Below are 41,096 nucleotides of genomic sequence, written 5' to 3'. Positions count from 1 at the left end.
CCGGACAGTTGTCCATCAGCGGACTGGAAGGCCGGGATGCTGTGTACGAATACTGGGTTGGAATCTCAGGGGACAATACCTGCGACGTGCCGCCATTGAAGGTGGAAGTTACAGTGCACCCCCTTCCGGAAGCAACGTTCGCCGGAGTCGATGCGCTCTGCCATGACGGTTTGGGCAGCGTGCTGATTGCGGATGGGAATGACGATTACCGGTACACGGTCAGCGGACCGGAATCCCATACTGCACTTACCGAGGTTGAACTGGAAGCATTGGCACTTTTGCAGGGCACTTATTCCGTTACGATCACGGATATCTCTTCCGTTTTGAACTGTGAAGTTCCCGGATTTGGATTCATTATCAGTTCCCCTGATCCGATCATCCCCACTCACGCGGTGACGGATACCAGCTGCGAACTTGACAACGGCGTGGCGCTGATCACTGCAACTGGAGGTCTTGGAGCATACAGAATTGAAATAGCCGGCAACAACGGATTCACTGAATCTGTACCCTTTGCTGCCGGAGCAACAAGCATTGAATTTACCGGTTTGGCTCCGGGAGACTACAGCTACACTGTTTTCGATGCCAATGACTGCCCAAGCATAGAGGATAATTTCACTGTAGCACCGTCGGATGGACCGGAGTTCGGGATATCCGCCGCATCGGTACTGGAAATCTGCGAGGACGACACCGCGATCATCATTGCAGAAATGATTGATGAAGGTATCCCCTTGGCTGTCCCTGTGTATCAATTTTATTTTGACGAAGCGCTCACCCTGCCTGTAAGTTCAGCGGGAGGAGTGACGTATACAGACAACGGTTCCGGACAGTTGTCCATCAGCGGACTGGAAGGCCGGGATGCTGTGTACGAATACTGGGTTGGAATCTCAGGGGACAATACCTGCGACGTGCCGCCACTCAAGGTGGAAGTTACAGTGCACCCCCTTCCGGAAGCGGTTTTCACCGGAGTCGATGCGCTCTGTCATGACGGTTTGGGCAGTGTGCTGATTGGGGATGGGAATGATGATTACCGATACACGGTTAGCGGACCGGAATCCCATACTGCACTTACCGAGGATGCACTGGAAGCATTGGCACTTTTGCAGGGCACTTATTCGGTCACGATCACGGATATCTCTTCCACATTAAACTGTGAAGTTCCCGGGTTTGGATTTACCATCAGTTCCCCTGATCCGATCATCCCCACTCACGCGGTGACGGATACCAGCTGCGAACTTGACAACGGCGTGGTGCTGATCACTGCAACGGGAGGTCTTGGAGCATACAGAATTGAAATAGCCGGCAACAACGGATTCAATGAATCTGTACCCTTTGCTGCCGGAGCAACAAGCATTGAATTTACCGGATTGGCTCCGGGTGACTACAGCTACACTGTTTTCGATGCCAACGACTGCCCAAGCATAGAGGATAATTTCACTGTAGCACCGTCGGATGGACCGGAGTTCGGGATTTCCGCCGCATCGGTACTGGAAATCTGCGAGGACGATACTGCGATCATCATTGCAGAAATGATTGATGAAGGTGTTCCCTTGGCTATCCCTGTCTATCAATTTTATTTTGATGAAGCGCTCACGCAGCCCGTAAGTTCGGCGGGAGGAGTTACCTACACAGACAACGGTTCCGGACAGTTGTCCATCAGCGGATTGGAAGGCCGGAATGCTGTGTACGAATACTGGGTTGGAATTTCAGGGGACAATACCTGCGACGTGCCGCCACTCAAGGTGGAAGTTACAGTGAATCCACTGCCAAAAGCGACTCTTCTTGCAGAAGCACTGCTTTGCCACGATGACAATTTCATTCTGTTTGTGAATAATCCCAATCCGGATTACCGCTATCGTTTTCCAAACAATGAGTTTGCCGGCGTTTTTGATGAGCAACAGCTTATAGGAATGGCTTTGGCAGGTGACTTTATGGGGAATTTAGAGTATATCATTGAAATATTCACTGAAGGAACTGGATGTTTCGTTTCGCAAACCATTCATTTCGAACAGCCAACGCCAATAATTTTTATTGAAAATGAGATCATACCTGCCTCTTGTGCGGAAGATAACGGCACAATAAGTTTATCTTTTTCAGGAGGGACTCCTTTTCCAGGCAATCAATACCTATTGACCTTAAGTGGCCCAGATGGCTACAGCAATACAATGTCTCAAGGAGATGCTTCTGGCAACTATATCTTCACAAGCCTTGCCTCTGGCAGTTATAGTTGGACTGTGAAGGATGAAAATGGCTGCGAATTAAGTGGCCTTTTTGAAATTGAAGACGTTCCTGGAACTCCAGTTGAATTAATCTTGGAAGACATTGAGGTTTGTGCTCAAGATGGGGCGGTGGTGCTTTTGGAACCTCAAGTTTCAAATGCGCAGGCTCCTGTGCTGAAATATGTTTGGACATTGGATGGCGTGGCGATCACGGATGGATTTCAAAGTTCAAATGGCTTTATTCATAATCTGCTTTCGGGTGGAGTCTTACAGGTAAGTAATCTAACTGCAGGAATTGTCACAGATATTATTTACGATTTGGAAGTCACCGGTACACTGCTTTGTACTGCAACTGATCAATTAACGCTCACGGTTTATCCTGAAATTACTTTTTCCCTTGATTATGCTTCTGAGATATGTCTGGAAAGTGACAGGGTGAATATTGAAATCAGAGATTTGGCAGGCGGAAAAGATGACAATTATACCGTCACCCTTGCAGGAGTGGATTTTGCTGGGAACAGTATCAATTTAACCCAGAGCGGCACCCTCTTTGAAAATGTGCCTGCTGGAGAATATTCCCTTACGGTTTCGGGAGATGCAGGTTGTTCCACAGTTTTTGAACCGATAATTATTAGTCTCCCTGAATCCGAAATATCCTTGGATTTTGATTTGTCAAATGCAAACTGCGGTTTGGACAATGGATCAATTCAGATTGATGGCATCACAGGTGGATTCGGACCTGAATTTATCTGGGAATTTTATGCGGAGGGAAATGATCCAATAACCGATACTCCTCTTTTTAAGGAAGTATGGAACAATACTCCTTATACACTGACGGATTTAGCAGAAGGCAATTATTTCTTTAGGGTTTTTGATAGAAATGGATGCTTTGTGGATTTCCCCATTGAAATTGAAACTGCACCGGATCCTATATTTACGATAGAGGGTCCAGTGGAAGTCTGTGAGGGAGACACCAACGGAAATTTTGTGATTTCCGCAACCAACACTGAACCTGATGCTGAAAATCTGAATGTCCTCTGGTATCTGATCAACAGTGATGGTTCCAGAACTGAGTTGAGCAACAATGCAACGGTTGGATCTGCCACTTATACCTTATTGGGAGTGGGGACAGATTCTCCTGCCTTACAGATAAATGGCCTACAACCCGGGATTTATAACTATGAATTGCTTGTAGCATGTACAAATGTAGTTTTGCAAACCAGTATTCAGATAGATCCATTGCCCTTTGCGCAAATCAAAGTGGAACCGATATTGTGTGACGGAGATGATTTTGTGTTGACCATTTCTGAGGGGAATGATGATTATCGCTTTGATGTGGTCAGCGGTCCGGCTGGGTTTGTGGCCCTTTCGGAATTAACAGAGCAGGAATTAATCAATGTGGCTGCCACTTTTGTAGAGGGTATATATGTTGTTGAGGTCTACAACTCGAATTTAAGAACTTGTTCCATAGATTTTTCTCTGGATTTCAACAAGCCTGAGGTTTTGAATCTCACAGTAAATATAGAAGATGCTTCCTGCGGTCTGCCTGATGGTTCCATTAGGTTTGAAATCGGCGGCGGCACACCATTAGCGGCCGGAGGTTATAATGTGGCGCTCCTCTTGGATGGGAATCTATTGGCTGTTACGCCTATAATAAGCGGTGGGGGTACAGTTTATTTGTTTGAAGGATTGCTTCCTTCTGAAAATTACACCTGGACCATCACAGACCTCAACGGTTGTTTGGTGGAAGGAGGAGATGAAGTCCCTAATGATCAAGGGATAGAAATAGAGGTTTCAGTTGATCCATTGGAGGTCTGCGCCGATGAAGAGGCCATAATACTCCCAAATATTGACGCTGCTGGAAATGCTTTCACCGCCACCTGGTTCAAGGATGCTGCGCGGACCGTTCAGGTTCAGAATGGCTTGGATGCCAATGATGGCTTGACGTACACGGTCAACTCTTCAACAGGTGAACTTGCCATATCCGGTTTTACCAATTCCGAAGAAGTAATCTTGACTTACTTTTTGAGGGTGACAGGAGCTGGCATCTGTACGCCACCACTGCAGGAACTTAAATTGACCGTAGTGCCGGCGATTACTCTCGAGCTGGATTACAGGAATGAAATATGTGATCCTGAGGAAGAAATCACAATTACTGTTAATGCTTCAGGTGGAAGAGGTGATTTCAGCTACAGCATAGATGGCGGCTCCACTTGGCAAGTGGAAAACACATTTACTGTTACCGGAGCTGGTGAATATGTGATTTCGGTAGAATCTGCATTTGGTTGTGAAGCTGAAATTACAGCAACGATCAACCTTGCGGAGGAGCCCATTGATGCAGTATTGATTGCCATTCCAACAAGCTGTGGGGCTGATATTGGGAGTATTGAAATTGATCAGATAACCGGAGGATTTGGGGATTACACTTGGGAATGGCAAGATGAAAACGGCAATGCCATCGGTGTCGATAATGCGGGTATTTTGGAAGGCCTTGCAATGGGTTCTTATATTCTTAAGGTCACTGATCGGGCTGGATGTGTTTTCGAATTCCCGATTGTGGTTGGCACTGCACCGGAACCGGATTTTACGGCAATCGACGATGTTGAAATTTGCGAAGAGGATATAGATCCGGCAGTTGGGATTACTGTCAATAGTCAAAATCAAGTTCCCTCCGCTAGTAATCTACAAGTCACCTGGTACAAAGGCCCGGGTCTTCAGGAGCTTATCAATGAGGGAAGTGACCCTTCCCAAACCGGGGTAGTATTTACATTTATAAATAACGTCCCTCAAAACAGGGGCTTGAATATAGTAGGTCTTTCTCCCGGGGTTTATGCATACACCATGTTGGTCAATTGTACTCAGGAAGAAATTTCTTTTACCATTACTGTCAATGAGGCTCCGGACCCTGTTTTTGATATCATTCCTATCGTTTGCTTTGGAGAAGAGAGTGGTAAAATCATTCCTGTGAATCCAGAAGCCGATTGGGAATTCTCTGTAGATGGTTCCGCTCTAATGAGCGCCTCTGCTTTGGAAGCCATGAATTTCGGTGTCGGAACTTATACAATTGAAGTTTTGGCAGCCAATACCTGCCAATGGATTGGGGAAGTCATTGTAGAAGGGCCTGATAAGGAAATAGGTGTAGATCCGGTAAGTACCATCAACCCTTCTTGTGGAGAGAACATCGGCAGGATTACCCTGAAGGTAAGTGGTGGTTGGCCAAAATATAGGGTGCAGCTTTTTGAGGATCAAGCCAGAACAATTCTGATTGAAGAAAAAACAGATGTCGCAGAAGGGCGGGTTTCTTTTTCAGGTCTTGGCTCAGGAAATTATTACATAAGGATAATCGATGCTGCAGATTGTGTTTTTGATTGGTCAACCAACACAGAATTGGAAGATGGGCCTACGCAGATTCTTGTGGATGCACCTGAGGTCTGTGAAGGAGAAATTATAGAATTGACTCCGGAAATCTTACAGACGAATGCTGATCCTGTTTATCAATGGTTTTTTGATGGAGCACTTACAGACGCCATCACGGATGGAATGTTCAACGCCGGTGTCCTTTATACATTGGATGCGACAGGGAATCTGAGTATTGATGGATTGACAGGGACGATGGAACTCTTTGTGATCGTCACAGGTCAGGGAACCTGTGAAGGTTTTGTTGGGAATGTAAATTTAACGGTTCTGCCAGGGATCAATTTTGACCTGGAAGTTGTAGAGGAGCTATGCCCTGAAGATGGGGGCATGGTGAGATTCGTCGATGTAAGCGGTGGAAACGGGAATTATGAGTATAGCATTGATGGAATCAACTGGCAGAGTTCTCCTGAATTTCTTGGTGTTCAATCAGGAGACTTTGAAGCGGCTGTCAGAAGTGGACAGTGTATTGCCCTCAAAAAGGATAGCTTGAATCCTGCCGAGCCTATGGCTTTGGAATTGGAGAGAGTAGAAGACGCTGCTTGCGGAGCCGAAGACGGTAAAATATTCTTCAGTATTCTTGGAGGATTCCTTGATACCGGAGATGAGTACAGCATTGCACTTTTGGATGAAGCGCTAAACGATGCCAATGTGGGAACCTTAGTGGATCTGGGTAACGGAGAATATGCTTTTGAAGGACTTCCTGTTGGAAATTATGCAATTAGGGTGATGGACAGCAATGGTTGTGTCCAACTGCTGACGGACCTGAAAATAAATACCCAATTAGAGGAAGGTGAAACGTATCTCGAAAATTATGAATTCTGCGAAAGCGATTTCTTTGCCTTGACTGTTGAGGAAGCCCTTTTTGGATTGGTGAATAATTCGGGAGCTGTTCCTGTTTCTGAATGGAGGTTTGCGGGTGTTGTGATCAACCCGGCAGATATGCTGAGCGCTGGCGTTTATGAGGCATTCCAAATTTACGAAAGCAATGGCTGTCCGGTTCAGGATGTCACGTCCATCACTGTTACATCCACCCAAGCCAGCGCTCCAACAGTGGCAAATGAAGAATATGTGATCTGTTCAGGAGAGGAAATCGCATTTTCTGTTTTGGAAGCTTTTCTGGATACTGATTTTGGACCGATCGATTGGATAGATGGCAATGGGGATCCTGTGGACAGTCAGACTGTCTTGATATCCGAAGCAGGAATCTGGACTGCTGTTCAGGTAAAGGCTCCTGTTGCTGCTGATCAATGCCCCGAGTTTAGGGAAACAAATTTTGAAATTAAAGTCGAGGATCCTATAGATGAAAAAATTGCTGTCACCTACACGTATTGTGAATTTGAAACCATCAGTTTAGATGCGCTTGAGGCCAGGTTGATCCAGGAAGGTAGGCTGGATGCCTCTCAGCAAACCAAATGGGAAGATCAGGATGGAAATGAAATTCCGCAGGGCGCCGATGTCAATTTCAACAACATTTATTTTGCGGTGCAGTCTGACGAAAGTAGCAATTGCATCAAAAGAAAGGTCGTAGAAGTGGATTTTGTGATCACGCAGCAAACCATCAATCCACTTCCCCCCAGGAGCTTTGAAATCTGCGAAACCGATGCAATAACACTCGCCGATTTGAGGGCGGCAAATACCGATATTGATCAGGCTTGGGAATGGTTTGATGATAAAGGGATTCCTGTTAGTCAAAATGAAACGCTTCAAATCGGAATGGTCTATCAAGTGATTGTCGGAACTTCCGATGGGGGCAATGCATGCTCTGCTGTTGACAGTATAGAAATCAGTATTTTGTCAGGAGATTGTGGAGATCCAACCCTTGAACCCCTGCCGATTTTGGTTTTGGAAGATAGGGTGATATGTGAAGGGGACCTGTTGGTGTTTAGGCCGGTCATTCAAAACAGAAGAGGCAGGCCATTGACCATCATGTACTTCATTGATTCTGCAGCAACATTATTGATAGAAACAGTTCAGGGATGGAATGTGTCTTACAATGTCAATGGAGAGGTGAGAATTCAGGGAATGGTGACCCAACCGACACCTTACACCATCTATGGCGTTTTAATGGATGAATCGAACAGGCCTATTTATGGTCCTGTGCCAATGAAAATTATTGTAGACCCTTTGCCTGAAAAACCCACCATTAGGGTCATCGGGGGAAGAAAAACTGAAGATTAGGCAATTTGCAAATATTATTGAAAATGATGAATAGGTCCTGTTTGATATACCCTGTTGTACCGCTTATCCTGTTCCTTTTTGGAACGGCAGGGTCTGCCTATGCATTGGATAGATACAGCATCTGCGCAGGAGAATCACTCATATTGAATGCTGAAACAAATGCGGACGACTATTCCTGGTTTAGAAACGGCGTTCCCATAACAGAAAACCAGTCGATGCTATTGGTCAAAGAAGCAGGGATTTATGAAGTGATTGCCATCAATAAAAACGGATGTGGGTCTGATGCCTCGGATCCTGTAGAGGTGCTGGTGGACCCAATTCCGGTATTGCGTGTCAATCAACCTGCACCTTCTTGTGATCCCACCGGTAGGGTGGATATTACAGCTCAGATTATCGGGTTTGACACAGATAAATATGATTATATCATCAAAGATCCGGTGGGTAAAATACTCAGGGCAGATGAACTGACGCCCATCTCCGCTTCCGGTGAATACCTTGTTTCGGTAGCTTTTAAAGGAGCCGAATGTTATACCCTGCCCTCCAGAGTCATGGTTTATATTGCGGAAGAGGTCATGGATGCCGACTACGAAATTGAAGTCAATGGGATTGTTTTCCAAAATGATGCAGGATACATAGATGCATTTTTAGGAGAGCCTATTAAGTTTTTGGATATCTCTGTTGGTGACCCGATAGAATGGTTATGGGATTTCGGAGATGGAAATAGAAGCACTCTGGAAAATCCTGTTCATCAATACGACGAAAAAGGAGATTACCTGGTCACCTTATATGTGAAAAATGACATGGGTTGTTTTGACGAAATAACCGGAATTGTCACCGTATTTGCAGATTATTTCTTAAAGATTCCCAACGCATTCACCCCAAATAGGGAAGATGGGAAAAACAATTATTTCTTGCCCGCATTCCGGGGAATGGCCGAAATGGAATTTATGATTTTCAATACCTGGGGGGACTTGATCTTTGAAACAAACAGTCTGGAATCCAGAGGTTGGGATGGCACACTCAATGGATTGCCTACACCAAACGGGAATTATGTTTATAAAGCCAAATTCACCTCCATCACCGGGGAAAAGATTGTAAGATCCGGGGTGTTCATTTTGATCAAATAAATGGGAGAAGATCAGACGCATTGGAGAAAGACGCATTTTGGCGATTAAGTGAAGTCAAAAATTGTAAACAGCTGACTGGTAATGAATCAATTTCAGCTTGGAATGGAATTGCCAATGCATAACCCGGGTTCAAATGGATAAGCCATGACTTCTTAAAGGATTGGTACATATTTGTTTTATTATTGTATCTTCACCGATCTTTTGAGTAAAGGTGTTGCGTTTAAGCGTATATTTGCACTGCAATACTGGGTTTTACCTCTGCTTTTCCACTCAAGCGGTATGCAAGGTTTCATTCTGCTTAAAAAATCAAAAGATTAGGCGATCTAATAACCGATAATGAATTTGGGTATGGTTAATGGAGTATATTAAATATGAAAGAATTTAGATTGATAGAATTACCCAAGATAAATGACGTACGAGGGAACCTTACTTTTTTAGAAAATAACGCCCAAATCCCCTTTAAGATACAAAGAGTTTTCTGGACCTATGATGTTTCCGGTGGTGAAATCAGAGGCGGTCATGCCTTTTTTAAACAGCACGAGTTGATCATTGCACTCAGTGGGAGTTTTGATGTGGTGGTGACGGACAAGGCAGGAAACGAGACTAAAATATCATTGAACAGGTCTTATTATGGGCTGTTAATTCCCGCAAAAACATGGCGACACATGGAGAATTTCTCCACCAACTCACTTGGACTTCATGTTTCCAGCGAAAAATTCGATGAAAATGATTATATCCGGAATTTTGAACAATATCAAATTTTAAATTGATGCAAAACACCACAGTATATGATTGTTCTCTGATCCAATTGCCCCAAAATCATTCAGAAAAAGGCAGAATAACCTCTGTCAACAACAACATTGAAGCGCCTTTTGATATAGAAAGGGTATACTATCTCTACGATGTGCCGGGGGGCGAAGCCAGAGGCGGACATGCCCACCTTGAACTTCAGCAGCTGATTGTTGCCGCAAGTGGAAGTTTTGATTTGATAGTGGATGACGGGAATATCAAAAGAACCTTTCATCTGAATCGTCCTTACAATGCCGTATATATGCCTTCAGGTTTATGGAGAGAGTTGGATAATTTTTCTTCAGGTTCTATTTGCCTGGTATTGGCCTCAACGCTTTACGATGAAGCGGATTACTTAAGAAATTATCAGGAATTTAAGCAATATAAAACAAAATGACAGTTGTTCCTTTTTTAAACTTTGAAGCAGCACATTCCTCCATTCGTTCAGAAATGTTGCAAGCCTTTGAAGAAGTTTACGATGGCTATTGGTACATCATGGGAGACAAACTCAAAACTTTTGAGGCTTCCTATGCCGTCTTCAACCAAGTCAAATATGCCATTGGCGTAAGCAATGGACTCGATGCATTGCATCTTTGTCTTAAGTCACTTGGCATTGGCGAAGGTGACGAAGTGATTATACCCTCCAATACTTACATTGCCACTGTCTTGGCAGTTTCGTATGTGGGTGCCACTCCTGTTTTTGTGGAGCCTGATCCCCTCACCTACAACATCGATCCAACAAAATTGGAACAGGCCATTACTTCCAAAACCAAAGCCATTATGCCTGTCCATTTATATGGTCAGGCCTGTGCGATGGGCGAAATTATGGAAATCGCGCAAAATCATAAGCTGTGGATTGTGGAAGACAATGCGCAGGCACATGGAGCCACCTATGCGGGTAAGCTTACCGGAAGTTTTGGAAATGTAAATGCAACAAGTTTTTATCCTGGCAAAAATTTAGGTGCCTTGGGTGATGCGGGCGCAGTAACAACGGACGATGAATTTCATCTTGAAAACGTCATGAAGCTGAGAAATTATGGCAGTAATCTCAAATACAAACATGAGGTAATAGGTTTCAACATGAGGTTGGATGAATTGCAGGCATCATTTTTGGAGGTGAAGCTGAAATACCTTATGAAATGGACCAAACAGCGTCAGGAGATTGCCTCCTGGTACGACCAAGGATTGAAGGGTTTAGGAGACTTGATTTTGCCCAGTACGCTGGAAGGATCCACACATGTTTACCATTTATACATCATCCGGACGGGAATGCGTGATGCGTTGCAGCAACACCTTAACGCCAATGGTGTCGGTACGCTCATCCATTACCCGACGCCACCGCATCTTCAAGCTGCCTACGAACATCTGGGTTACAAGAAAGGGGATTTCCCGATTGCAGAAGAATTATCGAACACTTCCCTGAGTATTCCTATTTGGCCAGGGATGACAAAAGAAATGGTGGATAAGGTCGTTTCTGAAATCCGAAATTTCTTTGTTTAACAGTTCAAAAAAATACAATTATTTTAGTTTGTGCCTATCCTGTATCACGATCATTTATAACTTCTTATGCGAAAATTTTCTAAAATCTTACTTCTCCCTATTTTAATCTGGGTAAGTTTCTCCTGTGTGCCGAATAAAAAAGTGATCTATCTCCAGAATTTGGATGGGAATGAGGTCATTCCCGAAGGTCAAATGATGACTTATGAAATCCCGGAGTACAGATTACAATTCAATGACATCATAGACATAGACATAAAAACCTCTGAGGACTTCATCAAGAGTGGATTCAATCTGAAAGATCAAGGTGCCGCCGGTGGTGGAGCAATGATGGGTCAAATGGCCCAATCAGGTGGAGATATCTACTACATGACAGGGTATTCAGTGGACAGAGAAGGCAATATCAGATTGCCGATCATTGGCGAAGTCAATGTGAAAAACCTAACCATCGATGAAACCCGTCTTTTGTTGGAAACCGAGTTGAAAAAATATGTGACCACAGAACTGTATGTGAAAGTTAAGTTGGGCGGTATTCGTTTCGCTACTCTTGGAGAGTTCCGCAGACCGGGTAAATACACCATTCTTCAGGACAGAATGACCATTTTTGAAGCCATTGCGCAAGCAGGTGACCTCACTACCGTAGCCAATAGAGACCAAATTCTCCTGATCAGACAGTATCCGGAAGGCACCAAACTGCATAGAATCAACCTAATGGACAGGAATATCATCAGCAGCCCTTTTTACTTTATCCAACCCAATGATCAGATATATGCTGAACCCATGAGAGTCAGAGAACTTGGTTCAGGGGAAAATGTCACCCAAACCTTGGCTTTGTTGGTTTCTTCGATTTCTGCTTTTGCTTTAGTATTAAATTTACTCACCAAATAATATGAATAATCCTCCCAACAAAGATTCTAATCAGGGTTCTGAGCTAAAATTTAATCAAGGTGACGAGAATGATATAAAAGTATTGTTATTCAAATACCTGAAATTTTGGCCATTGATATTGATTTCTGTCTTGATCGGTCTGGTTGCAGCCTTCTTTTTCAATCGCTATTCAACGCCGATATACAGAGTAGAATCAACGGTTATAGTCATTGATGACAAACCGAAGCTGGGGTCTGATCTCTTTGAGGCTTCAGGTCTTTTTACCAACAAAAGCAATGTTGACAATGAAATCGGGATTCTGACTTCTTATTCCATGGCTGAAGAAGCACTTGAGGACTTGAATCTGAATGTGCTGTATTTTACCGAAGGTGTTTTTGCCAGCAGGCAGCTGCACGGGAGTGTTCCAATATTCGTTGAAGTCGATTGGAAACACGCGCAATTGGTGGGGGGTAAGCTTAAATTGGAAATTATTGACCAGAATTCTTTTACACTCTCTGTGGAAGATGAAGGGTTTATTATTTTTCACCCCAATGATCCCTTCAATAAATCCACCTTGAAAAACCCGGTCAAATTCGATCGGACTTTCAAATTTGGAGAACTTATCCAAGGAGACAACTTCAAATTTAAAGTGGAAAATTTTTCTGGATTGAATGGAGATAAGATATTTTTCCAGTTAAAAGACACCCAGTCACTTGCGCTTCAATATCAAAACCTGATTTCTGTTTCAGCACTCAATAAGCAATCTTCTATTCTTACTTTGGCGATTCAGACTCCTGTAAAAGGTATCGGTGAAGATTATCTCAATAAGCTTATGGAGATGTATCTGGCCAGGGAACTTAAGGAAAAGAACAAAGAAGCTGAAAACACGATCCTGTTTATTCAAAATCAGTTGAGTGGAATAACCGATTCTTTGACCTTTTTCGAAAACCGGCTGGAAAAGTACAGATCTGAAAACAGGATTTTTGATCTCAGCAAGGAGGGTACCCAGATTTTTGAACGTTTACAGGACCTGGAAAAAGAAAAATCCCAAACGGAGATGAATCTCCGTATCTATGAAACTTTAGAAAATTACCTGAACAATGATCAGGTGGATGATTTGATGGCTCCTTCCATCATGGGCGCAGCGGATCCCTTGTTGAATGCATTGGTCATCAATCTCAGTGAGCTACAGGCCGAACGAATCAGACTTTCTTCCAATTATTCAGCCGAAACCCCTGCTTTGAAGGAAATCGCAAGCAGAATCGAAAGTACAAAAAGAGCCCTTAGGGAGAATGTTCGATCTGCAATAAGAAACACAAACAACATCCTGGGAGATTATAAATCGAGAATCGGTATGATTGAAAGGGAGATAAACAGTCTTCCGGAAACCGAACGCAAATTGCTGGGGATTCAAAGACAGTTTTCAATCAACGAAAATATCTATATCTACCTTCTTGAGAAAAGGGCAGAAGCAGAAATTCTCAGGGCCTCAAATATGCCTAAAAATCAGATTTTGGATTTGGCAAGAGCCAAAAGCGGACCTATTTCGCCAAAGCCTCAGAGAAATCTCATGTTCGGGTTCATGTTGGGTTTCATCCTTCCCATCGGATTTATATCTTTCAGACACTTTCTGAATACAAAAGTCGAAGATCCGAGAGACTTGGAAAGACGATTGAATGTTCCTCTGATAGGGGTGATTGGCAGAAATACCACCAATGATGACTTGCCTGTTTTAAACAGTCCGCGGTCTTCAGTAACTGAATCCTTCAGGGGTTTGAGAGCGGATATGTCCTATCTCGCTGCAAATAAGGAAAAAATCACGCTGTTGTTTACTTCCAGTGTGTCTGGAGAAGGTAAAACCTTTGCGTCGGTCAACATGGCTTCCGTATACTCTTTGATGGGTAAAAAAACTGTCCTGATTGGACTGGATTTAAGAAAACCAAAAATTGCGGAAGGTTTTGGACTGACCAACGATGTCGGTATCAGTACCTGTCTCAGCACCAACAAGCCCTGGAGGGAAGTGGTGATGTCATCGGGCTTCGAAAATTTGGATGTCATTTTATCTGGACCTATTCCACCTAACCCAGCTGAATTGCTGCTTCAAGATTATTTTAAAGAAATTATGAAGGAAGTAAAGGAGGAATATGACGTTGTGGTATTGGATTGTCCTCCTGTTGGATTGGTGTCAGAGACCAAAGAACTGTTTCAGTATTCGGATGTCAATTTCTTCGTCTTTAGACAAGGATATTCCGAAAGAGAAAACTTTGCAGTGTTAAACAATCTCGTAGAAAAAGGAGGCGTTAAAAAAGTTTATGCCGTCTTCAATGATGCCCATGTTGAAAGGGGTTATGGTTACGGATATGGTTACGGCTATGGTTATGGAGACAGTTATGGATACCATGATGTCCAGAAAAAATCCTGGTGGAAAAAGAGTGTTAAAAAGATCAAAGGTAGCAGAGGATAACATGCGCTGATCATCAATAAGGCGCATGGTCAAATCTTAGGTGATGAAATCAAGGACTGCTTTCGAAGCAAAACACAAATAATTTAGAGAGAGAAGAAAAGACCAAATTTGGATCTGCCTTCCATTTCAGAATCAAACTGCTCTACAGTATGATTTTGAAGTGGAAGGCATCTTTCATGAATAACAAATAGGGTTTGGGTTTTGCCCGTTTTATGCATTAAGAACTCCATTTAATATTTTAATTTACTGATAATCAATTAGTTGTTGACTATTTTTGACTTCACCCTATTGGTGTCAGGAATTGTTCTCCCAATAGTCTGATTTTTTTTCAGTTCCAATCCCATTTGGAAACCTACTGCATATTTCGGGTTGAATTGCAATCGCATTTTATTTCAAAATATCCTTTTCAACCAAGAGGAGTGGCACTTCCTTCTTTATTACCGAAAACTGTAACATTCCATCAAATTATTTCATAAATTTGTGAATTATTTGAAATCATGAATTTATTGGTCGTGGAATCTAGAGATCCCAAAAAACCAATTGTCAATGGCCAATCGGTAAGAGCGGATTTCAATCGGTTTTTATAAACCATCAATGGGGCTTATCCTAAAATGTGGATTCCACAGGATTGAGGAAAGGCACTTGTAGAAAAAATCCTGAAATTGAGGAAAAGTGAAAGAGGAAATGCCCCATTGGCTTTACTTGTACAGTTTCCACTTCATTCTAATGGTTGAAGTTCCCAGGTGCATTTGTAATATTTAGATTCAAAAAAGATGTGTTTCTGCCCACGCAGACGCATCACGAGATTAAAGCGCTTAACCAGAACAATCCTGAAACAAGGACCATGGAGTCCTGTTTTGATGGACACCCACAGACCAACAAAAATAAAAATTTTCAATGCATCACCTTATCCAGCCCTACCTTAGGCATTTTTCCAAAAACAACATCCTGCGGATAAGGAACGGAGTTTGCAGTCCCCATCCATTCACTTGTCAACGACCTTAATAGTATTACGCAATAAGATTTTATGAACACTCCTCATTCCAATCAAAATCCCAATCCCGCTCCCTTTCGTCCCGAAAATGAAGACGAGATTGATTTAAAAGTGCTCTTATTCAATTATCTCAAGTTTTGGCCCCTGATCCTGGGCTGCATGCTGATTGGGGTTTTGGCTGCATTCTTTATCACCCGGTATACCACGCCCATCTACCAAGTGGAAGCCACTGTGGTGGTGGCAGATGACAAGCCTGCCTTGGGAACGGACCTTTTTGAATCTTCGGGACTTTTGCAGGGGAAAAACAACATCGACAACGAAATCGGGATACTCAAATCCTACACCCTTGCGGTTGAAGCCATCAATGAATTGACACTGAATGTGTCTTATTTTAAAGAGGGTTTTTTAAGAACCACCCAGATTTACGGAAACGTACCCGTATACGTCAGCGTGGATTGGAACCATCCCCAATTGGTGGGTGGAATGCTCAAACTGACAGCGATAGGGGACAATAAATTTGAACTGGACATTGCAGAGGAGGAATTTCAAGTGTTCAATCCTGCGGATCCTTTTTACAAAACGCAATTGACCCAAAATTCGCTGAACAAAGGAGTGTATACCTTTGGAGAACCCATTCAGGGCGAAAATTTTAAATTTACGGTCAACAATACGTCTGCCTTGACAGGCGAGGAAATCTTTTTCACCCTTCGGGATGTTCCCTCGCTGGCATTGTCTTTCAAGAACCAGATCAACATTACCCCGATCAACAAACAGGCTTCCATCCTTACCTTGACTTTGGAGACGCCCATCAGAAGATTGGGAGAAGATTATATCAACAAATTGATGGACGTTTACCTGGAAAGGGAATTGAAAGAAAAAAATCGATCTTCTGAGAGTACCATCCGATTTATAGAGCAGCAACTGTCCGGGATCACGGATTCACTCACCTTTTTCGAGAACAGGCTTCAAACCTACCGTTCAGAAAACCGGATTTTTAACCTGAGTGAGGAAGGTTCTTTGGTGTTTGAAAGGTTACAGGAATTGGAAAAGGAAAAATCCCAATCCGAAATCTCCCTCAAATACTACAATACACTTCTCACTTACCTCAAAAACGATCAATTGGACGGATTGATCGCACCTTCTCTCACCGGAGTTACGGATCCCTTGCTCAATGCACTGGTGGCGAATCTTAGTGAATTGCAGGCAGAGAGGGTGCGCTTGACGGCCAATTTTTCAGATCAAACCCCGGTGGTGCGGGAGGTGAGAAGCAAGATCCAGAACACGAAAAAGGCGCTGCAGGAAAATGTCAGTTCTGCAATCCAAAACACCAACAATTTGCTCGTAGATTTGAAAAGAAGGGTAGCGATCATCGAAAAGGAAATCAATGCTTTGCCGGAAACGGAAAGAAAGTTGTTGGGCATCCAAAGGCAGTTCGCCATCAATGAAAATATTTACATCTACCTGCTTCAAAAGCGGGCAGAGGCCGAAATCACCAAGGCCTCCAATATGCCTAAAAATTCCGTGTTGGATTTTGCCAAAGCGGGGTCAGTACCTGTTGCCCCCAAAAGAACACTGAACCTCTTGATCGGTTTGATCTTGGGGATGGTCCTGCCGATAGGCTTTATTACGATCAAGGATTTCCTCAACACCAAGATCGAGGATCCCAAAGATTTGGAAAATCAGATCAAGGTTCCCCTGATTGGAATGATCGGGAGAAACAATGCAGAAGATCCCAAACCGGTCTTGAACAATCCAAGGTCTTCGGTGACCGAGGCTTTCCGGAATCTCAGGGCAGACATGTCCTATTTGAGTCCCAAAAAACAACTGACGCTTTTGTTTACCTCTACCATTTCGGGCGAAGGAAAAACATTTATCTCCATCAACATGGCCTCCGTCTATTCCCTGATGGGAAAGAAGACCCTTTTGATCGGATTGGATTTGAGAAAACCCAAAATTGCACAGGACTTCAATACCGTCAATGACAAGGGGATGAGTACCTGCCTGAGCACGGATATGCCTTGGCAACAAGTGGTCAAACCATCAGGGTATGACAACCTGGACATCATCCTTTCCGGTCCGATTCCACCAAATCCCGCAGAGCTTTTGCTTCAGGACAAATTCGCTGTAATCATGAAAGAGATAAAGGAGCATTACGATGTGGTCATATTGGATTGTCCACCCGTGGGCTTGGTCTCGGAAACCAAAGAACTTTTTGCCTATTCGGATGTGAATTTCTTCGTTTTCCGTCAGGGCTATTCCCAAAAAGCCAATTTGCAAATCCTGAACAACCTGGTTGAAAAAGGAGGCGTTTCCAAAATGTATGGCATCTTAAATGACGTTCATATCGATCGGGGTTATGGTTATGGTTATGGATACGGTTACGGCTATGGTGGATCTTATGGCTACCATGATGAAGTCCAACTCCCTTGGTGGAAGCGTGCATTAAAAAGAAGTAAATTGTCTTGATCCTTTTGATTTGGTGTAAATTCCTCCACATCAAGGCATTGAAAATTCCCCAAAGCCCTCTCTATCTGGAGAGGGCTTTTTTTATGAAAAAGCAGTATTGTATAAAATTTAAAGAGGTATATTTGACGCATTATCAGCATTTTTCCTGTTGATAATGCCCAAAAAAGCTTTTTCCCAAAAAAAACTATTTAAGTTCTTTTATCAACGGCTACACCATGATGGGATAATTTTTACCCATTGGTCGGACATCAGGCTTGCCTTAAATTTTATACTTCTTGCAGGCTTAAACCCCTGCTTTCTTTTGACTAATTTTTATTTATACTTATGAGTTTTATCAATATGCTTCGCTTAATTCTGAATGGTAAAAAATCCAAAAGTCTGATGAAAGATGGTTGGATGATTGATTACGAATACAGCCATATCTCTGATTTTTTCTATCCTGTCCCCCTGTTTGCCGAACTAAATTATAAGCTTATTGGCGTGCCGGAGAATGCGTGTTTCCCTTACAAAGGCGCACTTTCGCTTGGCAATGCTTTCTGGAAGGAAGACCAGAAGATGCACCTCAAACTTTCGGCGAAAGTTAAGGTATTGGGTTTGCCTCTGAAAATCAATAGGTATGTCAAAAAAGTGGACAATCGACCCACTACGGTATATAAATTGTGGTATGACGAAAAACCACTGGCCGTCTGGCACAAAAAATATGAATTTGGTAGGGAGTATCATTCAGATGTCCAAAGTGCTTTCACTTTGGAAGCAATGGGAGCCGAGACCTTTTCAAAAACAAAAAACTGGGCGTCCAACCAAATCCTGGGGCATAATGGGGAGAATGAATGCTGCCTGATTGAAAAGTTTGTCCACACCCATATTCTCGTGATTCACGACAGCACCACCTTTGCCTCGCTCTGGGAGGTCTTGAAAAAAAAGATTGATTGAAGAAAGTATTGCCCGAAATATGCACTCCATTTTCTAATGGGCTTGAAACAGCAAGAAAATCAGACTATTTGGAGCACTAGGCCTGGTACCGATAGGGGGAAGTCGAATACAGCAAACAAAAGCTGATCATGAATCAATTTCAGCTTGGTATTGGGGCATGCATGATATTAAATCTCCGCGGGACGTCAGTTTCCAGCGGAAGGAGGGCGGAAACAACCGATCATTTCGAGTGCAACACGCTTAATCCCACCTGTTGAATTCCTGATCGGTACTTTAATTATTCAAAAAATAGGATCTGGAGTGGGTAAATAAAATACGCAGCTGTTATCTTTGAGCGCGATTGATTGTGGAGATCTTTTCCTAAATCCAGAATATTCTGGTTGTTTGGTGCGTCAAAAAAAGCCATTTGGATTAATTTCGATCCATCAGCAAAATATTTAAGGGGTTTCCTTTCTTTGTTGATTCAGAAATCCCACTTGCTGAAGGCCCTCTAAATGGGACCGAAAGGGCGAAGCTGTGGAAATCCGTTTGGACCGTTTTTTGAAGAAGCATTCGAGAGGAGATTTTAATCTGGCTTCAACCCGTCATATGCAATAGACTTCCAAATAGGGCGCTAACTACTGGAGAATCAAATTATTTGGATAATCATTTATGGTCCGATAGGATGAAGTCAAAAACAGGAAACAACCGACTGATTATAAAACAATTTAAGGCCGGAAAAGAATTGAGATGGCATACAACGGGTTAATTGGGCTTCCCCTTAGAAATCGGCCAAGCCCAAATCAAATCGTAAAGCTTAAAATACCCGAAATCTACGCGCCTAGCGCAATCTACGCCGCAGGCTTCTACTGATTCTCTACTATTTCTCTACCCTTTACATTTCCCTTTCTTCTCTTACCATAAAGACACTTCAATTTGAAAATCATCAACGTAATTCTTTCCGGAGGTGTCGGCTCTAGGCTATGGCCACTTTCAAGGAAAAGCAGTCCCAAGCAGTACCTTCCCATTTTTGAAGGACAAACGCTTTTTCAGAAAACAGTTTTGCGCAACAAATCTTTTTCGGATACCATCGTGGTGGTCGGCAGTAAGGACAACTATGAATTGTCCCGCAAAGATTTGCGTGAAATTGGTGAAACCCATTATTCGGAAATCATCGAAGCCTGTCCCAGGAATACGGCGGCAGCCATCGCCTTTGCGGCTTTCCAATCCGATCCAAATGACGTCTTGTTCGTGACGCCTTCCGATCATTTGATCGAGGGGGTAGACCAATACGGTGTCAATGTCCAAAGGGCCATCGCATTGGCCAAAGAAGGTTTTGTCGTCACCTTTGGGTTGCAGCCCACCAAACCCGAAACAGGTTTTGGCTATATCGAGGCAGATGGGGAAGAAGTAAAGGGTTTCCGGGAAAAGCCAAATTTGGATACAGCCGAAAAATTCCTCGCCAAAGGCAATTTCCTCTGGAATTCAGGGATGTTTTGTTTTCAGGCCGGAACATTCCTAGCCGAACTGAAATCCTTTGAACCCCTTCTTTATCAAAATTCCAAAGCGGCATTTGATTCCCGAAAAGATGGCTTTTTGGATTTCGAACAATCCATGCAGATACCATCCATTTCCGTGGATTATGCCGTGATGGAAAAGACCAAGAAAATCAAAGTGGTTCCCTCCAATTTCCATTGGTCAGACATGGGTTCTTTCGTGTCCATCTACGACTATCTCATCAAGCAGGGACAAGAGCCCGATGAATTTGGAAACATGGTGATCGGTACCAAGATCCACACGGAATTCCTCGGACTCAAAGACACCCTCCTGATCCAAACATCAGACGCCATCCTCGTCCTCCAAAAAGAAAAAGCCCAAGACGTAAAGAAAATCTACGAGCGCTTGGAAAAGGAGCATCCGGAATTGGTAGAGTAGATTCGGGGTAGACGCTTCGCGTAGATTGCCTCTTGATTAGCCGAGGCGTAGAATGGCTTCGCCGGATGGCATAGGGAGCAAAGCAAATTAGGTTTCTTTAGGAGTGTGGATAAGGCTATAAACGTTTTGTTCAATGCAGGAGAGGTTTTACCATAGGAATGATTTTTAGCGCACAAACTACGGAGTAAGAAGTATACGATCACCTCCAGCCGAACTTCGCGTGGATGAAACGATGGCCTATATTTCTGCGGTTTTTGTCAGGATTCGAAGTGCGTTAAGAAAATGAGTTCGCTCCGTAGCGGTACCCGGAGGAGATCCACTCATTTTTAGCGCGTAGAAGCCAGACAAAAATCAAATTGAAAGTAAATTATTGTACTGGCGCAATCCCGTCCCAATTTGAAGAAGAAATATCAGCCTTGATTTTTTGGTTACTTTTTGATCAAGCAAAAAGTGACAAAGAAAAAAATAACCACTGATCATCACCACTAGCTTTGGTGATAAACCTTCTGAGTTCAAATCAAATAACAAAATCTACGCCGTAGGCATCTACCATTTAATCCCCGCAGCCAATCTACTATTGCTCTCAGCAACTGATGTATAACTACGGCTTTTACCGTAGTTTTCAGCTCTAAAGATTGTGAAGATGACCGCCGGATGGCATAGGGAGCAAAGCAAATTAGGTTTCTTTAGGAGTGTGGATAAGGCTATAAACGTTTTGTTCATTGTAGCAGAAGTTTTATCATAGGAATGATTTTTAGCGCATAAACTACGGAGTAAGAAGTATACGATCACCTCCAGCCGAACGTCACTTGGATGAAACGATGGCCTATATTTCTGCGGTTTTTGTCAGGATTCGAAGTGCGTTAAGAAAATGAGTTAGCTCCGTAGGGGTACCCGGAGGAGATCCACTCATTTTTAGCGCGTAGAAGCCAGACAAAAATCAAATTGAAAGTAAATTATTGTATTGGCACTATCCCGTCCCAATTTGGAGAAGAAATATCAGCCTTGATTTTTTGGTTACTTTTTGATCAAGCAAAAAGTGACAAAGAAAAAAATAACCACGGATCATCACCACAAGCTTTGGCGATAAACCTTCTTAATTCAACTCTAAAAACAAAATCTACGCATCATGCAATCTTTTGGCTAGAAGTAGAATAGCTTCGCCGTAAAAGAAAACATTCAGCAAACCATCCAATCAGCAAACTTCAAATTCACAATATCTACGCCCGTAGGGCAATCTACGCCGCAGGCAATCTACCTTTTCTCTACAATTTCATGTCCTTTTCTCTACAATTCCATCGTCTTTACTCAAAAATACCCCACATTGGGTATAGGATTCCCGACCATTAGTCCCGACCTTTGCCCTTCCAAAACAACCTCCGCTTTTTTACCGCCTTCCTGCTTTTATGGCTTTCGCGTGTGTATCAAGGCTTTATCATGCTTTTTCCGCTAGGTACTGTGACTGAAAGGGCGAAGCTGTATCCGATTCCCCTCTTTAACCCCCCACAGTTTTTTAAGTTTTAGGGGAAAGAAAAAATTTCACACGATTTATATCCGCCAATCAGAATATTTGTTTCAGCGGGAGATTAGATCCAAATCCATTTGAAAAATTTTATGTTGATCCCTTTAAAAGAGTCAAAAATAGTCATTATCGGCCTTGGTTATGTAGGTCTTCCCCTGGCAGTCGAATTTGCAAAGCAATACAGAACAGTGGGCTATGACATCAATCCCGTTCGGATTGATGCGCTTCAAAAAGGCCATGACCGTACCCTGGAAGTTTCAGATGAATTGCTTCAATCCGTGTTGGTGAAAAACCCTCTGGAGTTGAACCAAGTTGGAAAAGGACTTCTGGTGACAGATGCAGTGGCGTCGATTGGTGATGGAAACATCTATATCGTCACCGTGCCTACCCCGACGGACAAGCACAACCGTCCCGTCCTGACACCCATGCTGAAGGCGTCTGAAATGATCGGTCGACATCTGAAAAAAGGGGATGTGGTGATCTATGAATCCACCGTCTATCCGGGTGTCACCGAAGAGGAATGTGTTCCGGTTTTGGAGCAGTTTTCGGGATTAAAATATAATGAAGATTTCTTTGCTGGATATTCTCCCGAAAGGATCAATCCAGGCGATAAGGAACATACTGTTGCGAAAATCTTAAAAGTGACTTCCGGCAGTACGCCCGAGGTGGCCGAATATGTGGATCAACTCTATCGTTCTGTGATCACAGCAGGCACACACAAGGCACCTTCCATCAAGGTAGCGGAAGCTGCCAAGGTGATCGAAAATTCTCAGAGGGATATCAATATTGCCTTTGTCAATGAGCTTTCCAAGATTTTCAACCTGTTGGATATCGATACGAATGAGGTGCTTGAAGCTGCCGGAACCAAATGGAACTTCCTGCCCTTCAAACCGGGACTGGTAGGAGGGCACTGTATTTCTGTGGATCCGTTTTATCTCGCCCAAAAGGCACAGGAGGTAGGCTACCATCCGGAAATTATCCTGGCAGGAAGAAGGCTGAATGATTCCATGGGCAAACACGTCGCCACGGAGACCATCAAGCACATGATGCGCAAAGACCTGAAAGTCATTGATGCCAAAGTACTGATTTTGGGTTTCACTTTCAAGGAGGACTGTCCCGATGTGAGAAATACGCGCGTGATTGATATCTACAATGAACTCAGATCCTTTGACATGGAGGTAGATGTCTATGATCCATGGGCAGATCCTGCTGAAGTCCAGCATGAATACGGAATAGAGATTGTCAATGGAGGAAAACAACCAGAGATGGGGCAATATGCCGCTGTTATTTTAGCTGTTGCGCATAAGGAATTCAACGCTTGGGATATCACGAAATCTGAAAACTTGGTGGTTTTTGACGTGAAATCAGTTTTGTCAAAAGAAAATGTAGATGCACGTTTGTAGGTTTTATTTTTACTATTAATCTATTAGATGAATTTCACTAAATTAGAAAATGCAAAAATCCTCGTAACGGGTGGGGCAGGTTTTATTGGATCCAATCTCTGTGAGGAACTGTTGAATTTGAAGGCCAAGGTAACTTGTTTGGATAATTTTTCCACAGGAAGAAGAGAAAACCTGGAAGCGATCAAAGATCATCCCAATTTCAACTTGATAGAAGGGGATATTCGCAATTTGGAAACCTGTAATAGGGCCTGTGAATCCCAGGACTATATCCTGCACGAAGCAGCATTGGGATCGGTTCCGCGATCGATCAAAGACCCGATTACGACCAATGAGGTAAATGTTACGGGTTTTTTAAATATGCTTACGGCTGCCAAAGATGCGGGAGTGAAGCGCTTTGTCTATGCTGCCAGTTCTTCTACGTATGGTGATTCAGTAAAACTCCCAAAACTGGAAGATGAAATTGGGAAACCACTTTCTCCTTACGCCATTACCAAGTATGTCAACGAACTTTACGCAGATATTTTTCAAAAAGCTTACGGTTTGGACACCATTGGCCTGCGTTATTTTAATGTGTTTGGGCGAAAACAAGATCCAAATGGTGCTTATGCCGCGGTAATTCCCAAGTTTGTAATTCAATTGATGAACTACGAAAGCCCAGTCATCAATGGAGACGGTACCTATTCCCGTGATTTCACTTATATCGACAATGTCATCCAAATGAATTTACTGGCTTTGGTGGCCGAAAATAAGGAGGCCTTAAATCAGGTCTACAATACAGCAGTAGGGGACAGGACTAATTTGTTGGAATTGACCACGTTATTGAAGGATTACCTTTCGGAATATGATGGGAAGATAGGTGATGTATCCATAAACCATGGCCCAAATCGTGCGGGAGATATTCCCCATTCTTTGGCATCTATTGAGAAAGCGAAAGAAAGATTGAATTACGACCCCAAATTTAAAATTGAGGCCGGCTTGAAAGAAGCGGTGAAATGGTATTGGGAGAATTTGTAAACAAGGATTTAATAATTATTTAATTAATGGAAAACAGCATTATAAAGGTTCAGAAAAGTAGATTAGAAGGTGTAGTTAGAGTAAGTGGTGCTAAAAATAGTTCTTTACGTCTGTTAGCGGCTTCTATTTTAACTGATGAAACCCTATTTTTAAATAATTTCCCAAATGGTCTCCTTGACGTACAGGTACACATTGAAATGTTAGAGGTTCTAGGCAAAACCTTTTCTATTAATGAAGATACTGTTACCATTAAAGAGATTGATAGTAAGTCAGTAACCCAATTAAACTGGGGTGGTAGATCGATTCGAAATACACTTTTGGTTTTAGGAGCGCTTACTACACGATTTGGGGAGGGCAGAGTTCCTTTACCTGGCGGATGCAAATTAGGAGAGCGAAAATATGATCTCCATGTCATGCTTTTGGAAAATTTGGGAGCACGAGTATGGGAGGAAGATGATTATTTGTGCGCTAAGGTTGAAAGTGGGAGACTTAAAGGCAATGACATTCATTTACCAATGCGTTCTACCGGTGCAACTGAAAATTCCATAATTTGTGGAAGTTTAGCTGAGGGAACTACAACAATCTGGAATCCCCATATACGTCCCGAAATTATGGACCTTATTGATATGCTCAATAAAATGGGTGCAAAAATCAAAGTATATGGACAAAAATGTATTGTAGTTGAGGGTGTCAAAAAACTCAATGGGGTAAAGCATAGTGTAATCCCAGACAATATGGAAGCCTTGACATGGGCAATTGGTTCAGTAATTACCAAAGGTGATGTTGAAATTCAGAATTTTCCTTTTGAGCATTTAGAAGTTCCACTAACTTATTTGAGAGAGAGTGGAATGAAATTTTATCGAGGAGAGGATAGTTTAATAGTGAGGGGAGGGGAAGCTTATCCAATTGAGATCAGTACTGGACCTTATCCAGGAATTAATTCTGATATGCAGCCCTTATTTGCGGTTTTTGGAGCAATGTCAAATGGTGAATCAAAAATAGTTGATTTGCGATTCCCGGGAAGATATGGATATGCTGATGAGCTGGCGAAAATGGGTATGAAATTTCATGTTGAGGGAGATATGTTAGTAATCGATGGGGGAACTCCTCTAATTGGGGCAGAGGTTGAAGCTTTGGATTTAAGGGCTGGTATTGCCCTTCTGCTTGCAGGTATGACAGCCGAAGGGGAGACGATCATTTCCAATTCATGGCAGATCCAGCGTGGCTATGAAAATTTGAATAGAAAGTTAAAAGATCTAGGAGTGATCATTTAGAATAAGATGAATTCTTTAGTAAAAACGCTGAATGAAATTAAAAATGACCTTTCTTCTTCTTCGGAATTCTCATTAGTGTTATTTTTTAAAAATTATCTGTATAGCCCACGATTTAGGATCCTTTTGAATTATAGGATTGGGAATTATTTCAGTAAAAGCAATTTTTTCCTTTCAAGGCAAATTGGAAATTACTATAGAATTCGATTAATAGTAAAAAGAAATTGTGATTTTTCCTACAATGCCACAATTGGAAAAAATCTAAGATTACCTCACCCTATGGGAATCGTTATAGGTGATAAAGTAATTATAAAAGATAATGTGATGATTTTTCAACAAGTTACTTTTGGCAGCCATGGTAAAAAAGGTTTAATTAAAAATTACCCAACAATTGAGGATGGTGTAAAAATATACGCAGGAGCAAAAATAATAGGAGGAATAACGATAGGGAAAAATGCGATTATTGGGGCAAATGCGGTCGTCAATATTGATGTTCCAGCAGATTGTGTAGCCGTTGGGATTCCCTGTAAAATCATCCAAAAGTTCGGATGAAATCATTTTTATCAGATGTGTTTGGAGTTGGAATCTCCAAGATTTTAATAATTTCATTTAGTCTTATTACATCGGTCATCATTGCAAGAAGTCTTGGTCCTGAGAAAAATGGAATAATTGCTACACTGTTGGTTTATCCTTCTCTTTTTATGACGATTGGCTCACTGGGAATTAGGCAGTCTACTGCTTTTTTTCTAGGAAAAAAAATCTACGGTGAGGAAGAAATAAAAACTGCAATCACACAAATTTGGGTATTCAGCTCTATTCTGAGTATTATTATTTGTTTTTTATTGATGTTTTACCTCAGCAAATCCGGAGAAAACCTTTTGCTGGTTCTGTTGGCCTTATTACCTATTCCTTTCAGCCTATTTAACACGTACAATTCGGGAATTTTTTTAGGAAAAAATGAAATCGGTATCTTCAACAAGATAAACTGGATACCGCCTTTAATTGTTTTGTTTCTTACCATTATCTTGGTATTAGGACTGTCTCTGGATATGGCGGGATACATGATGGCTATGATTGGTGGACCATTGTTTATTTTTGTGGTCCTTCTTTTTAAGAATAAATTTATTTCAGCATTTAGTATTAAAGTAAATAGACCTATTGTTGCCAAAATGATCAGCCTTGGACTTGTTTATGCTTTTTCTTTGTTGATCATCAATCTAAATTACAAAGTTGATGTTATACTTTTAGATCAGCTAAGTGTTCCATTTGAAACAGGTATATACTCTAAAGGATCAGCGATCATCCAATACCTTTGGCAGATCCCAATGCTTTTAAGTACCATTGTTTTTGCAAGAAGTGCAGTTTCAAAAAATGATAAAGAATTTTCCCACAAAGTAGCGCATCTATTGCGACTATCCTTGTTGGCAATTGCGGTTGGTTCTTTGTTTCTTTTCCTTTTTTCTGAATTAATTATTGTAGGTTTATTTGGATCCGACTTTTTTCCTAGTATTAGTGTATTGAATATTTTACTGCCAGGTGTGCTTCTTTTGACTTTTTTTAAAGTGATGAATATGGATTTGGCAGGAAAAGGAAAACCATGGGTATCTTTAAAAGCCATGGCTCCAGCTTTGGTTGTCAATATTGGGTTGAATTTTTTATGGATTCCCTATTATGGAGCGGATGGAGCCTCTTTGGCCTCTACCATAAGTTATTCCATAGCAGCTGTTTTATTTTTGCATTTCTATTCAATGGAAACAGCAATTCCTGTGAAAAGTATATTGAAATACAAGAAATCCGATTTTATCCCAATTTTACAAATCATTAAAAAAATTAAATATTAGAATGAAGGTTTTTTTAGATTTTGATTTGACGCTTTATAATTCTTACAGGATAAAAGCTCAATGTAAAACTGCATATTTCCCTGAAAGTGAAAAAGATGTAATTGATTTTTATAGATCCAATACCCCTTATGTACTTTTGGGAAGTGGCCACAATGTCATTTTATCAAAAGAATTTTATGATCAGAGTTTCTTGATCTTTAATGGGAACTTCAATAGTATAGACCTGAATAAAGCAACAGGTTTGATTGAAGCAGAAGCCGGTATTTCTATGCTGGAAATCAGTGAGATAGCTTTGAAACATGGTCTTAGCGGATTGGAGATTTTTTATGATATCCCAAGTTCTTTGGGAGGAGCAGTGGTGATGAACGCAGGGGCAAGCGGGGAAGAAATAAAGGACGTTTTGGTAAAAGTTCGATATCTCGATTTGGTGGACATGACGGTTAAGGAAATCAAAAAAGAGGAGATGGGTTTTGAATACCGGAATAGTTTCTTCCAAAGAAATACGGACAAAGTTGTTCTAAAAGTATGGTTAAAGTTAAATCAAGGTAATCAGGAATCAATAAGAATTAAAATGGATACTATAAAGGAATCTCGATGGGCTAAGCAACCGAAAGATTTTCCGAATGCAGGTAGTGTTTTTAAAAGACCTTCGGGGTATTATGTAGGCGCGATTATGGATGAGCTTAATTTAAAAGGATTTACAATAGGAGGAGCAAAAATTTCAGAAAAACACGGTGGGTTTATAGTTAATTTTAACAATGCAAAAGGTGAAGATATATTACAAATTATAAATGAAGTAAAAAATAGAGTGTTCGAGAAATTTAAAATTGATTTGGAAATTGAACAAAGGATAATATAAAAATGAATGAAAAAAAAGTTTGCTTTCTAATTTTTTCACAGACTAGTTTAAGTTTAGGTGGACACTTTAGAAGTCTTAAAGTTCAATATGAGGCATTTATTAAACATGAAGTTATAAGTCAAAAATCTTTTATATTAAATTTTGGTAAAGTTAAATCACCCGTTCTGATAGGGATAAAAAATTTTGCTTTTGTAAAAACCAATTCCTTATTTTTCATTTTAAAAATTTGTTCCGAAATAAGAAAAAATAAGCCTGAAATAGTTCATTGTTTTGATCAGACCTCTTTAAACCTTTCAAAAATTTTAGGGATATTTTTTAATTTTAGAGTTTTATACACAAAATGTGGCGGAGCAAATCAGATTAATTATTTCAAAATCCCAACTATATTTTTTAGTTCTGAAAACTATGATGATTTTTGCGGAAAAAATTCAAAAAGCCTTGCTTACTTAATGCCCAATAGAATCAATGAAATTACCCATAAAATTGATTTAAAAGAATTAAGAAAAAATCTAAAAATAGATAAAAATGATGGGATAAATTTTTTAAGAATTAACAGATTTTCTTCGAAGTATGAGGATACAATGAACAAAGCTGTCAATCTTGTTCAAATATTAAATTCTATGAAAGTTAAATCAAATTTATATATTGTTGGTGCCATAGAAGATTTAAGTATCTATAAAAAGTTTGCTTCAATTAAAAACAACGTATATTTAGTGTCTGAAAATGAATTGATTAAAGATGCCTCTAAATTAATTCCAATATTTGATATTGTAATCGGTACTGGAAGGGGAGCTATGGAAGGATTCGCTTATGGAAAACCTGTATTAACTCCTTGTTCAAATTCAAATATTCCAATTTTTATTGATGAGAGTAATTTTGATGCCGCTTTTTATTATAACTTTTCTGAAAGAGTGAAAATCCCAGATTTAATATATGAAATTGAATTAAGAAAGATTGTTAATCAAATCAATCAAATTCAAACGGGTAAGATTGGAAAATCAGAATCAATTTTTAATAAGTATTTTAATATTAATAATTCTTTGATTTTTTATAAAAATTTGTATGATGAGCAAATTGAAAACAATGAATATAGTAAGAGTAAAATTAATGGGATAGAGTTTTATTTTTTTAAGAAAATCATGAAAAGTATATAATATGATATTTTTAATTATTCTTTTATTGGTTATTTTCATTTTTAATGTTAACGGTATATTTTTTGCGCTAACCGGTAATATTTCTGTTATTTCTCCATTTATTCTTGTCCTTTTGTCTTTAGTAATAATTTTACTGTATAAAAATAAACTACTGAAATTATCAATAAAAATAAGTGGTATGTGGATTTTACTTCTTATTACATATTTATCTATAGGTTTAATTAGTTTAATATTATTTCAATACTATGGAGAAAAGGTAATGTTATCTATAAGAGATGTAATAACTACAATAATTATACTTATTTCATTTTCAGGGGGAATTTATTATCTAATTTTTCAATACGGAGAAAGGAAAATTTTATTGCTATTTTCTTTGATACTTTTTTCGAGCGCACTTTCAATTATTCTCTTAAAATTTTTTGGTTTAGATTATATCTTTAATCCAAAATCTTATTTCTATAGACAATCTGGTTTTTTTGGAAATCCTAATGAAGCTGGCCGTTTGTGTGCGTTTAGTATACTTTTCATTTTATTTTTTTTAAGTAATTTTAAAAATGGAAAATTTATTCAGATTTTGTTTTTCTTTTTTCTTATTATTATTACTTATGCTTCAATAGTTACTTTCTCAAAAGCTTCAATAATCTGTTCAATAATTTTATATTTCTTGATATTTATTACTACTGTTAGGAAAAACATCCCTACCTATTTATTTATTTCTATAATTTCTTTCGGTGCCTTTATTTATATTTCCACAAACCTAGATATTAATTTTGATAGAGGACAATTAAAAAGATTAGAAGGAGTAGGCCAATTATTTAGTGGAGATATAAATCAAGAATCTACTACTGATAGGACATCTTATGCCAAAATAGGATGGAATTATATTGCTGATTATCCCATCGGAGGAATTGGTTTAGGTAATTTCAAATCTTTACCATATATTAATAGTGCTGTTCATAATACATTTTTTGTTTTCTGGGGGGAGAGTGGGATAATTCCTTTTATATTATATCTCTATCTTATTGCATCATTTTTTTACAATGGTATAAAATTTTATTTTAAATTTAAATCTCCAACTCTGACATTTCTTAATATTGGTTTTGGTGTCATTATTTTAATATATTCATTTTCTACAAGTAATCTCTTTGAAGATCGTGTTTTTAATTCAGCACTAATTTTCACACTTGTTATTAATTACATTAATAAAGATATTAAAGAAAATTTAAATGTTTAAAAAATTAATTTTACAGATCTATAATTTATATTTATTTTATAAAAATCCAATCCTTTTTGCTAAAAGAATTGGAGTTAAGGTTGGAGACAATTGTAGAATAGCGTCTAATAATTTTGGGAGTGAGCCCTATTTAATAGAAATTGGAAATAATGTAAATGTCACTAAGGGTGTAAAATTTATAAATCATGATGGTGGTGTATGGGTTTTTCGAAAGGAATCTCCTAAATTTGATGTTTTTGGGAAAATTATTATAAAAAATAATGTTTATATTGGAAATAATGTCAGTATCCTACCTGGTGTTACTATTGGGGATAATTGTGTTATTGGAGCGAATTCAATTATTTCTAAATCTATACCTTCAAATTCTGTTGTAGCTGGAATTCCAGCCAGATTTATTTGTAATCTAAATCAATATCGAGAAAAGCTAGAAAAGAATAACTTTAATACAAAAGGTTTAAAAGGAATTGAAAGGAAAAAAGAAATTCTTAGATTGATTGATTTTAAAGGGATTAAAAAACAATCTTTATTTTAGTATGAAAATATTGTGTTTTATCGATAGCCTTGGGTCCGGAGGAGCTCAACGGCAATTAATTGAACTTGCTATTGGCTTTAAGGAAAGTGGGAATGAGGTAGGTATCTTAGTGTATCATGATATTAATTTTTTTAAGTCTGATTTGGAGCAAGCTGGTATTTCAGTTAAAATTATTATTGAAGCTAATTATTTTAAACGAATTTTTTTAATTAGAAATTTTATACGTAGTTACAAACCTGATGTATTGCTTTCTTTTTTGGAAGGAGTAAATTTTATAGCTACTCTTTCTGGTTTTCCTTTCAGGAGCTGGAAATTGGTCGTAGGCGAACGGAGTGCAAATCCTGGAATACTAAAAAATAAAAAACTAAGATTTTATAGATTTTTTCATTTATTTGCAGATTATATAGTTGCAAATTCTAAGGCTAATTTAAATTTGGTCTTTCAAATAAATCCCTTTATTAATCATAAAAAATGTAAAGTTATTTATAATTCTGTTCGATTATCTACTTACCCAATTCAACTTAATAATGTTGAAAGTGAAATTGTTAACATCGTTATTGCTGCCAGTTATAGAGATGTTAAAAATTTACATGGTCTCATATTAGCAATTGCTAGTATGAAATCATCGGACAAAAGAAGATTAAAGATCAATTGGTTTGGTGATAAAAATGTTAATGGTAACAGTAATTATTTTCAAAACTCAATTAAACTCATTAAAGAGTTTAATTTGGAGGAAATTATTAAATTAAATGATGTCACAGATAATATTCAAGCTGAATATTATAAAGCCGATTTTGTTGGTTTATTTAGTCATTATGAAGGATTTCCAAATACAATCTGTGAGGCAATGGCATTGGGATTACCCGTTTTGTCTTCAAAAATTTCCGATATTCCTTTTTTTATCAAAGAAGACATAAATGGTTTCCTATGTGATTCTTATAGCCATAATAGTATAAATAAAATGTTATTAAAAGCTATAAATAGTAACATTATAAATAGGTCCGAAATGGGTATTAATAACTTTATTTTAGCTAATAAAAATTTTAATAGAAATAGTATTATTGAGTCATACTTAAAATTATTTATAAATTGAGTATAGAAAAAAGAAAAATATTATTTATTGGATCATTTAATAAACCAATAAATGGTCACTATGGAGGAGTTTTTTTCGCCTCTATTACTTTAAGAGATAGTTTGATTAAATCAGGACTTGAAATTGTTGAGATGGACACAACACTTAAAGATATCTCAATTGCCAAAGTCTATAAACGTATCCCATCTATTGTTTTTCGAAATTTTTCGTTTTTATTTACAATTATTAAAAATCATAAGTCTAAATTTATTTTTATATTTATGAGTAAAGGCAATTCTTATATAGATAAATTCCCGTCAATTTTGTTGTCGAAAGTTTTAGGTAAGAAGATAATTATTTTCCCAAGGTCAGGTCATTTAATTAAAGATAATAAAAATATTTTTTATAGAATTTTTATTAATTTAATTTTTAAATTGTCTTATAAGATAATTTGCCAAAATATCTTTTGGAAAGATTATTTTTTGGCAAATGATATACCTTACCAAAAATTAGTAGTGATAGAGAACTGGGTTGAAGATGAAAAGATTTTTAATTCTAGTAAATTAACTCCTACTGCTTTTAATAAAAAAATAGATAAAGTTTTTAAAATTATTTTTGTTTCTAGAATTGAAAAAGAAAAAGGAGTAGATGATCTCATTTTTTTAGCAAAAAAATTACAAAATCAATTTAATTTTATAATTAATGTATACGGAAGTGGCAGTTATAAAGATAAGTTTTTAGATAGTATTTCCGAAAATAATCTGGAAAATCTTGTGTTTTACAAAGGGTGGCTTGATAAAAGTATTATGCTTAAAACTATAAATACACATCATTTAGCTATTTTTTCTTCTACAATTGAGGGTTTTCCTAATAGTTTGCTGGATTATATTTTTTCTAAAATACCGATAATTTCAAGTGATATCCCTATGATTCATGCTGTTGGCCATGACTCTATATTGTATTTTAAGCCTGGAAACGTTGATACTTTAACCAATTTAGTAAATTCTATTTATTTTGATTATGAGAATGCAATTATTAGAGCTGACAAAATATTTAATGAAAAATTAAAAAAAAATAACGTTGATTATGCTAAAAGTTTACTCCTTACTTTGTTAAAATGAGTTCAGTAATATTAATTTATAGACTTGGTAATTTTTTTTACCGAAATAATTTTAAGTTTATCGGATATCTTATTTCTTTAATTATTCGCTTTGTATTTTCCTGCTGGCTCCCCTCATCTGCAAGGATTGGTAAAAATTTTAAACTTGGATATGGTGGTCTTGGAGTAGTAATACATAATAATTCAGTAATTGGTGATAATTGTTTAATTGGTCAAAACGTTACGATAGGTAGAAATTTTGGAGATAAAAGTGTACCTATAATAGGAAATGATGTATATGTTGGAGCAGGATCAGTTGTTTTTGGAGAAATAAAAATTGGGAATAATGTTATTATAGGTTCAAATAGTGTTATAAATAAGGACATTCCTTCCAATTCAACTGTTGTTGGTAATCCTTTTAGATTTGTGCAAAACGCAAGAACTATTAGGTATTATGAATTTGATTCTCATAATAAATTATAAATTTAAACAACAATTATTTTTTTTAAGATTTTACAATTTTATAATTTTATTTTAATTCTTAATTCTAATTTAACAAATTCCTTTTTTAGCTACTTCCTTTTATAAATTTAACTAGATCTATTTCATCCCTATGTTTTTATTTTTTTTATGATATAGGTATATTCTAGTTTTGTTTCTTTGTGAGGATTTTATAGATAGGCTTGCTTAACAATGAATTAATAGTTATTTTTTTTTTAAATTTTATGCGAAGTAATTGGCGATAACATCCTCCATTCTTACTTTACTCAGAACAATTGCCTATCTCAAACCAAGCCAGGCAATCTTTCAGATAAAGAACAGAATTAAATCTGCAAAGTCTTTGTCCCATTTTGGAAAAGAAGGATCAGGATCCCATAAACTGGATTTTTTCAAAACTGAACTGAATCATATTGTTCTTAGGCAAAATGAAAATAACTATCAATTTACCTTTCTGAATAGCACTGTTGGGTTTGATGATGCCATCAATTGGAATGACCAAACCCAAGGCAAACTTTGGAATTACAACCTTCAATACCTTGATGTTTTAAAACAAGATAACCTCCCGATATCGGTAAAATTAGATTTAGTTTTAAGTTTGTATGCCTGGCTTAACGATGGAAGGTTACCATTAGAACCTTATCCGGCCTCATTGAGGATTATGAATGTGATTCGTTTTTTGGAATCTACTGAAGTAAACCTGAAAGATGCCATTAGAATTAAACAATATCTTTGGGCAGAAATTAATTACCTGTCCCAAAATCTCGAATATCATATTCTTGCCAACCATTTATTGGAAAATGCCTTCGCCTTTTGGATGGGAGGATTATATTTTCAAAATGATTCATGGTTAAAAAAGAGTGCTAAACTTCTGGAAAAGGAACTCGAGGAACAGGTGTTATTGGATGGAGCCCATTTTGAATTGGCCCCAATGTACCACCAAATCATTTTATTTAGAGTATTAGAAGCTTATTGTCTTAGTCCGGAATCACATCCGATGAAGGTTCTATTGAAGGAAAAAGCAGAATTGATGTTGACTTGGCTCATTGAAATGACTTTGCCAAATGGGACTTTGCCTCACTTTAATGATACTACGGAAAGTATTGCCATATCCTCATCAGAGCTTCAAAACATTGCCAATAACCTTAATATTTTACCTAAAAAGAACCTCAAGCTAAGCCTTTCCGGCTATCGTAGATTGAAATTGGACAATTTGGTGCTTATAGCAGATATAGAAGGTATCAAACCGAGTTACCAACCAGGCCATGCACATGCAGATACTTTTTCATTTGTTTTGCATCAAGGAGAAAATCCAATTATTGTGGATCCTGGAATCTCAACTTATACCATCTCGGAAAAAAGAAATTGGGAAAGATCGACCGCCGCCCACAATACAATTGAAATCAATGGAAAGAGTTCTTCCGAAGTTTGGTCAGGGTTTCGGGTTGGCAAAAGGGCAAAAGTAACCATCAATGCTGATGAAGGGGATAGAGTCTCTGCTGAACATAATGGATATTCCCCAATAAAACATACAAGAGAATTCTTAAAAAAGAATGAGAACATCGAGATTTTAGACATTCTTTCCGGAAGAAAATCCAAACATCCATCTGTTTTTAGACTACACTTTCATCCAGATTGCAAAATTATTCAGCTGGATGCAAGCACCGTAAAAATAAATGAAAGCATCCTGATTCAATGGAATTGCGACGGTAAAATTGAAATTGAAAATTATCAGTTTGCCGAAGGTTTCAATTTACTTACACAGGCAACGCGACTATCAATTAAATTCCTTGGTTCTCAAATCAGAACCATTATTTCCCCGATTCAATGAAAATATTATTCCTTACAGACAACTTTCCTCCTGAAATCAATGCCCCTGCAAACAGAACATTCGAACATTGCAGGGAATGGGTTCGGAATGGGGCTGAGGTAACTGTGATCACCTGTGTTCCGAATTTCCCAAAAGGTAGGGTATTTGGAGGGTACGAAAACAAATTGTACCAAGAAGAAGTCATGGAAGGAATTAGAGTGATCAGGGTTTGGTCTTATATTTCAGCTAATTCTGGATTTTTAAGGAGGACCCTCGATTACGTGAGTTATGGCGTAATGTCCTTTCTTTTTGGATTGTTCATCAAAACAGACTTGATCATCGGGACCTCGCCGCAATTTTTCACAGCAGTTTCCGCTTGGCAATTGAGTTTTTTTAAAAGGAAAAAATGGGTTATGGAAGTCCGTGACCTTTGGCCTGAATCCATTATTGCTGTAGGAGCCACCAAAAATGAGAGGTTGATTGCGTTTTTGGAATCGATAGAGATGCGGATGTATCATTCTGCAGACAAATTGGTGGTGGTCACAGATACATTTAAAAAGAAGATTGCTGAACGGGGAATTCCGCATCAAAAGATACAGGTTCTCAAAAATGGTGTGGATTTAAGCAAATATAAACCGTTTCCAAAGGATGCATCTTTGGTGACCCATCATCGTCTCGAAGGCAAGTTCGTGTTTTCATACATCGGAACGCACGGGTTGGCACATGGTTTGGAATTTATAATTGACAGCATCAAGCATATAAAAGAGACGCACCCGGATATTGTGTTCTTATTTGTGGGTGATGGGGCAAATAAGGAGAAATTATTGGAAAAAGCTGAATCTGAAGAGATATCCAATGCCATCTTTGTAGACTCCGTCCCAAAAGACCAGGTATTGGACTATCTTAATTTGATGGATATTGCGTTGGTGAACCTGATCAAAAGCGACACATTTTTGACAGTGATCCCTTCTAAAATATTTGAAGCCGCAGCAGTGGAGAAACCTATTCTTCTCGGGCTTGGAGGAGAAACGAAATTGATTATCGAAAAATATGGTGCTGGGATTTGTTTCGAACCTGAAGACAGAAGTTCATTTTTAGCCGCAGTTCTAAAACTTTATGAGGAAAAGTGTGATTTGGATGCTTATATTAATGGATGCAGGTTATTGGCAAAAGATTTTGAGAGAAATAAAATAGCCAACCAAATGCTGACAGCTTTAAAAGAAGTGTAGAAGAAAAGGATGAACTGTTTAAAAATAAAATATTTTTTTCTTTTTTGGATTTTTATCTTTCTGTTTTATAGATTGGAAGCACAGGTTTTACCCGCTGGCAATCCGATGTTGGAAGAAAATATTAGGAGAAATCAGTTGATTGATTCTACGGAACAAAAAGCATCTTTTTTGCTGAGGCCAATCTCGGGAAACTATGATTTCTTAAATCGGCTCTTTCCTGAATTTTTGGCCAAAATTCCTGCTGTTGAGATCTATGCTTTGCCGCTAACAGCCATCTCCCAAATGAATACCAAACGGCCTTATGGATGGGGCGATTATGGAATGATCCCAAGTAGGGGAGGACAGCAGTATATCAGTTCAGGACTTTTCATCAAATATAAATTCATCCATCTTCAGCTGCAGCCGGATTTGGTTTTGGCACAGAACAAGGCTTATCAGGGTTTTTCCAGAGAGTTTAGGGATGGAATTCAAGCAGCTCGATTCATTTTTTGGAACTTTGGGGACTATCCCGAGAGGTTTGGATCAGCTGGATATTCAAAATTTTCATTGGGGCAATCCAAATTATCGGCTCAGTTTGGTGCGTTTGAGGCTGGCATTTCCACCCAGAATCTCTGGTGGGGCCCGGGTCAGTGGAATGCGTTGACATTCTCGAACAATGCACAGGGATTTCCCCACTTGAGCCTCAATACGACAAAACCAGCAAAAACCTTCCTGGGTAATTTCGAGGGGCAGTTAATTATGGGCAGGATAGAGGAATCAGGATTGAAACCTTCACAGCACGCAGACTTGAATGATCGTTTTTTTACTGATTTTACTGGGGATTGGAAGTATGTCAATGGCATCACTGTTTCATATTCGCCGAAATGGATTCCAGGTTTGTTTTTAGGATTTAGCAGAACCTTTCAACAATACAGAGAACGGATGGGGGATGGATTTAGAGATTATTTCCCAATTTTGGATCCATTCCAAAAAGAGAGTATTTTTGAAAATGGCAATACGGTTGAATTTGATGGTGCCGGCAGAGACCAAACTGCGACGCTATTCTTCAGATGGGTCATTCCCAAACACCACACTGAATTTTATGCGGAATTTGGCCGAAGAGACCACGCCTTCAACTGGAGGGACGCAATCCTGACTCCCGAACATGCACGGGCGTATTTGATGGGTTTTTCTAAATTAATTCCCTTGTCCAAGGAAAATCAATATGTGCAGTTAAGAGGGGAAATGACCCACCAGCAGGAATCCATTAACCGATATATCAGATATCGAGGATTGGGTGGTGGCATTTCCTGGCATACACATACAAGAGCCCGAGGTTTTGCGAACTACGGCCAGCCTCTTGGAGTCGGCATCGGTGTTGGCTCCAACGTCCAGACATTGGAACTGGCGATAGTGGAAAATTTCAACAAATACGGCATCCTGCTGGAAAGACTGGAAAACCAACAGGATTTCTATTACCGTGCCTTTGGCCAGCAAAAAGAACACAAACCCTGGGTGGACCTCAGCCTTGGCTTCCTTTTTGACCATCGCTGGGACAATCTTCTGCTCAGCTCCAAGGTCCAGCTCATCCATGGCCGCAACTACCAGTGGCAGCTCGACCCAAGCAGCACCCCGGATTTCCCGAAAGGGGAGAACCTCTTCTCCGTGCACAGTCAGGTGAGTTTGGTATATTTGTGGGGTGGAGGGAAATAGTATTTGGTATATAATCCCTTTGGGATTTTGGTATGTAGAAGGTATTTGTACTAAGTACTAAGTACGAAGTAGCGCAGGCAGCTGAAAGTTGCATAAAGTACCTTAGACTACATACCGTGTTCGATTGTACAAAGTACTAAGTATAAAGTAGGCCATGCCGCAATAAGCTGCATAAAACACCTTACACCACATACCAAAAACACTGTACAAAGTAATAAGTATAAAGTAGGCCTTGCTGCAATATGCTGCATGAAGTACTATAGATCACAACCCAAAAACCAAGAAACCAAAGGTTTCAAATACCAAAAACACTGTACAAAGTAGACCATGCCGCAATAAGCTGCATAAAATACCTTACACCACATACCAAATACCAAGAAACCAAAGGTTTCAAATACCACATACCAAATACCAAATTTCAGAATCCGCATGCTAACCGAAATCCCTTTTTTATTGAAAGTGCTGCTTTTTTTGTGCAGCTCATTTTTGATTACCTATTATCTGATCCCTAAAATCGTGTGGGTGGCACGGGAGAAAGAGTTGGTGGTCAAGCCGGATCATCGGAGTTCCCATCATGTGGTTACGCCCTCCTTTGGCGGCGTCGCCTTCTTTATCTGCTTTATTCTCTGCTACTCATTTCTGCGGAGTGAATACGCCTCGATACCGAGTATGTTTTTGATTCCCGGCGTCACCGTCTTGTTTATCGTGGGCTTGAAGGATGACTTGGTCATCTCCTCTGCACTGGGCAAACTCTTCGGGCAGGTGATAGCGGTTTCCATCCTTTTTCTGAATCCCAGTTTCTGGCAGTTGTCCTTCCATGGCTTCTTGGGCATCCATGAACTCCCGGTTTACCTGAGCGTTCCCTTTATCTACCTCTTTATGATCGGATTTATCAATGCCTATAACCTGATCGATGGGATCGACGGTTTGGCATCCATCATTGGGGTGGTGATCCTAGGTTCCCTGGGGGCTATGTTTTTGCAGATCGGGATGGAATATTTCTTTCTGGTCTGTATGCTTTTGATCGGCTCCCTCTTGGCATTCACCCGATTCAATTTTTCCAGATCTATCCGTAGAAAAATATTTATGGGAGACACAGGATCCCTGTTTATCGGCTTTTTGATCGGATTCCTTGCCTTGAAAATGTTGGCGATGAGTCCGACGGAAGTACTTCGCTTGGGCATCCTGCCCGAAAATCTCCCCGCTTTGTTGTTGATAATCCTGAGCATCCCGATTTTTGACACGCTCAGGATCATGGTCTCCCGAAAGCTTTCCGGACAGAAGATTTTCTTGCCGGACCGAAACCATGTCCACCATATCCTGATCGATCTGGGCTACACCCATTTCAAGACCAGCCTGATGCTCTCCGTAGCCAATATCTCCTTGATCGCCTTTGCCTATTGGCTTTCCATCCATTTTTCTTGGCCGTACCTGCTGGGCTTTATTCTGCTGCATTGCGGCATGGCCTATTCCACTTTCCACTACCTCAAATCGAAAGTGAGGCCCCTCCCCCTCAAACGCAAAAAACGCAAGGGACGCATGTCGTTCCTGCAGCATCTGTTTTAGCATCCAAGTCTGAATCCACATTTGGTTCAAGTCTTCAGACTTGGACCCTCCACTTACAGTCTTCAGACTGCACTGAAGCATCAACCTGTTTAGGAGAAAAACCTCCAGGTTCCAATCCTTTTCTTTAGCCAAAGATCTTGGCTCAAATTCGACTCCTCCAGCGTCGGGGGTTCATGATATGGCATTTTGCCACCGGATTTCATCCGGGGCCAATCGAATTCAAGTCTTTCATACTTGGGATCACCGAATTGGGGATGGGATTTTTTTGGTTAATTCATTCATTGATCTGGGCAAATCTTTGATTGGATCCATGAAAACAGAGTTTTATAGAACCCAACCCAACATTCCTCGATTATGCAGATCGCTACTACTGACAATTCCTGAAGGGAATAAAATTGAATAGCCCCCCATGCGAATGGGTGGGAAATGTGATTTCGG

General features: G+C 39.6%; 27 protein-coding genes. All 27 read left to right on the top strand.

The annotated features are described in order from the left end of the window. Window positions 1-8 precede the first annotated feature (8 nt). The 27 genes from F824_RS27780 to F824_RS26495 all read left to right on the top strand — a co-directional run bounded on the left by F824_RS27780 (window position 9) and on the right by F824_RS26495 (window position 40,658). The gene (locus tag F824_RS27780; RefSeq protein ID WP_033405662.1) at window positions 9-7,811 is read left to right on the top strand and encodes a hypothetical protein; all 7,803 of its coding nucleotides are present in this window, start codon (window positions 9-11) and stop codon (window positions 7,809-7,811) included. A 23-nt stretch (window positions 7,812-7,834) separates the two neighbouring features. Then, the gene (locus F824_RS0123735) at window positions 7,835-8,938 is read left to right on the top strand and encodes a T9SS C-terminal target domain-containing protein (protein WP_033405660.1); all 1,104 of its coding nucleotides are present in this window, start codon (window positions 7,835-7,837) and stop codon (window positions 8,936-8,938) included. Between the two features lie 371 nt (window positions 8,939-9,309). Next, the gene (locus F824_RS0123730; protein ID WP_019600439.1) at window positions 9,310-9,708 is read left to right on the top strand and encodes a sugar 3,4-ketoisomerase; all 399 of its coding nucleotides are present in this window, start codon (window positions 9,310-9,312) and stop codon (window positions 9,706-9,708) included. Beyond that, window positions 9,708-10,124: a sugar 3,4-ketoisomerase gene (locus F824_RS0123725; protein ID WP_019600438.1), complete on the top strand. Its 417-nt coding sequence runs from the start codon at window positions 9,708-9,710 to the stop codon at window positions 10,122-10,124. Before F824_RS0123730 ends, F824_RS0123725 begins: the two co-directional genes overlap by 1 nt. Then, window positions 10,121-11,227, top strand: a complete 1,107-nt coding sequence (locus F824_RS0123720; protein WP_019600437.1) for a DegT/DnrJ/EryC1/StrS family aminotransferase — start codon at window positions 10,121-10,123, stop codon at window positions 11,225-11,227. The genes F824_RS0123725 and F824_RS0123720 overlap by 4 nt, the downstream gene beginning before the upstream one ends. A 66-nt stretch (window positions 11,228-11,293) precedes the next feature. Further along, window positions 11,294-12,112, top strand: coding sequence for a polysaccharide biosynthesis/export family protein (locus tag F824_RS0123715; protein WP_026333894.1), 819 nt, complete (start codon window positions 11,294-11,296; stop codon window positions 12,110-12,112). A 1-nt stretch (window position 12,113) separates the two neighbouring features. Beyond that, entirely contained in the window at window positions 12,114-14,555 is a 2,442-nt protein-coding gene (locus F824_RS0123710; protein ID WP_019600435.1) for a GumC family protein, read from the top strand. Window positions 14,556-15,582: 1,027 nt separating this feature from the next. Beyond that, window positions 15,583-18,015 carry a GumC family protein gene (locus F824_RS0123695; protein WP_019600432.1) on the top strand — a complete coding sequence of 811 codons (2,433 nt, stop codon included), beginning with the start codon at window positions 15,583-15,585 and terminating at the stop codon, window positions 18,013-18,015. 324 nt (window positions 18,016-18,339) lie between these two features. Beyond that, the gene (locus F824_RS0123680; protein WP_019600430.1) at window positions 18,340-18,948 is read left to right on the top strand and encodes a hypothetical protein; all 609 of its coding nucleotides are present in this window, start codon (window positions 18,340-18,342) and stop codon (window positions 18,946-18,948) included. A gap of 915 nt (window positions 18,949-19,863) precedes the next feature. Further along, on the top strand, window positions 19,864-20,862 hold the full coding sequence (locus F824_RS0123670; protein WP_019600427.1) for a mannose-1-phosphate guanylyltransferase: 999 nt from the start codon (window positions 19,864-19,866) through the stop codon (window positions 20,860-20,862). Between the two features lie 945 nt (window positions 20,863-21,807). Then, window positions 21,808-22,020 (top strand): hypothetical protein, encoded by a 213-nt coding sequence (locus F824_RS0123660; RefSeq protein WP_019600425.1) that lies wholly within the window; start codon window positions 21,808-21,810, stop codon window positions 22,018-22,020. A gap of 456 nt (window positions 22,021-22,476) precedes the next feature. Beyond that, window positions 22,477-23,787 carry a nucleotide sugar dehydrogenase gene (locus F824_RS0123655; RefSeq protein WP_019600424.1) on the top strand — a complete coding sequence of 437 codons (1,311 nt, stop codon included), beginning with the start codon at window positions 22,477-22,479 and terminating at the stop codon, window positions 23,785-23,787. Between the two features lie 27 nt (window positions 23,788-23,814). After that, on the top strand, window positions 23,815-24,801 hold the full coding sequence (locus F824_RS0123650; protein WP_019600423.1) for an SDR family oxidoreductase: 987 nt from the start codon (window positions 23,815-23,817) through the stop codon (window positions 24,799-24,801). A gap of 26 nt (window positions 24,802-24,827) precedes the next feature. Next, window positions 24,828-26,075 carry a UDP-N-acetylglucosamine 1-carboxyvinyltransferase gene (murA, locus tag F824_RS0123645; protein WP_019600422.1) on the top strand — a complete coding sequence of 416 codons (1,248 nt, stop codon included), beginning with the start codon at window positions 24,828-24,830 and terminating at the stop codon, window positions 26,073-26,075. A 6-nt stretch (window positions 26,076-26,081) separates the two neighbouring features. Continuing rightward, complete coding sequence (locus F824_RS27375) at window positions 26,082-26,624, top strand: serine O-acetyltransferase (RefSeq protein WP_081625046.1); 543 nt, start codon at window positions 26,082-26,084, stop codon at window positions 26,622-26,624. Beyond that, on the top strand, window positions 26,621-27,913 hold the full coding sequence (locus tag F824_RS0123635; RefSeq protein ID WP_019600420.1) for an oligosaccharide flippase family protein: 1,293 nt from the start codon (window positions 26,621-26,623) through the stop codon (window positions 27,911-27,913). Before F824_RS27375 ends, F824_RS0123635 begins: the two co-directional genes overlap by 4 nt. 1 nt (window position 27,914) lies before the next feature. Further along, window positions 27,915-28,772 carry a UDP-N-acetylmuramate dehydrogenase gene (murB, locus tag F824_RS0123630; RefSeq protein WP_019600419.1) on the top strand — a complete coding sequence of 286 codons (858 nt, stop codon included), beginning with the start codon at window positions 27,915-27,917 and terminating at the stop codon, window positions 28,770-28,772. 2 nt (window positions 28,773-28,774) lie between these two features. Further along, window positions 28,775-29,926, top strand: coding sequence for a hypothetical protein (locus F824_RS0123625; protein ID WP_019600418.1), 1,152 nt, complete (start codon window positions 28,775-28,777; stop codon window positions 29,924-29,926). A gap of 1 nt (window position 29,927) precedes the next feature. Continuing rightward, window positions 29,928-31,160 (top strand): O-antigen ligase family protein, encoded by a 1,233-nt coding sequence (locus F824_RS0123620; RefSeq protein WP_019600417.1) that lies wholly within the window; start codon window positions 29,928-29,930, stop codon window positions 31,158-31,160. Further along, window positions 31,153-31,692, top strand: a complete 540-nt coding sequence (locus tag F824_RS0123615; protein ID WP_019600416.1) for an acyltransferase — start codon at window positions 31,153-31,155, stop codon at window positions 31,690-31,692. Before F824_RS0123620 ends, F824_RS0123615 begins: the two co-directional genes overlap by 8 nt. Before the next feature lies 1 nt (window position 31,693). Then, a complete protein-coding gene (locus tag F824_RS0123610; RefSeq protein WP_019600415.1) occupies window positions 31,694-32,785 on the top strand; it encodes a glycosyltransferase in 1,092 nt (363 codons plus the stop codon). Then, complete coding sequence (locus F824_RS0123605) at window positions 32,782-33,885, top strand: glycosyltransferase (protein WP_019600414.1); 1,104 nt, start codon at window positions 32,782-32,784, stop codon at window positions 33,883-33,885. Before F824_RS0123610 ends, F824_RS0123605 begins: the two co-directional genes overlap by 4 nt. After that, the gene (locus F824_RS0123600; protein ID WP_019600413.1) at window positions 33,882-34,346 is read left to right on the top strand and encodes a serine O-acetyltransferase; all 465 of its coding nucleotides are present in this window, start codon (window positions 33,882-33,884) and stop codon (window positions 34,344-34,346) included. The genes F824_RS0123605 and F824_RS0123600 overlap by 4 nt, the downstream gene beginning before the upstream one ends. Window positions 34,347-34,599: 253 nt before the next feature. Beyond that, window positions 34,600-36,192, top strand: a complete 1,593-nt coding sequence (locus tag F824_RS26500) for an alginate lyase family protein (protein ID WP_019600412.1) — start codon at window positions 34,600-34,602, stop codon at window positions 36,190-36,192. Further along, the gene (locus tag F824_RS0123590) at window positions 36,189-37,400 is read left to right on the top strand and encodes a glycosyltransferase family 4 protein (RefSeq protein WP_019600411.1); all 1,212 of its coding nucleotides are present in this window, start codon (window positions 36,189-36,191) and stop codon (window positions 37,398-37,400) included. Before F824_RS26500 ends, F824_RS0123590 begins: the two co-directional genes overlap by 4 nt. Window positions 37,401-37,568: 168 nt before the next feature. Continuing rightward, window positions 37,569-39,092 (top strand): capsule assembly Wzi family protein, encoded by a 1,524-nt coding sequence (locus F824_RS0123585; protein WP_236613257.1) that lies wholly within the window; start codon window positions 37,569-37,571, stop codon window positions 39,090-39,092. A gap of 429 nt (window positions 39,093-39,521) precedes the next feature. After that, a complete protein-coding gene (locus F824_RS26495; protein ID WP_019600408.1) occupies window positions 39,522-40,658 on the top strand; it encodes a glycosyltransferase family 4 protein in 1,137 nt (378 codons plus the stop codon). Window positions 40,659-41,096 lie beyond the last annotated feature (438 nt).

The organism is Rhodonellum psychrophilum GCM71 = DSM 17998, from assembly GCF_000381545.1.
GTDB lineage: Bacteria > Bacteroidota > Bacteroidia > Cytophagales > Cyclobacteriaceae > Rhodonellum > Rhodonellum psychrophilum.
This window is presented reverse-complemented; position numbering and strand designations above follow the sequence as displayed.

Coding starts and splice junctions, on each gene's coding strand:
- F824_RS0123735 (WP_033405660.1), top strand. CDS start 7,835: ATGATGAATAGGTCCTGTTTGATATACCCTGTTGTACCGCTTATCCTG.
- F824_RS0123730 (WP_019600439.1), top strand. CDS start 9,310: ATGAAAGAATTTAGATTGATAGAATTACCCAAGATAAATGACGTACGA.
- F824_RS0123725 (WP_019600438.1), top strand. CDS start 9,708: ATGCAAAACACCACAGTATATGATTGTTCTCTGATCCAATTGCCCCAA.
- F824_RS0123720 (WP_019600437.1), top strand. CDS start 10,121: ATGACAGTTGTTCCTTTTTTAAACTTTGAAGCAGCACATTCCTCCATT.
- F824_RS0123715 (WP_026333894.1), top strand. CDS start 11,294: ATGCGAAAATTTTCTAAAATCTTACTTCTCCCTATTTTAATCTGGGTA.
- F824_RS0123710 (WP_019600435.1), top strand. CDS start 12,114: ATGAATAATCCTCCCAACAAAGATTCTAATCAGGGTTCTGAGCTAAAA.
- F824_RS0123695 (WP_019600432.1), top strand. CDS start 15,583: ATGAACACTCCTCATTCCAATCAAAATCCCAATCCCGCTCCCTTTCGT.
- F824_RS0123680 (WP_019600430.1), top strand. CDS start 18,340: ATGAGTTTTATCAATATGCTTCGCTTAATTCTGAATGGTAAAAAATCC.
- F824_RS0123655 (WP_019600424.1), top strand. CDS start 22,477: ATGTTGATCCCTTTAAAAGAGTCAAAAATAGTCATTATCGGCCTTGGT.
- F824_RS0123650 (WP_019600423.1), top strand. CDS start 23,815: ATGAATTTCACTAAATTAGAAAATGCAAAAATCCTCGTAACGGGTGGG.
- murA (WP_019600422.1), top strand. CDS start 24,828: ATGGAAAACAGCATTATAAAGGTTCAGAAAAGTAGATTAGAAGGTGTA.
- F824_RS27375 (WP_081625046.1), top strand. CDS start 26,082: ATGAATTCTTTAGTAAAAACGCTGAATGAAATTAAAAATGACCTTTCT.
- F824_RS0123635 (WP_019600420.1), top strand. CDS start 26,621: ATGAAATCATTTTTATCAGATGTGTTTGGAGTTGGAATCTCCAAGATT.
- murB (WP_019600419.1), top strand. CDS start 27,915: ATGAAGGTTTTTTTAGATTTTGATTTGACGCTTTATAATTCTTACAGG.
- F824_RS0123625 (WP_019600418.1), top strand. CDS start 28,775: ATGAATGAAAAAAAAGTTTGCTTTCTAATTTTTTCACAGACTAGTTTA.
- F824_RS0123620 (WP_019600417.1), top strand. CDS start 29,928: ATGATATTTTTAATTATTCTTTTATTGGTTATTTTCATTTTTAATGTT.
- F824_RS0123615 (WP_019600416.1), top strand. CDS start 31,153: ATGTTTAAAAAATTAATTTTACAGATCTATAATTTATATTTATTTTAT.
- F824_RS0123610 (WP_019600415.1), top strand. CDS start 31,694: ATGAAAATATTGTGTTTTATCGATAGCCTTGGGTCCGGAGGAGCTCAA.
- F824_RS0123600 (WP_019600413.1), top strand. CDS start 33,882: ATGAGTTCAGTAATATTAATTTATAGACTTGGTAATTTTTTTTACCGA.
- F824_RS0123590 (WP_019600411.1), top strand. CDS start 36,189: ATGAAAATATTATTCCTTACAGACAACTTTCCTCCTGAAATCAATGCC.
- F824_RS26495 (WP_019600408.1), top strand. CDS start 39,522: ATGCTAACCGAAATCCCTTTTTTATTGAAAGTGCTGCTTTTTTTGTGC.